Below are 57,671 nucleotides of genomic sequence, written 5' to 3'. Positions count from 1 at the left end.
ACTCCAGCAGGGCAAATTCCCGGGCGGTCAGCTCAACAGACTTTCCCTCCCGCTTTACCTGTTTGGCGTCCAGGTTCATCTCAAGACCGGCGTAGGATAAAGTCTGGGCCGTCATGCCCACCGCCGTGGTTCGTTTGGCCAGCGCCCGCACCCTGGCCAGCAGTTCCGAAAACTGAAACGGCTTGGTCAGGTACTGATCCGCCCCGGCATCAAAACCACTGACCTTATCTTCGACCTCGCCCAGGGCCGTCAGCAGCAGCACCGGTGTAGCAACACCCTGGGCGCGTAATTGCTTGATCAGTTCAAAGCCGTTCAGACCGGGTATAATAACATCACTGATAATGACCGCGTACGCATTTTTTAAGGCCAGCCGTTTAGCAATGAGGCCGTCGTACGCCACATCGACGTCGAAGTGGCTTTCTTCTAAACCCTGCCGAATGGCCTGTGAGGTTTTGGGTTCGTCTTCTACCAACAGAATTTTCATACGAAATAGCTTCTAAGCAAAATTTAAGATAAGGTTAAGCATTCTCCAAAGAGTACCAGGTATTTTTGGATCATTCAGTAAAGCTATATATGCCTTTTTCATTTTACCACTAGTTGTAATAGCCACTCCGGACTTCGGGGTGGCTATTTTGTTGGGCTCTTCTAAGCGAATTCTAATGCGAAATTAAGTTCTGTCCAAAAAGCAACTCCAATCCTTGCATTATAAGTTTGAGAGTATATGCCCTTCATTAGTTCACAGGTGGAATAGCCGTTGAGCCTTACTCAGCGGCTATTTTGTTTTCTGCGCCGAAAGGAGCGCTTACGCAAGGGTCACCTCCTGGTTCAGGTACACATCCTGAATAGCGTGCAACAGCGTTGCGCCCTTGTTGAACGGCCGCTGGAATGCCTTCCGGCCCGAAATCAGGCCCATACCGCCGGCCCGTTTGTTAATGATCGCCGTTCGTACGGCTGTTTTCGTATCGCTCTCGCCCCCAAACTCGCCCCCGGAATTAATCAGCCCCGCCCGGCCCATATAGCAGTTGACCACCTGGTAGCGACACAGATCGATGGGGTGATCGGTGGTGAGATGGTAGCCATGCCCAGCGAGTGTGCCTCCTCAAAGGCTCGGGCAATCTCCACTAGCTGCCGCCCTGATTCTTCAGAGCCGAAATAAACCGTGGCCCCCACGGCTACCGCGCCCAGGTTCCAGGCTTCGCGCACGGTGCCGAACAGGATCTGGTCGTGCTTGTCAGGAAACGTCAGCAATTCGTTATGGTTGATCTTGACAATAAACAGAATCTTGTGGGCGTACTTGCGGGATACCATGCCCAAAGCACCAAAGGTAGTCGCCACGGCATTACAGCCCCCCTCGATCGCCAGCCGCAGAATGTTTTCCGGGTCAAAATACATCGGGTTCGGGGCAAACGAAGCCCCGGCGCTGTGTTTGATGCCCTGGTCGACGGGTAGGATGGACAGGTAGCCCGTACCGGCCAGCCGCCCGTGGCCGAACAACTGCCCCAGGCTCCGCAGGACTTGCGGGGAACGGTCTGACGGGACAAAAATCCGGTCGATGAATCTGGGCCAGGCAGGTGCAACTGCGCCTTCGGAACAGTTTGTGAGGTGTAGTTTAAGAGGTTGTCGGCGGCTTCGCCCAGCAGATTGGTAATGTCGGTGATGGTCATAACGTAGGTTCGTTTATGCTACAACTAAAAACGGCGACAATTGGCTACCGGCTCAATAGTAACTACGCCGGCCACAATGCTTTGGTTTATACTGGACGCTACATCTTATTTTCTATGCCGTATCAACTCCTTACCAGCCTGATCTACTGGTTTATTCTTCTTTCCGACACTCCTCCGGTTACACTGCTGGCGGCCAAAGGCTACCACCCCGTAGTTTGTACCAACCCGCAGCAGGCGGTAGAAGTGGTGTATGGTCTGGGTAACCAAATTTACTATACGTATTCCAGCGATCAGGGCCGGACGTATACACCCGCCGAGGTAGTCGATACCCTGACGGACCTTTTTCTGGTGGCCCAGCGCCGGCCTCAGATTGCGTCCAGTCAACAGACTACCCTCATTCTGGCCCTCAACAAAGCCGGTAACATCTTTGCGTATGTCCGGGATAAACAAACGGGGCAGTGGACCAAACGAATCAGCGTCTCCGACCAGCCCGATGTAGCCAAAGAAGGCTTTGTCAGCGTAGCCGCCGGCCCCGGCAATATGTTTTATGCCGTCTGGAACGACCTGCGGGGCAACGCCAAAAATAAGGTGGTCGGTGCCTGGTCAGTAGATGGCGGTAAAACCTGGTCGGCTAATCAGGTTCTCTATCAGTCGCCCGACGGGCCCATTTGCCCCTGCTGCAGCCCTTCGGTAGCCATTGAGGGCAAGCACGTGTACATTACTTTCCGGAACGCGCTAGCGGGCTCGCGGGACATTCATCTGCTGACCTCGTCGGATGGCGGACAGCACTTTGGTCAGCCGCAAAAGCTGGGTATTGGCACCTGGAAACTGGAGGGATGCCCCATGGACGGCGGGGGTGTAGCCGTTGCCAGTCCAGGACAGATAATAACCGCCTGGCGACGCGAGAACCGCATCTACGTAGCCGAGCCGGGGAAGCCCGAGCGCGAAGTGGCGCAGGGCGGCAAAAACGTAGCGCTGGCCAGTAATGCCTCCGGCAACTATATCGTTTGGCAGGCCGACGGGAAGGTCTGGGCGATTACGCCCGGACACCCGGTTCCGGTCAGCCTCGGTTCGGGTGCTTTCCCAAGGGTAGCGGCACTACCCCACAGTGCCGTTTGCGTCTGGGAAACCGAAAACGGCTTGTTGGCCACTACCCTGAAGTAGTCCTGGCCGGACCAGTTGTGTATTACCTGAGCCCCTGGCATGAGCTCACCTAACCGGTGAGCTTTTTTTGTTTGTGTCGCTTCTTCCTTGCGCTTTCGGTTACCCGCCACCTGGCTAAGGTCAGTAAATCGTTCCGCAAAACCTGACTAATCAGGGTTGGCTGGTTTTTAATATTCACGTTCCTTTCTTAATCCTGTTCGCCTATGTCTTTTTCCAGATGCCGGTTGACCATCACCGGTGCTCTGCTCCTGACAGCCATCAACAACACCCGCAACTACGGGCAAAATGTACCTGCTTAGGTAGGTTTATAAACGTCCGGCCCTGCGGTGGTGCCATTTACCCGAATAGTTTGTCTTTCGGCGACCTGATGCCACCGCCGTAGTTTAGTAAAAGGGTAGCGGAGCTGACTCCAGAACCGCCGGGGGAACGTCTCGACCCCATCGAATCCCAGCGTCACCTGACGGTCTTCTTTGGGGAAATGACCGGTGCCGAACAGATAGTCCCACAGGTTTAGCGTAAGCCCGAAGTTGACCCCATGGGCCGGCCGGGGCAACTCTTTGGCATGATGCCACATATGCGTCTGTGGATTAGCAAGGAGGTATGTCAACCGGCCCAGAGGCAGGTACACATTAGTGTGGTTAAGATGCCCTATAGCAAGCGTAAACAGATGAACAATAAAGAAGTCGGTTAAGCCGAAGCCAATCATAGCCAGCGGTATATACTCCAGCGTCCGGTAAAATACCGTCTCCATTGGATGATAACGAAAGTGAGCGGCAAAACCCATTTCTTCAACCGAATGATGTACTTTGTGAAACTGCCACAGCCACCCTACCCGGTGCAGCAAGCGGTGAATATTCCATTGCACAAAGTCACGCACCACAAACAGCGTCAGCAGTCGCGCCCATACCGGCCAGTCAGCTATATCCCAGATTACCAGATGACGAATGCCTACCGTTGCCAGTAGGTCTCTGAAGGCTTCCACGCCTACATCAGACAGCGCATTGTACCCGATCAGCGAGAACAAAAAAAAGTTAAATACCATGTAGAAAGCATCCAGCCAGAAGTCCTGCCGGAAAAGGGCCTGCTCTTTTCGCCAGGGAAACAGGATTTCCAGGCTCCAGCAAAACAGCGATAGTGCCAGTAGCCAATACACGAAATTGGTCCAGTGGGGGTGGAGTACTTCCCGATACAGATAGGCGCTGAAACCCAGGAAAGACTCTAATAGTATCTGTCCGTATTTTTCGATTCCTGCCATGACTTACCTTGGCTTTACGGGTGAATTACTGCGGAAAAGCAACCGGCAGACCGAGTCGTTTCCAATCGGGGAAGCCCTCTTCCAGCCGGGTAGCCCGGTATCCCTGATTTTTGAGCCGGACCACCGCTTCGTCGGCAAATACACAGAAAGGCCCCCGACAATAAACAATAATTTCTTGTCGGGCCGGGAGGCTCTTGACTTGCAAGTCCAACTGGTCGATAGGAACAGAAATTGCCCTGGGAATATGCCCCATCCGGTATTCTTCGGCCGGTCTTACATCCAGAAGTACAACTTCATCCAACTCCAGCTTTTCCGTGAGTGCTTCAATGGAAATGGCTTCCAGACTGTCCCGGCTATGCCGGAAGTCGTCTATAACCTGTTTCACTTCGGGTATCTGACGAATGCTCAGTGAACGCAGGGCATACCATGCACCAAATACCTCCGGACTGGCAAGCGTATAATAAATAAAATGACCCTGCCGGCGGGTGCTGACCAAGCGAGCCTGTTTGAGCACCTGCAAGTGCTGCGAAGCGTTCGCTACCGATGCATTAATTTCCTGAGCAATGACTTCTACCGTTTTCTCGCCCTGGGCCAGCAGGTCGATAATCTCCAGCCGGTTAGGGTTTGATAATGCTTTTGTCATTTGAGATATACCACTGTAAACCCCTTCTTTGAATTGTCTCTTCTCCATAATAATCCGCTGCTCCCTATTACATGGCACAAAACTAACCATTTAATCAATTATTCAATATATTTATTGATTATACAACATCTTTTTTTGATTCGGGTTTGGTGTGTAGTGCCAAAATCTTACAAACCTGAAGCCGAATTGTGTAACTCGTTCCTGGTGAACAAGCGGTTACTTTGCCAACACACTACCCCAAAGCTTCAACCCGATATGAGACACCAACATCAGTATATACTGCACGGCCTCCAGACGGCAGAACAAGCCCAGAAGATTAAACAGGCTTTGCTGGCACAGGCAACTGTTGTAGATGCGAAAGTCACCGTGGAGCCTCCACAGGCTACCATTACCGTAGATGAGTACCCATCCATTGATGATGTACAGCGGGTAGTCTCCACGGTTGGCCCTTTTCATGTCATGGAAGCGCAGCAGGCTGACCATACCAATCCCGGCCACCATACCCACAGCGGGCACCACCATCATGCCGGGCCTACGATTCCTGCCGGTAACGGACACACTGCTCATGCTCACCATTATACCCACGGTACGCCGGAAAAGGAGATTGTACAGGAAGAAACCAAAGAACCACCTGCCGAGCAGCCGGCGCAGCAGCATATCGGACACAACAGTCACAGTGGCATTATGGACCACACTCAACACCATGGCGGTGCAGCGCATGGTCAGATGGACCACACCACAATGGACCACAGCCATGCCGGGCACGGCAGCCACGGCGTCCATGACCACGGGGCGATGATTGCCGATTTCCTGCGCCGGTTCCGGGTATGTCTGGTGCTGTCGGTACCGGTGATTGCGTTGTCCATGATGTTTCAGGACCTGGTCGGGTATCATCTGGATTTTCCGTACCGGGAACCTATTGTAGTGGTTCTGGCAAGCGTCATTTACGTCTATGGTGGCTGGCCATTTCTGACCGGTATGGTTGGTGAATTACGCACCCGGCAGATGGGCATGATGACGCTGGTGGCGGTTGCCGTTACGGCTGCTTACGTCTATAGCGTAGCGGTATCGGTCGGCTGGCTACAGGGAATGGATTTCTTCTGGGAACTGGCCACGCTGATCGACATTATGCTGATTGGGCACTACCTGGAAATGAAATCCGTAGCCGGAGCCTCCCGCTCCCTCGAACTGATTGTGCAAATGCTGCCCGCCGACGCCCATAAAGTGCAGGGCAGCACCATCACCGATGTGAAAGTCGACACCCTGCACCCCGGCGATCTGGTGCTGGTGCGGCCGGGCGAGCGCATTCCAACCGACGGGAACGTAGTAGACGGTGAAAGCTCCGTCAACGAAAGTATGCTGACCGGCGAAAGTGTGCCGGTACAGAAAGGGGCCACCGACTCCGTAATAGCCGGCGCGGTCAACGGCGAAGGCTCCCTCACCATCCGGGTGACGCATAAGGGCGAAGACAGCTACCTGAACAAGGTGGTGAACATGGTGGCCGAAGCCCAGAACGCTAAATCGCAGACCCAGGCGCTGGCCGACCGGGCTGCGGGCTGGCTGACTATACTCTCCTTATCCGTTGGTCTGATTACGCTCATCGCCTGGCTTTGGGGTGGTAAAGAGGTATCGTTTGCGGTAGAGCGGATGGTCACCGTGATGGTAACCTCCTGTCCGCACGCCCTGGGTGTAGCCATTCCGCTGGTCGTAGCCATTTCTACCGCTATCTCCGCGCAAAAAGGCTTACTCATCCGCAACCGCACCGCCTTTGAGGAAGCCCGCAAGATTACCGCCATGGTGTTCGACAAAACCGGTACCCTGACCGAAGGCGAATTTGGGGTTACCCGCGTGAAGGTATTGACCGGTGGTGCCGATGAAGCCGCTTTTCTGCGGATGGTGGCCGCTCTGGAGCAGCAGTCGCAGCACCCCATTGCACAGGGTATTGTCCGGAAAGCTAAAAAGCGCAAACTGGATCTGCCGGCCATCAGCAACTTCCAGTCGATTACCGGTAAAGGTGTTTCGGCTACTATTGATGGGAAGCAGGTGCTGGTCGTCAGCCCCGGCTATCTGAAAGAAAACGGGATTGAGCAGCCGCAGGATGCCTACGGCAGCGGTGCCGAAACGGTGGTATTTGTGCTGGTTGATGGACAGTTGGCAGGCTACGTGGCACTGGCCGATAAAATCCGGGAAGACTCCAAAGATGCCGTCCGGCGATTGCAGGAAGCAGGTATCAAGGTCTATATGGCTACGGGAGATAACCGGAAAGTAGCCGATGCGGTAGCCAGCGAATTGGGCCTGGACGGCGTCTACGCCGAAGTGCTGCCCGAGCAGAAGGTAAACGTGGTAAAGGATTTACAAAAGCAAGGTGCGTTTGTGGCCATGACCGGCGATGGCGTAAACGATGCGCCCGCCCTGGCGCAGGCCAACGTAGGTATTGCGGTCGGCTCCGGCACCGACGTTGCCGCCGAAACCGCCGACATCATTCTGGTCAACAGCAAGCCCACCGATATTACCAACCTGGTGGAGTTTGGCAAGGCCACCTACCGCAAGATGATCCAGAATCTGCTCTGGGCTACAGGCTACAACGTCATTGCCATTCCGCTGGCGGCCGGGGTGCTGTATCCCAACTTTGTCCTGAGTCCGGCCATCGGGGCGGTTCTGATGAGTGCCAGTACGGTTATCGTTGCCATTAATGCCCAACGCCTGAAGGGCAGCCTGAAGGCTTCTGAGAATACCCATCGGTAAGCCGATCCGGCCGGCACCAGGAATAAGTAGACCATAAACCCGGTTTATTTAATTAATGAACCGCGGCTGGGCCTGCCGCTACCGGACGAGGTGCAGCACACCCGCCGGATCATGTCCCGCCTGCTGGCCCACGACGGCTGGTTTTGGCAGGACATCTACGGCCTCAACCAATTAACTATTCAACCAGTTACCCAGCCTCACCGCGCTGTTTAGCCTCCAGTTGGCCGGCCAGGTCCACGAGTGTTGATCCGGTCAGGGCGGGAGCGGCCGTTAACGGGTACAGGGCCTGCCCTTTCCGGGCCAGAAAAGCCGTATACAGCCCGGCATGGCTCGCACCGGCAATATCCCAGCCGTGAGCGGTGACCATTAAGGCTTCGTTGGGCTGTACCTCCAGGTGAGCCAGCGCCAGCTGGTACGGGGCCGGGTGCGGCTTGTAACGCTGGGTGGCCTCTACACTCAACATGGCGTCAAAGAAAACGTCCAGGCCGGATTGCGCCATCTGTTTATGCAGGGTCTGGGCGGGTGAGTTGGTGAGGGCCGCCAACCGGAATCCGCCGGCTTTCAGCCGCTTCAGTCCTTCCTTACAATCGGGATGGGGCGGTAGTTGCCCAAAGGTGTTTAACAACTGCTGCCGCTGCTCGGGCGACACCGCCTTGTCGAAAAACTGGCTGGTCATGGCCATGGCGGCTTCGCCAATCTGCCGGAAGTCATGGAAGTTCTCCGTGATGGTGTCGACCAGTGAGTAGTGCAGCAGTTGCGAAAACCAGTGCCGGAACGCAAAAGGCTGCTCAAACGCCCGCCCAAAAGCCTGCTCGACCTCGCTCAGATCCAGCAGCGTCTCGTTCACATCAAACAGAATAACTTTAAGCCGGGAAATATCCAGCCCCTTGGGCAGATCGGTGGGATTGGCGTAAAATGAACTCATACTCCAGCGCGTTTGATGGCAATGCCTTCTAAACCAACCTGTTTTAAAAGAGTTTCTAAAGAAGACAGGATCAGAGCCAATGGGGTTACTATACTAAAACACCCGCAGCCTGCTGATCCGAGCCTGAACTGTTACTAAAAGGCCAGACTGGCATGGACACGAAAATGGGAAAGCGCGGAGTGACCCGGCCCATGATGCATGAGCATCAGCAGGAAGACGGCCATCCGGCCGGGCACGACCAGCATAACGATCAACAGCACAAAATGACGCCGGAGCAGCGCAAGGAGATGCTCCAGATGCACCATAATCAGACGCTCTGGATTTACTGGCTGGTGGTTATTCTGGGCGTCTGGGTCATCCTGTCGCCCCTGACGTTCGATTACGGCAAAAACCCGGTGGTGCCCAGCGGAGGCCGCTCGGTCTGGCTGTCGCTGGACAGTCGCATTTTGGCCATGAAATGGAGCGACATCATCAGCGGGGCATTGCTGGTCATTTTCGGCTACCGATCGCTGACGCCCAACCGGCCCATCAGCCTTTGGATCTGCTGCTTTGTAGGAGTCTGGCTGAGCATTGCCCCGCTCCTGTTCTGGTCGCCCACGGCGGTGGCTTACCTGAATGATACGCTGGTCGGTGCCCTGGTAGTTGCCCTGACTATCCTGATTCCGGGCATGCCCAACATGATCATATACATGGAAATGGGTCCCGACACGCCCCCCGGCTGGAGTTATAACCCGTCGAGCTGGCCACAGCGGTGGATCATGATCGTAACGGGCCTGATGGGCTGGCTGGTATCGCGGTACCTGGCTGCGTTTCAGCTCGGCTATATCGATACCATCTGGGACCCGTTCTTCGGCGAAAGCACCCGGCGCGTACTGAACTCGGCCATGTCGCACTCCCTGCCGGTTTCCGATGCCGGGCTGGGGTCGCTAGCCTACACCTTTGAGTTCCTGATGGGCTTCATGGGTAGCCCCGCCCGCTGGCGCACCATGCCCTGGATGGTTACCTTCTTCGGCATTCTGGTGATTCCGCTGGGGCTGGTGCATATCTTTCTGGTGATCTCGCAGCCCCTGGCCGTTGGCTACTGGTGTACGTTTTGCCTGCTGGCTGCGGCCATTATGCTGCCCATGATTCCGCTGGAGGTGGATGAGGTCATAGCTATGGTGCAGTACATGAAAAAGCAGGTGCGTAAAGGCGAATCCTTCTGGAAGGTGTTCTGGAAAGGGGGCGGGATGGAGGATGGCGATATGGACCAGCGAACCCCCGACCTGATGAAGTTTCCGCAGGAGCAGGGCCATATCTTCCGGGCCTCGATCTGGGGCATGAGTTTTCCGTGGACGCTGGTGCTGTCGATGCTGCTGGGTATCTGGCTGGTGTTTTCACCCGCCGTATTTGGGGTAGCCATTCAGACCCCGGCGGCCGGCGTCAATCACCTGGGTGGTGCCCTGATCGTGGTGGTATCGGTCGTCTGCATGGGTGAGGTCCTGCGCATCGGGCGGTACCTGAATATACTCCTGGGGCTGGCCGTAGCCGTGAGCATCTGGTTTACCGGCAACACAACCGCCTTTCTGTCTATCAGCAGCCTGGTATCCGGCGTGCTGGTAGCGCTGCTGGCGCTGCCGCGTGGCCCCAAAACCGAGACGTACGGCGGCTGGGATGAATACGTACGATGACTGACGCGGCCCAACCTGGGTGTTGTTCAATTGGTTTCTGTACTGTTTTCTGCGAAAAAAGGCTATACCGATGCCACCACATGATGCTCTTTCGCAGCACTCAGGAACTGATCCGGAAGAGCAGATTCAGGGCGTATTATGCCTCCTTCACCGGTCCGGTACGCACGATTTCACCTGGTCGGGCCGGGTCGTGGCTATGATGGATCCTACCCTTCAGCAACAGTAGCTAGTTCTGTCTGCCGGAGTCGTTTAAAGCCAAGCGTGGCTGAAGCCAAACATTACCGGTGCTTTCCTGTTTACCTCACAGACACCCAGGCGGGGTTCTCCGGTTTTTTACTATGCCAGGTCCTGTTTAGTGACCATTAATTTTCCTGTAGCTATGAAAGTCCTGAAATTCAAAACCAATATTAAATGTGGCGGCTGCGTAGCCACGGTTAGGCCGTTTTTAGACGGAGAAAAAAGCATTTCCAAATGGAACGTCGACACCGACAGCCCCGATAAAATCCTGAGCGTTTCGGGCGAAGACGTGGATCCCCAGCGTGTTGAAAATCTGGTAAAAGAGGCCGGCTATAATGCCGAAATGGTGCGGGTAGTCGGTATCGGGGGCGGGGAGCTGTAATGCCTATGAAGCATGTTATTCTTCTGATTGTGCTCTGCCTGCCCGCCTGGGGGTGCGATACGTATCCGAAAGACCCCCGAAACACCCTGAAAACCGCCACGGGCGGCACCCTGCGGGTTGGCTACTCGGAGAACCCGCCCTGGGTTATTAAAACCGACAGCGTACCAACCGGCATAGAGGCCAACCTCGTCAAAGCGTTTGCCGCCACCCTTAAGGCTCAGGTTGCCTGGCATAACGATACCGAGCAGAACCTGTTTGAAGACCTGGAAAAGCAAAAGCTGCACCTGGTCATTGCCGGCATCACCGACAACAATCCCTGGAAGAAGAAAGTAGGGCTGACCCGACCGTTTGTCGAAACAGGCGAAAAGAAACATGTCATGGCTGCCATCCAGGGGGAAAATGCCTTTATCGTACGTCTGGAGCGGTTTCTGCACGAGCATGAGCAAGCTATCAACGCGCGGGTTCAGCCATGAAACAACTAAAACGTTTTGAATTTCCGGAGGAGCTCCGGCCCGACTTTGAGCGGGCCAGGCGGCTGGAGTGGATCACAATTGCCTATCTGATCTCCACGGCCATAACCGTTTACCTGACCATGGGCAACTCGCAGGCCATGAAAACGGCCTGGTTTGAGGACCTGCTGAGCCTTACCCCTTCCGTTTCGTTCCTAATTGCCTCGCGCATTTTCATGAAATCGCCGAATAAGAATTTCCCTTATGGCTACCATCGGGTGGTTAGCATTGCGTACCTGTGCAGTGCGCTGGCGTTGTTTTCGATTGGTGCTTTTCTGGTGATCGACTCTGCAACGACGCTGGTCAAGGCGGAGCATGCCACCATCGGCACAGTCGTATTGTTCGGCTATCCGATCTGGCTGGGTTACCTGATGATTGCCGCTATGCTCTGGGGTACTTTCCCGGCCATGATTTTAGGCCAAAAGAAGCTGCCGCTGGCCAAAAAACTCCACGAAAAGAACCTGTATACCGATGCGAAGATGAACAAAGCCGACTGGATGACAGCCGCTGCCGCAATTTTTGGCATACTAGGCATCGGTATGGGCTGGTGGTGGGCCGATGCCGTGGCCGCCCTGGTTATCGCCGTCGATATTGTACACGATGGCTATATCAACCTGAAACAGGCAATATTTGACCTGATGGACGAGATTCCGAAGACCGTAGACAATCAGACAACAGACCCTTTGCTGGACAGCATAAAAAGCAAGCTGGCTGGTTTCGCCTGGATTAAGGACTTTCGTATACGCCTGCGCGAAGAAGGACATATCTACCTCGGCGAAGGTTTCATCGTCCCTAATCAGGAGGAGAACCTGACCCTCCTGATCGAAAACGCAGCCAGCGAAATACAAAGCCTTGACTGGCGTATACAGGAGTTCGTTATCATGCCGGTCCGGATACTCCCGGAGGACTAAGCCCACCGCATCAGCACAAGCTGCGGCAACGCTGTAGCGGATTCGTCAGGGTTGGTTTTGCGGCATCAGATTCACGGGTTTGTAGATCATTATGACCGTGCCGAGCCGGTTGTCCAGCGACATAATCGGTACCGACAGGCGGTAGGTATCACCGGCATTCTGGAAATACGCGTCCGGCTGTTGAATCAGGGTGGCCGGGTAGCGATCCGTTACCGGCACATTCTGATTCTTTTTGTTGGTCGACAGGATTACGCTTCCGTTTGGCCCTACCAGCAATAATTCACGGACACCCTTTTCCTGGATCAGAGAATTAAAATACTGGTTAATATCAGACTGATTATACGTCGACGACGGATTACGGGTCATCACGTTCTGCATCGCCCACGCCAGTGATTTAAGCATCAGCGTCAGCGTGTGGCGGTCATTCTCAACCTGCCCGGTCCGGACCTGCTGCGCCATTGCCTTCCGTTCGTCATCCCACTGCTTGTTGAGCTGCCAGTTCCGGTAGATCATGTAGAGCAGACCCAGCAGCAATACACCCGCCAGTACGTAAGGCAGCCAGTTCGGGGCTGAATTGCGATTGCTGCCGGAGGAAGAATGATGGGCATGGTTTTCATCTTGTGTTTTGCTGTCCATAACCGTTCGATTTTAGGGTAACGCATCGCTGCTCCGGCGATTTTGCCGATATGCCATACACTAATAAACACCGGCCGGATAAAGGAAGCCTTAAGCAGCGCTCAGAAGTTATTTAATGGGCTGCCGGTTGTGTGAGAACCCGAGAGCTTGTTACCGGCCGGTAGCCGATGCGGCAGTCCGGCGCTTTTCCAGCACATCCTTCACATACAGCTCGCCGACAATGACCCGCAGCACGGCAATTAAGGGTGAGGCAAAGAGCACCCCGACCACGCCCACCATCAGACCCAGGAGCACCTGACCAAACAGCAGCAGAGCGGGCGGAACAGACACAAACTTTTTATCCAGCAAGGGGGTCAGGATGTAGCCTTCCAGGGATTGAATACCCATGTACAGGAGAAAGACGTATAACGCCAGTTTGGGTTCCTGCGCAAAAGCCAGCAACATGGCCGGGGCCACGGCAATGTACGGACCAAAGTTAGGAATGAAGTTTGTTGCCCCGGCAATGATGCCCAGCACCACCGGAAACGGAATCCCTAATAACGCCACACCGACCCCCGAAGCCACTCCAACGACAGTCATGGTGATGGAGCGGCTGATAAACCAGTTGGCCAGGGTATGATAACATTTATCCAGTACCTGACTGACCCGCTCCCGGTAGGGCGGATTGATTAGTTCTACTAAACCCTCTTTGTAATTGGTAGGACTGGATGCCAGATATAAGCCCGTAATCAATACGATCAGGAAGTTGACGAGCGTGCCCAGGGTAGCCGAAAAAATACCCGTTACTCTGGACAGCACATCTTTTTGCTCCGGCATGAGCTGGCTGGGCTGGCTCGGCAAACCCTGCAACAACCGCTGCCCCCACCCCGACCGGGCGAGCTTTGCTTCTGTTTGCCGGATGGCCTGTGGGAGGGTTTCCGATAACTGGTCGACCTGCCGGCTGATCTTAGGAGCCAGCAACCACCCGGTTCCGCCAATCAGCAACAAAATAAGCAGACAGACCACCACCATAGACAGACTGTACCGCAACCCGGTTAAGCGACTGAAAAGACTGGTCAGGCCGCTGATCAGAACGCCGAACAGAATGCCCCCGAAGACCAGAAAGAAAAAGTTGGCGGCATAGGCCACCAGCAGAAACAGGCAGGCGATAGACAGACCAACAAAGGCAGCAATAGCCGCCTTGCGGATGAACGAAATGTGTTGTTCCATATAGCCAAAAAGTTTCTGCCCATCAGGCGGGTGATACATAGCCGGCATCGGGTAGGTTGAGCTGGTAGGTCAGCGTGGCGGTAAACTCAGCCGGGCCGGAGCCGGCAATCAGTTCAACCATGATCCGGTCCTGTACCGCAAACGACGTACCAATGGCCACCTCCGAGGCCTGCCCGCCCGCGAAATCCGCCAGCGGAGCCGCCCAGAGCGGCACGTTGTTTTCGTCCCGGACCGTGAGCCGCAGTTGATTCAGAGCACTAGGGTTTTTGTGAAACAGAAGCGTCTCCAGCCGAACCGTATGCACCCCATCTCTGGCATCAAACGTCACCTGCGTATTGTAATGCGATAGGTGAATGCTTTCCATCAGCCTGCCTTTTTTAGAGTCCCTGCTTAATTAATTAACATTCAGGCGCTGCACCCGCACGGCGTTCAGAATGGCCAGCATAGCCACGCCCACATCGGCAAATACCGCTTCCCACATGGTAGCAATGCCGCCGGCTCCAAGTAACAGCACAATGGCCTTGACCACCAGCGATAGTGTAATATTCTGCCAGACAACGCGCCGGGTGGCCCTGCCGATCTTTACGGCTGTCGCAATCTTCGATGGCTGATCGGTCTGGATGACCACATCCGCCGTTTCCACCGTAGCATCCGAGCCTAATCCGCCCATCGCCATACCCACATCGGCCAGGGCTATGACCGGCGCATCGTTGACCCCATCACCCACAAAGGCCAGTTTGTTTTTGGAAGTGGTAGCCCATTCGGCTTTTAGCTGTTCAACATGCGCGACCTTATCCTCCGGTAGTAAGTCCCCAAACGCCTGATCAACGCCTACCTGCCTGGCAACTGCCTGCACCACCGCCGACTTATCGCCCGAGAGCATGATAGTCCGGATACCCAGCCGGTGCAGGTCCTGTACGGCGGCCGCTGCGTCTGCTTTCACTTCATCGGCAATGGTCACGTAGCCCGCAAACTGCCCGTTGATGGCCACCATCACAATCGTGAACGGGATCTGCGTCAGCGCTTCATCGAACGCAACGCCAAACTTCCGCAGCAGTTTGGCGTTGCCCGCCAAGACCTCTTTTCCCGCAACGGACCCTTTTAAGCCGTGGCCGGCAATTTCTTCCACGGCTGTGACAGGTATGGACTGGTAGGCATTGGCCGCATAGGCCAGAATGGCGGTCGCCACCGGGTGCGTCGACTTACTTTCCAGGGCGGCCGTCAGCCGGATCAGTTCGCCGGAATCAATACCAGGCTGCGGCTTCACGGCCTGCACCCGGAAAACGCCTTTGGTGAGGGTGCCGGTCTTATCCATCACCACCGTTTTGAGCTGCGTCATCAGGTCCAGAAATACCGACCCCTTGAACAGGATACCCTGCCGCGACCCGGCCCCGATGCCGCCGAAGTACCCCAGCGGAATAGACACGACCAGCGCACAGGGGCAGCCAATGACCAGAAAGACCAGACCCCGGTACAGCCACTCGCGCAGCACGTAGTTTTCCACAAAAAAGTAAGGCACCACCGTAATCAGCACCGCCAGGGCACAGATAATTGGCGTATAGATCTTAGCAAAGCGGGCGATAAACTGCTGCGTCTGGGCTTTGCGGCCGGTAGCCTCCTGCACCATTTTCAGAATGCGCGACAGTTTGGAGTTCTGGTAGGCCGTGGTCACCTGCATCTCTACCAGTGATTGCCGGTTAATCATGCCGGCCAGCACCTCCTCGCCCTGCTGAATCGTGCGCGGTACGCTTTCGCCCGTCAGCGCGGCCGTATTAAACGAACCGTTTTCCGAGCGCATGGTGCCGTCCAGGCCTACTTTTTCACCCGGCTTTACCTGAATGGTCTCGCCAATGGCCACGGTGGCCGCTTTTACCTCGGTAACGCGGCCGTTGCGCAGCACCGTCACGGTATCGGGCCGCACATCCAGTAAGGCTTTAATGGAGCGCCGGGCCCGCATCACGGCCGCATCCTGAAACAGTTCGCCGATGGTGTAAAACAGCATAACGGCTACCCCCTCCGGATACTCACCGATGAGAAAAGCACCAATGGTAGCCACGCCCATCAGGAAAAATTCGGTAAATACGTCCTTGTTGCGGATGCGGCTCCAGGCCCGGCGCAGCACCGGCCAGCCCACCGGCCAGTAAGCCGCCAGATACCAGACAAAGCGCCACGGATCATGCCAGACAGACGCCCGCAGATCTTCGGCAGCAACGTTATCCAGGGCAATCCCTGCCAGCAGCAGCACGAAGCTGATGATAGCGGGCAGGTACGTGCGCCAGCTTTGCCCCGCCCCGCCGGCCGCCGGAGCCGGTGTCTTCACAGACCCTGGCTTTGGCGCATCCGTGACTACTTCCAACGCATCGTGGTTATGGTCATGATCATCCTGTGGCGTCATTGGCTTTATCGTTAACTGTCAATGAATAAATTCAGTATACCCAGGCTGGTAAACAGCCCTCCGGTTAGTTGCGTTTCCTAATGCTCCAGCCAGTGCCTGTGCCATTGGGCTAATCCACGACCGGCAGATACGGTCGGGATCGTGAGAGAATTCCGGCGTTGTTACGTTGTCTGCTGCCATACTGGTTAGTTAAAAAAAGATATGTTGGAATGTTCCGTTGCAAGCCTTTAGCGGTACCAGGCTATTATCTGATACTCCGAAAACCCCTGATTTGATTTCAAAAGGAGCAGCCACTTAGGGTACGGCTCTGTTCCGGCGCTTCGTGTGAGCGGCTATACCGCCAGCAGCAGAACGGCGTACCCGGCAGCCCCCAGCAGAAACGGCACAAACCGGCTCTGCCGCTCCTTGGGCAACTCCTCTTTAATCACATTCAGGATAACCCCACCCGACAGGAACGCAATGGTAACGGCTGTAACCTCTTCGGGAAGCTCCGTTACAAAGCCTACGGCAGCCCCCAGCAGAATGGCCCCGGACAGCAGCCACCGCCCTTTATGCTGATACCGCTCCTCATGATGATGCTCCCGCAGGCTGAAATCGGAGATAATGAAATGCAGCCCCATAGCAACCGTGAACAACAACACCGAATTCAGCGTAAGACCTTCTTCCAGATGAAAAAGCGTATAGCCGATCAGGGCGTTGTATAAAGCAAACGAGCCGATATGAATCCAGAATACCGCCGGCGTGGTGGAATCTTTCTCCCCGGCTCCCCGGTTTTGGTCTCGGGAAGCCAGAGCGAGATGTTCCAGCCCGTAAAAAGCCACCAGGCCGGCCAGGGCGACAATGTATACGGGCTCCTCCAGCGCAATGGTGAGCGGATGATTTTCTCCGATAGCCTCCTGCTGAGACCGGTTGAGTTCGGGCAGCAAATGCACCAGAATATAGGCGATAGAGATCCCACCGGCAAACGACAGCCAGCGGTTGCGGGGTACACCGCCCAGGAAGCTGAATCTGGCCGCAAACAGGTGAATCAGCGCCAGTAGACAGGCCGCAGCTAAAGCGAGTATCTGCATACGATAACCGGATTACGTCGTTTCTATGAAACCCGCCACATTAACAAATGATTAGAAACGGTAAACATCCTTATTCTGTGGCGGTTTGATTGATGGAGTGCTACCGAGAAACCTATGGCCGATGTAAACTCGTCTGATCGTGAAAACCTCCGGCAGGAGCGGTACCGCCTGCTCCGCCAACTGAATAGCTGGCTGGAAATGCCGCTGATCCTGCTGGGCTTTGTCTGGCTGGCGTTGCTGGTTCAGGAGCTGACCTACGGCCTGACTCCGCTGCTGGAAAAACTGGTAAACGGTATCTGGCTTCTTTTTATTCTGAGCTTTCTGCTACAGCTTACCCTGGCCCCGGACAAACGGCATTTTCTGAGAAAGAACGTGCTGACCATCATTTCGCTGGTGATTCCGGCCCTGCGCATATTCCGGATTGTGCGGGTATTGCGCGTGCTGCGCCTGGCCCGAGGTGTGCGGCTGGTTAAAGTGGTGGGCTCCATCAACCGGGGCATGCGGGCGCTGGGGGCCAGTATGAGCCGCCGGGGTTTCGGCTATATTGTGCTGCTGACCGGGCTGGTTACCTTTGCCGGTGCCGCCGGTATGTATGCCTTTGAGCGCGAAGCCCCTGATGGAACAGCGCTGAACAGCTACGGCGAAAGTTTATGGTGGACGGCCATGCTGATGACCACTATGGGGTCGGAGTACTGGCCCAAAACGCCCGAAGGACGGGCCTTGTGTTTTCTGCTGGCGCTGTATGCCTTTGCGGTTTTCGGCTACGTTACGGCCACGCTGGCCACATTCTTTATCGGCCGCGATGCCGAAAGCAAAGAGGGCGAAATAGCCGGGGCTCAGACGCTGGAAGAGCTGAAAGCCGAAATCCGGCTGCTGCGCGAGGAGGTAACCCGGCTTCGGGAACCCTAAGGGCCGCCTGCTGGTCCAGGACCACAGGCTCAATGAACCGTTTTATTGGCAAAACCGAGCGTTAGCCGTAAGAAGCCCGCTATCTATATGTGTTCATAGTCTATGCAACGTCCTTCCCGTTATCAGCGGATTTTAACCTGGCTCGACCGGTCGGTTCTCCAACGGCTCCGGTCCGACGAGGTGCGCACGGCTACGCAGTTGGCCATTCCGTTCTGGATTGCTTCAGTAGCTACCGGTATCATTGCCTATCTGTATGAAAAAGGCTTTTCGTGGGCCGAAGCGGTCTGCCGCGAGTGGCTGGAGGCTGTTCCTCCGCTGGCGTTCCTGCTTACGCCGGTCGCTTTTCTGCTGGCGTGGGGGCTGGTCTACAAGCTGGCCCCCGCAGCCCGCGGCAGCGGTATTCCGCAGGTAATGGCGGCTCTGGAACTGGCCAATCCGGGGCACGATCATAAGGTGGGGTATTTGGTAGGCCTGAAGGTTGCCGTGGTTAAAATCATCAGCAGTATGCTGTTGCTGCTGGGGGGCGGTATTATCGGTCGTGAGGGGCCTACCATCCAGGTGTCTGCCTCCGTCTTTCGGTGGATCTCGCACTGGCAACCTAAAAACTGGCCCCAGCTTTCGCGCAAGATTGTGCTGGTAACCGGCGGAGCCGCCGGCCTGGCTGCGGCCTTCAATACGCCCCTGGGCGGTATCGTTTTTGTGGTGGAAGAACTCACCCGGACGCATATTACGCATTTCCGGACGCCGGTTTTCACGGCCGTCATTATTGCGGGCATGACGGCCCAGGCGTTTTTAGGGCCCTACCTGTACCTGGGCTACCCGCCGGTTTCGCCCACGGGCATTTCGTTTCTGGGCGTTGCGTCCGTTACAGCCGCCTGCGCCGGTCTGGCCGGCGCAGCCTTCGCCAAACTACTCGATACGATCAACACCTACCGGAAACGCTGGAGCAGTACCAAAGGACAGATAGGCTGGGTGCTGGGCTGCGGCCTGCTGTTTGCCGGCCTGATCTTTCTGTTCGGTCCGGATGCGATGGGAACGGGCAAGCCGCTGATCAACCGGCTGCTGTTCAATCCGTTTTCGCACGTAGCCTGGTATATCTTTCCGGTCCGGCTGGCCGGCATGGTGCTGAGTTACAGCAGCGGGGCGGCCGGGGGCGTTTTTGCTACCTCGCTGAGCGCCGGAGCCGTTCTGGGCAAACTGCTGGCCGGCTGGCTGTACGTAGCCCCGGCCCACACCAATATGGTTATTCTGGTCGCTATGGTGAGTTTTCTGACCGGCGTGGTCCGCTCGCCCTTTACGGCCGCTATTCTGGTGGTGGAAATGACCGACCGGAACATGGTTATCTTTCCGCTGCTGGTGGGTGGTCTGGTGGCCCAACTGACCGCCACCCTGGTAGACCGCCATTCGCTCTACGAACGCTTAAAGCTTACCTTCTTTAAAGAAGCTCTGCAGCAGCCCGGCACGCCGGCCGCGCTCTGAACCAGCCTAAACGGCGGTCGAACAACTGTAAACGTATATGGGTTTAAGCAGACAGCTACTGTCATTTAAGGGAGCCGGCTTATGACCGAACTGAATACTGCACTGGTAACGGTGGGGAGTATCGTACTGGGCTTAGGCATTTTTTCCAGACTATTAAAGCGAACCATCGTTTCCATTCCTCTGCTGGCCCTGCTATGTGGGATCCTTTTAGGGCCTCAGGGTCTGGGACTGCTCCACCCGGCGCAATGGGGAAAACCTGAAATGATTCTTGAACAGGCGGCCCGCATTACCATTGCTATCGGACTCATGGGAGTGGCCCTGCGTCTGCCGCCGGGATTTCTGACACAGCACTGGCGCTCCTTAGGTGTGCTGCTTGGGTTGGGCATGCCCCTGATGTGGCTGAGCAGTAGTTTGCTGGCGTATTGGGTACTCGGCTTGCCGGTCCTGCCCGCGCTGCTGGTCGGGGCCGTTGTTTCGCCCACAGACCCCATTGTTGCCAGCTCCATTGTAACGGGGCAACTGGCAACCGATACCCTCCCGGCCCACCTCCGGCACACCCTCTCAGCCGAATCCGGGGCAAACGACGGTTTAGCCTATCCGATCGTCCTGCTGCCGGTGCTGCTGCTGACCAAACCCGAAGGTGAGGTATGGGGGCCCTGGCTGGGTTATGTCGTCCTGTGGGAAGTGGGCGGAGCCCTCCTCTTTGGGGTGCTGCTGGGTGCCGGAGCGGGTTACCTGCTGCGGTGGGCCGAAGACCGGGAAACGGTTCAGGAAAATTCGTTCCTGGCCTTTAGCCTGGCGCTGACCCTGATTGTTTTGGGAGCCGCCAAACTACTGGGCACAGATGGAATCCTAGCGGTTTTTGCGGCCGGTATTGCCTTCGACCGGATAGCCGATACCAACGAACGTCACGAGGAAGAGCGGGTTCAGGAAGCGGTCAATCAATTTTTTACGCTGCCGATCTTTACCCTGCTGGGTTTACTGCTGCCCTGGGAGCAATGGTACCGGTGGGGCTGGCGGGGGATGCTGCTGGCCGGACTGGTGCTGCTGGTCCGCCGGCTGCCGTTTGTGCTCCTCCTGAAGCCCCTGCTTCCGGATTTGCGCAAACGCAACGATGCTTTCTTTTTGGGCTGGTTCGGGCCGATCGGGGTAGCCGCCCTGTTCTATGCCACGCTGGCCTTACGGCGCACCGGCTACAATGAACCCTGGAGCATCGGCAGCTTACTGATCTGTGCGTCATTGGTCGCTCACGGTGTATCGGCCGCTCCACTCGTCAGATGGTACAGCCGGACCTCCCGGCCCAACGGTTAATCAACAACAGTTGGCTCCGGCCCCACCGGCACCGGTACCTCATCCGAACGCAGAATGATCTCGGCAAACATGCCGGGCTTGAACTGGCGACTGGGGTTGGGTACATCTATCTCTACCGTCTCGGAGCGAAACTGCTGATTCATGCTGCCGGACCGCCGGCTCACACGTCCCCGAAACTCCCGGCCGGGCACGGCATTAACGGTAAATACAATGGAGCTTCCCTCCCGCACCCGCATACTGTAGGTCTCGGGGATGTCGACCAGCAGCCGGAGCCGGTACTGATCCTGCAAGACCAGCATCGGCTGCTCCTGTTTGGAGCCGGGTCCTACCAGCGCCCCCGGATGCACATTGCGCTCGGTGATAACGCCGTTGAACGGTGCCCGCAACACCTGATACCCTTTGAGCTTCTGCAGGGCCTGATAATTGGCATTGGCACCCACCGCAGCCGCGCTATCTGCCGTTACTTTCGCTCTGGCCGTTTCCAGATCGAACGGGGCTACGGAGCCCGGCACTTTGCTGCTGACCAGCAGCCGGCGATAATGGTCCTGACTGGTGGCCAGCACCGCTTTTGCCTGCAGGTAACCGGAACGGGCCGCCACCAGTTGCTCTTCTATTTCGGGGGCCTCCAGCACCAGCAGCACCTGCCCTTTCCGCACCACCGAGCCCCGGTCCACCAGCACCTTCGTAATAAACCCGTTTGCTTTGGGGTACAGGTTCACCTCCTGGTATGGTCTGAACTCCCCCGGCAACTGAATTACCGGGGCCAGCGTCTGCCGCGACTCCTCCGATGCCGGACTACGCCTGGTTACCGGCACCGCCTGTTGTACGGCAACCTCGCGCCGGGGCCGTTTCTGGCGGGGCTTTTCTTTTTCGTCCGACCGGCAACCCGTCAGCAGCGTTCCCGAAAGCAGAAGACCGGCCGTGGCAATCGCTATGTTCGTTTTCATACGTCGTTTTCCTTTCCTCCCTTATTCCTGTCCTTCTTTTTTTCCTGCCTCCCCCATCTCCGGCATCAGCGACGGGCTCCGGAACGGTGTTTTCTTCTGCACCCAGGCGTATACCTGCGGCACAATATACAGGGCGGCCAGGGTGGAGGCTATTAGCCCGCCGATCACGGCCCGGCCCAGTGGAGCCACCTGCTCGCCGGCTTCGCCCCAGCCGGTTGCCATCGGCACCATACCCGCCACCATAGCAAAACTGGTCATCAGCACCGGCCGCAGGCGGATAGCGGTACTGTCGATGGCGGCTTTCCGGGGGTCGCGGTAGGTCCAGCGCAGCCGCTCGGCATTGGTGACGATCAGAATGGCGTTGGCGACCGATATGCCCGTTGCCATAATAATACCCATATACGATTGCAGGTTCAGCGTAGAGCCGGTCAGCAGCAGCAGCGCTATCGACCCTACGATCACCGCCGGCACCGACGACAGCACCACGAAAGACAGTTTAAACGACTGGTAGTTGGCCGCCAGCAGCAGAAAAATCATGACCACGGCCACTGCCAGCCCGAGTTGCAGGCTGTCCAGCGTCTCGGTCAGGAGTGACGACATGCCTTTTACAGTCACCACCAGCCCCTTCGACGGGGTTCCCATCCCCGCAATAGCCTCCTCTACGGCCCGGGTTGCGCTGCCCAGGTCTTTTTTGTGGATGTTGGCGCTGACGGTCACAAAGCGCCGGGGACCGGTACGGGCGTATTCGCCCGGCATGGTATCGACCGAAAACGTGGCTACATCGGCCAGGGTGGGGCGGTTCTGACCCGCCACCAGCGGTATGGCCTGCAACTGAGAGATGTCCTGCATGGCCTGCTCCGGTATCTGCACCTGCACCTGGTAGGTATACGCCGACCGCTCATCCAGCCACTGGTTTTTTTCGGTATAGCGGCTCGACGAGGTCGATGCGGTGATCGACCGGGCCGTTTCCTGTAGGTTCAGCCCCAGCAGCGCCAGTTTCTGCCGGTCGAGCTGAATGTTGATCACCGGAAACTTCAGGGGTTGCACAATGCGCACATCGCGCAGGAAGTGAACCTCCCGCAGCCGCCCCACCAGTTCCGTGGCAAAGCCTTCGATCTGCGGCATTTCCCGGCCGGCTACCTGCACTTCAATGGGGGTAAATGCGCCTTGACTCATCAGTTTTTCGGTCAGGTCGGCGGGCTCAAAAGAAACCAGGATACCCGGCATCTGGTCGGCCACCGCCAGCCGGATGTCTTCTTTCAGGTCTTCGATATTGACTTTATAGGCACGGTCCAGCGCCAGTTTGATCACGGCATCGTTGGAGCCGCTGGTGCTGACATACAGGTTGGAGGTGGCATAATTGGTGGGAATAACGCCAACGTAGGCCGACGAAAGGGCCACATTTCCGTCGGTCAGGTCGTCGATCAGATCGACCAGTTGGTTAACCTTTTCTTCCGTTCGTTCGAGCCGGGTACCGTCGGGCGTTTTCATCCGCACCACCAGTTGGCCGGCGTTGATTTTTGGCAGCAGGTCTTTTCCGATAAAGCGGAAACCAAGACCAGCCAGCAACAGCACCGCCACAAAGTAACCGGCAATGAGGGTGCGGTTGTAACGCATCAGCCGCTCTGTCTGCCCCGCAAAGCCCCGGCGCATCCGCTCAAAGAACGAAGGGCGTGCGGGTTCAACAGCCTTGTGGGGCTCAGCGGCTGTAGCAGCCGGGTGAGCGTGGCCGTCTTTCAGCATCCAGTTGGCCAGAACCGGCACCAGACTCTGGGCTAGAAAATACGAGACCGTCATGGCAAAGCCGATCGACAAGGATAGCGGCAGGAACATGGCGCGGGGTACGCCCGTCATCACGAAGGCCGGCGCAAACACGGCCAGGATACAAAGCAGAATAAGCAGCAGCGGAACGCTGATTTCGTGGCAGGCCTCGTAAATGGCCTGTCGTTTCGGCTTACCCATCTCCAGATGCTGGTGGATGTTCTCGATGGTTACCGTAGCCTGATCCACCAGAATACCAATTGAGAGGGCCAATCCCGACAGGGTCATGATGTTGATGGTTTGCCCGGCGAGGTACAGAAACAACACCGCCGAAATGACCGACACCGGAATGGTGATGATTACCACCAGCGAACTCCGCAGATCCCGCAGGAACAGAAACACCATCAGGCCCGTCAGAATAGCACCAATCCCACCCTCGACCAGCAGACTATGCACCGCGTTAATCACAAAAACCGACTGGTCGAATTCGTAGGTAACCTCGATATCGTCGGGCAGCAGGCTGCGCATCTCCGGCAGTTTAGCCTTCAGGCTGGTGACCACCGACCAGGTAGAGGCATCTGCCGTTTTGACCACGGGAATATACGACGACCGGCTGCCGTTGACCACCGCGTAGCCTACCGTAATATCGGAGGCATCCTGTACCGTAGCCACATCGCGCAGGAAGATCATCTGCCGGCCTTTGCTCACCACCGGAATGCGGCTGAAATCCTCGACCTGCTTTTCGAGTGAGTTCAGCGTGGTGATAAACATGGTATTCCGGATCCGGATATTGCCCGAAGGCGTCATGGTGTTGTTGCGGGCCAGGGCCTCGACCACCTCGTCCGGCGAAATATTGAATCCCCTGATTTTGCGGGGGTCCAGGTTGATCACCACCGTGCGGGAGTTGGTACCGATTGGCGGGGGTGCCGACAGGCCGGGCACGGTCGAGAACAGCGGGCGAATCCGGCTGGCGGCCATCTCGTGGATTTCCCGCAGCGGCCGGGTGCGGCTGCTGAAGACCAGATCACCTACCGGCACCGATGAGGCATCGTACCGCACCACCTGCGGAGGCAAAGCCCCCGGCGGGAAAAACTTCATAGCCCGGTTTACCTGAATAGCCACCTCGGCCGCAGCCTGGGCCATATCGGCCCCTTCGTAAAACGCCAGCCGGAGAATGGTAAGCCCCTGCACATTCCGGCTCTGGATTTCTTTAATACCCGAAATATACAGAAACTGGTCCTGCATCCGGGTGGCGAAAAAACCTTCCATCTGCTGGGGCGACATACCTCCGTACGGCTCAATCACGTAAATAACCGGTGAATTCAGCCTGGGAAAAATATCGATGGGAATACGCAGGGCGCTCAGAATCGAGAACAGCACCATCCCCGATACCAGCACCAGAACGGCTATAGGTTTTTTTAACGATAGAGATAACAGCGACATTGGGCACGAGCGTTACGTAAAAAATCAGTCGGGCTGGTACTTTTCCTGGCTGGTCAGCGGCTCACCCCGGCATTCCCGCCAGGCATTAATCAGCTCGTAGGCTCCCTGCTCATCGGTTTGGAGCAACGGACCAACCCGGACCTTTCTCATCCGGTGCAGCAGACAGGGATTATTCCGGAACACCAGCCGGATATTCTTGCGGTTCAGGTACCAGAGATCGCCGTCGGGTGTCAGGCTGAAATAATAGTGGTCTCTCACCAGACGGCCGTCCGGCACCCGGTCCAGGTAAAGCTGCACATCGTCTGCCTGCACGAGCTGGTACGACATCCGGCCGAACAGGCGGTAGACGCTGCCCGTGTTGGTCCGGTACCCCCATACGTCCGTCGGCCGAAGCCACTGCGTCCGCCCATCGGCATGAACGGCCTTTACGGTTGTGGGTTTCACCCGGAGCACCCGCACCCACATGGCCGTTTCGGAATGCCTGATCTCGTCTGCCGAGCGCAGCAACTGGACGCTTTTATACCCCGGCGCACAGCCTCCGGCCGCCCACAGCAAGCTAAGACCCAGCCACCCTATTGCTGCCTTTCGCCACCTATTTGTTCCTGCCATACCGCTTTGTTGTTATGGGGTCATGGCCCGCTTAAAAAGACCCAGATCGCCACGGGTAGCCGCCCGCAGCAGCAAGGCCCGCCAGAGGCCCGTTACGGCCAGTACCTGATCGGCCTCCGACCGGTTCAGCAGGTTCACTACCTGCGTCAGGGTCATGATATTGTCCAGCCCGGCGTTGTAGCGCGACTGCGCCTGTGCGTAGGCCTGCCGGGCTACAGCCAACTGCTGCGGGGTTTGCCGGGCCACCTGCTGCGCCATCGCCCACTGCAGGCCGGCGTTCTGGTCCTGCGCCCGCAGGGCCAGCGCTTCCTGTTCGTAGGTTGCCTGAAACGCCAGGGTCCGCTCCCGCTGGGCAGTAATCGCGTACTTTGCCTGGTTCAGCGCGGTGGGGTACCAGACTGCCGTCACGCCCACCAGGTAGTTGAAGGCCCGCAGGGGCAGCCCCGCAGCGGGTGATGCGCTGATCCGAAATGACCCATCGGGGTCGAGCGGCTCCCGAATACCGGAACCCCGGCCCCATAGCCCGCCCAGCACCGATACCGACGGCCGGGTAGAGGCCCGGATCACTTTTTCGGTAGCCTCGCTCCAGTCGATCTGTTTCTTAAACCAGCGTAAGGCAGGGTGACCCGCCAGGCTTTCTCCGGTGAGCACAGGGCTATCCGGCAGGCGGCTGTAGAAAGCCACCGTATCCAGTTCGACCTCGAACGTTGGCTGGCCCATCAGCTCGGTTAGCCGGATCAGGTACTGCCGGGCGTTGTGTTCGGTTTCCAGCACCTGCGTCCGGGCCCTGAACACCTCGGCCGCCACAATGGCACTGTCCATACCTGGCTTCAGACCGGCGTCGGTGCCGGCCCGCGTTACCGTCCGGATCGCTTCTACCCGGTCCAGATTTGTCCGTTGCAAATCCAGTTCTTTGCGCGCATTGAGCGCCAGCAGGTAGGCATCGCACACCCGGAACTGATGGACAAACAATTCCCGTTCGTAGTCAGTCTGCTGTTGTTCCAGCGCATTGCGGACCTGGTTACGCAGGGCTTCGTTGCGCCCAAACGTAACGACCTCCCAGTTGATAAACGCCGAGACATAACTGGTCCAGGCCGGCTGCCCGGTAAAACCGTTCGGTTTGATGCTGCCCGACAGCGAGGGCGTCAGCCAGCCGTTCGATACCGATGCACCCCGAACCTGATTGGAGGTAGCGTTCAGGGCCTGCGCCTGCACACCGGCCTGCGGTAGCAGCGAAGCCCGAAGTGCCTGCCGGTCGGCTTCGGCGGCCCGGATCTGGGCCAGCTTATTGCGCAGGCTCGGAAAATTGGCGCGGGCCAGGTCCAGCGCCTGCGCCAAGGTCAGCCGCTCTGTACCCGCCGATTGGGCATATACGCCGTCTGATAGCCAGAAAAAAGTGAGGAAGATTGCGAAGACAACTCGTTTCTCAACGTTGAGCATAAATAGGTTTACTGAATAGCAGCAGCCCTAAAGGTCTAGCCAACTCTTTAGAAAGTTATTAGACTGTAATTAGAATTTGCTGATAAGGATTTACGCCCCCGTATCATCCCAGTTTTTCTGGTTACCGTAATAACCGGACCCTAAGTACCTCACTGTTCTTATCCCCTTTTGTAAGCCAGTTTTGACTGGCGTTTGCACCGCTTGTCGGTATTCAACCGGGTTCCTAAACAGCGCCTGATGGAGTCGCTGTGTATTGTATTCCAGCAGCCAGGCACTCACCCTTACCTCTGGCTGAGGGAGTAGCCTCAGACTCAATCCCCATAGCCCGGACCCGCTTCCAGCTATCGACGGCTAAACTTACCTGAGGGTGTAGATAAACCATCCGCCCCCGTCTTTAGTGGCGGGTTCGTACGTATCACCGTGCTATTTCAGCAAGAAACAGGTTCACTAATACAAGAGATTAAAGCGCCATTTTCCTTACTTTTCGATTTAGCAATTAATAAAAAAACACCCTTACAGTTGTAAGGGTGTTTTTTTATTAATTGCTAAATCGAATTTACCTACCTGTTGGTTGATTCACATTTTGAACCACAAATTGTTTGCCAAGTAGACCAACAACAGCCTGATTCTTGTTCAGTATATTGGCCTCACGTAGCAAATTATTCAAAACGTTCGTGATTGTAATATCACGAATCAAATTATTAAGCGCAGTTATCTCATTCTTATTAAGCACGTTGTTCACATTCACAACATCCTTAACATCGATCTTACCAATATTTACCAAATCCTGCACGGTTAAATTTGACAAGTTAACATTAGCGTTAACTAGACCATTCTGTAAGTTTGTCAAACCCTCAGCCAACTGTTGAGCAGTTGTGGTGCTTTTTAATTGAGCCTGTGCTACATTACGGCCTGATACAATCAGCAGCGTAACCATTAACAGGAAACTGATCACTTTTCTTGAATTTTTCATAACTGTTGATTAATAAAGTTAAATTTACTTTAACAAAACTCTACACCTATTCTATAGAGATGCACTATTAACATGGTTTACCAAAAAGGGTTTTAAAATTTGATTAATCACTAATGACCATATGAACGAATAAACTAGCAAACCATTTGTTTAACCGGCATGTCTTTCAATCAATTGGTGAGAAGGGAATAGCTGGTAGCATTATAAAATCAGACGATATGACTTAAAACTTAGTTTCGGCTGGTAGGGAGGTTAAACCCATTTTTGAGAAATAGGGGTGCTGCTGTTGCCACCGGTGGAACTCGTGTATACGGTCATTGCCTTAGAACCACAAAGCCAACATGAATATGTTCCGGCGCTTGCTGCTGTATCTGGTAATCATCATGGGTTTTCTGCTGACCACCCTAAGTGTGCTGTCGCTGTTTTATGATATTTCGCGGTGGTATTTTGAACTGGTCGATTTCCCCCGGTTACAGTACCTGCTGGGGGCTGTAGTCTGCCTGATAACGCAGCAACAGATAAACTATCTGGAAGACGATAGCGTGCCTTCCTTCCGGGCAAACGTTACCTTGCCGGCCGGGCAGCAGTTCTGGTTTCATGGTGTACATCTGGTAGCCCCTTTTCCCAGCGACCGATACCCGGACGGGATTGGCGAAAAAGAAGTAACGCTGCTACAGGTGGGCAGCATTGTTCAACAAGAAGCCCTGCCGACGGTAGTGGCCGGCGATTTCAACGATGTCTCCTGGTCGCACACCTCCCAGCTGTTCAGAGCCCGCGGAAAGCTTCACAATGTTCGGATCGGGCGGGGTTTGTTTAATTCCTATAATGCCCAATCGTTTATAAAGCGATGGTCACTGGATCACTTTTTTGTAACCAGAGAATTTGCCGTACAGGATTTCAGGCGACTGCCCGACATTCAGTCGGACCACTTCCCGATATATGCCCGGCTGGTGCTTCAGCGTGATGGATCAACGCCACAGCCCTGATGAAACAAAAAAGCCGGACTCACGTAAGAGACCGGCCTGGCTTTTCGGCAACTGCCGATTACCGCTTGATCGTATCCGTTTCTACGGTAGTCTCCGTTACCACCTGAGCGGTATCCCGGGTAATCACCGTAGAGGTATCCGTGGTAGTCATTTCGCCATCCGCTGCACTTTCATTTTTCTTAGAATCGCAGGCAGTAGCCAGTGCCGTCAGCGACAGCACAAAAAACGCATACTTCAGTAATGTCTTCATAGCGTATTGGTTTGTTAAAATGGTAGTAATTACTTTTTAATACGATATTTCAGAAAAGGTAACCCGCCGGCGCGACTCTGCTCCTGGTATCATCCGGTGGGCATCCAGCTATTCGCGAACTGACCGGAAAGCAAAGCCTGGTTTCCGGCTTACATTAACCGTACCTCATGAGCCAGGTATAGTCGTGTCTGCGCCATCCTCCCGTTTAGAATCGTCAAGGGCCTGCTGGTACAGCTCCATCAGGTGGCCTAGCATTTGTTGCTGAATGCTCTGTAAGTCAGCCTCCAGTCGGGCGATGGTTCGGCTCACGTCCGCCATTTTTTTCTCCAGGTTAGCCATACGAACCTGGGCTTCTATCTTCTCTTCTGAATTCATAGCCTTTCTCCTGACTGTGTCGGCGCGTGTGGCATGTGACCAGCCAAAAGTCAGAGTGACTGCTTAGAATCTGCTTAGAATTGCCTAAATTTTAATAAAAAAAGGGACTAACCGGCGCAAGCAGCCACCCGCCTGTATACCTACTCCACGTTATAAATCCTATTTTTGCTGGTATAAATATTAAATCTTAGTCTCGGGCTTTACTAACGATTTACAAATCAGTACCTTTAGGTCATGGTTATGGTTGCGCTTTTAGGGGTCTTGGCAGTAGGCATCATCAGCTTCCTGATCGGTCTGGCCTGGGGTCAGCAGATGCAGAACCATGATGCCTCTGAATCAGCTGGTTTTGTCTCCCGGAGCACGACAGCCATGCCCCAAAGCAACGTACCGATGCTGTCTCGCCGACAGGAGCCTGAATCAGCGCTGCCGGTAGCTTCCTCGACCCAATGGGCAGATTACCTCTTGCCCAAGCCACCCTCCAGCCGCGACCTCATTGAGCAGGAACTGGACCATCTGCTGTCTCTTTACCAGCAGGGCAAACTTTCCGAAGAAGCATATCTCGCCCAGGCCGACGCCCTTATCGATCAACTGGCCGACGCGATTCGTCCGGCCTAAGCAATTATTTTGTTTCCTGCGGTGATTCTAATGGTGCGGGCCCTTATTAATCTCAAAATTTTATATAGTTCATATGCTATCTTAGTACTACCTACAAAACCTCCTCTTTTATGCAAGAACAGACTCAGACAACTCTATCCTGGGAACAATCCTTGCAGCCCGAAGAAAGTAAGTACCTCGAGTTTCATCAGGTTCGTTTTTCCTATTTATTAAAAGAAGTACTACGCTTAGCAGCCATGCACGGGCATCCGGATACCCCAATCCATTTGATGGATATTGGTCCTCATTTCCAGACGACGCTTTTTCGGAGGGCACTTGGGCCATTTGCCCTTATTAATACCTTGGGATGGGAAAATGCTGAACGTATTGTCCCCAGAGGAACAGTTGATACTCATTATGTTTTTGATTTAAACGATTGTCCATATCAGGACCGGTGGATTGATTGCCCTCAGCACGACATTGTTGTTATGGCTGAGGTATTTGAGCATTTATATACGGCCCCTGACTATTTTCTGTCGTTTATCCGTACGCTGCTTAAACCAGGAGGTTTCCTGCTCATTGGAACGCCCAATGCCGTTTCACTAAGCCGGCGCCTAAGCATCCTGAAAGGTAACAATCCGTACGAGCGTATTCGCACTACCATCAATAACCCTGGCCACTTTCGCGAGTACACTACGGAAGAGCTCCGGACATATGCCCAGGAGGCCAATTTTTTGGTGAAAAGCGTTACGCTCTCTGATTTTTATAAAACCTCAGTCCTTAGTGGGCTTGTGAAGCGATTGGTTCCTTCGCTGAGATCCTGCATCCATATCGTTTTACAAAAGACAAACCAACCCGACAAGCCGTTGGCACTAAAAATCTGGTAAAGTTTAATAGTAGAGCCGAAAAAAAAGACCGGCTTCATCCACGAGCCGGCCTAATCTGATTACACCTTTGGGTTTCACTTATTCATCGTCGGTATAAGTTTGTTGCGTAGCCCATTGGCCCTGGACACCGGCTGCGGCTCGGCATCGCGAAATTTTTGAATAAATAGCAGCCGGATATTGCGCATCTGAGCGGTCTGGCGAAAGTTCTCGATAGCCTCCATCACATCCGGATCGATAAAGGCAGCCTGCGTTCCGTCAATTTCCACAATGGCGTTTTCGGGCAAATCGCGCAGTACCTGCACCAGGCCGGCTTTGTGCAGGAAGGTAACGTGGTTGCCCAGCATAATCTGGTAGTGCTCCACGCCTTTTTCCGTACGGGTCTGCACCTGATAGCCATGCTGGTAGCTGTCGAGCAGGATAAAGAATATCCCAACCAGCATACCCACAAAGATACCCGTCAGCAGATCGGTCAGCAGAATCGCCAGAATAGTGGTAATGAAAGGCAGAAACTTGGTTTTGCCCTGCTGGTAGAGCTGCCGGAACACGCGCACCCGCGCCAGCTTATAGCCCGTTACCAGCAGAATAGACGCCAGCGCGGCCCAGGGAATCTGGTTCAGTACCGCCGGCAGCGTTATCACGCAGATCAGCAGCAGGCTGCCGTGAATCAGGGCTGCCCGTTTGGTGCGGGCACCGGCATTGATACTGATGGAACTGCGCACAATGATGGAGGTAATCGGGATCCCCCCCACCAGGCCACTGGCCAGGTTTCCAATGCCCTGCGCCTTCAGTTCCTGATTGGTCGGCGTTTTGCGCTTCAGCGGGTCCAGTTCGTCGGTAGCCTCAATAGCCAGCAGGGCTTCCAGACTGGCCACCAGCGCAATGGCAATGGCCGACAGATACACCTGCGGATTAGTAAACTGCCCAAAATCCGGGAAAGTGACCAGGCCCAGAAAACCGGCCAGATTCTCCGGAACCGGTAACTGTACCAGATGACCATCGCGAAGCGCCCACTGCGGAAACGCACTCTTGAACAGCCCGTTCATGGCAATGCCCAGCACCACCACAATCAGGGCGGCCGGTATGTTTTTCAGCAAGGGGTGCGCCTTAAATACCGGCCGCTCCCACAAGATCAGCACCGCCAGAGCAACCGCCGAAATCAGCACGGCCCCCGTATTAATCTGGTTCAGGGCCTGCCCAAACTGGTCAATGATGTCAACCCCACTCGTCGGAAACAGGATAATCGCTTCCGCCGAATCAGCATCGTAGCCAACCAGGTGCGGCAGTTGTTTAATGATCAGTATGATACCTATCCCGGCCAGCATGCCTTTGATGACCGACGTCGGAAAGAAATTGCTGATAATGCCGGCTTTGGCAAACCCTAAACCGATCTGGATGATACCCGCCAGGCAGGTCGCCAGCAACACGGCCTGAAAAGAGCCCAGGGCTTCCATCGCACTCAGCACAACCATGATCAGGCCGGCCTCCGGCCCCGATATGCTGAGCGCCGACCGGCTGAAGATGCCCACGACCAGGCCCCCAACAACGCCGGCAATAATTCCGGAAAACAGCGGAGCGCCCGAGGCCAGCGCAATTCCAAGACAAAGCGGTACCGCCACCAGAAATGAAACAAATCCCCCCTTAAAATCTCCCACTATGGTACTGGTATCCAGGCCGCCCATTGGCTTTACAGCTGTTTTCATTGTATAAAATAGTAAGGACCTTTCCTTGGCCCGTCCGGCAATACCGGTTTTTAATGGTGTTTACTCCGACTTTGCCATCGTTTCCGAATCGGCCGTCAGCGTGTTGGTCTGGCACTGATCCAACGCCATCCGGATGGTGTATAACTGCTGGTCTAACCGGCTCTTCACCGCCCGCAGCGAATCTACCTGCCGGGCTGTTGCCTGAAGCTGAACATCCCGGGCTGCTTTTTTCTTTTGAAAATTAGCGTAAACGTCGAGTGTAATCATGGCAATGATTAAGCCCCAGACGGTCCCCCAGTTTACTATACTGCTGACAGTAAAGTGATTACGAGTATTAGCCCTTTTCATAAGCGCAAAGTATCTGGTTCAATATAGTTGACGCTACAAATGTACGGATACCCGTTGCGGAGCCGATTAGAGCCTTGTTAGAAGCTAATGAGAGGACAATTAGAGGACAATTACAAGTTGGTGAGAAATTGCTTAGAAACCGATTAGAAGGCATCAGGCGGTTGTAGTCGGCAGCCGGACAGTGATGGTAGTACCCATGTTCAGCTCCGACTCCACCTCGATAAAGCCGTGGTGCAGCAGCACAATCCGGCGTGTCAGCGGCAGGCCAATGCCGTAGCCTTTCACCTGCCGGGCGTTTTCGGCCCGGAAAAACGGTACATAGATGTAGGGCATATCTTTTTCGCTGATGCCGATGCCCCGGTCGGTAAACCGGATAGTAGCCCATTCGCGATCGATCCCCAGCACAACCTCTACCTGCTGGTTGGCCGAAAACTTACAGGCATTTTCCATCAGGTTCAGAAATGCCGATATCAGCAGCGACTCTTCTCCCTTCACAATCAGCGACGGCTGCTCGGTCTCCATGCTTTCGTCGAACGAAAACAGCACCTGGTAATCGGGTTGCTTGTCCCGGAGCATTTTGGCTGCCTGGTAAATGGCTTCGTCGAGCGCCACCTCCTGCCAGGCCATCGCCACTTCATCCACGCTTACCTGCGCCAGTTGCAAGAGGTCGTTGGCCAGCCGGTTGATCTGCCGGATGGCATCCAGCACGGTGCGCCACTTGGCTTCGTGTTCTTCCACCGTCCGGGGCTTAATAAGCGTGACTTCAATCTGTCCGGTAATGATGGTCAGGGGCGTACGCAACTCATGGGAGGCATTGGCTACGAATGTACGCTGCATGTCAAAGGCCGTCTGGATGCGACTAAGCAGCCGGTTAAACGTCTCGGCCAGTTTGGCAATCTCATCATGATCGTTGCCCGCCGTTACCCGCTGGTTCAGGTTGGAAACCGTGATGGAGTCTACCTGGCTGATGACGTCGGAAATAGGGCGCAGCGCCCGGCCGGCATAAAACCAGCCGGTGAGGCCAACCAGCGTCAGGCTGATGAGCAAGCCAATGCTGACAATTGTTCGCAGATGTCGTAGTTCGGCAAAGCCGTACTCATCATAGCCTGATGCGATTACCACCAGTTCCTGTCCCTGGTTGGTATAGGCAACGCCGATAATTTCTTTGCTGTCGTGTTCGAACCGCACTTCTTTTTCCTGCCGGATCTGATTCAGGACCTCGGGGGTGGCCTCCAGTTCATCCGGCGTATCGTCGCTGGCGTATACTACCTGGTTTTGCCGGTTATAGACCGTAATCTGCTCTTCGGGCAGGGCGGTCAGGTTATGCCGGTCGATGAGCCGCAGCATCCGGGCGTCCAGTTCCACGGCATGACTAAGCATCCGGGCTGTCGACCGGGCTTTATCAACCAGCCGGGTGTAGAAATCTTTCTGCCGGTAGTAAGCCGACGTAAAATAAATGGCGAGCGAAAACAGGATCAGATTGGCCGCAACGACCACCAGGAAACTAACCGAAAGACGTGTACGTATATTCATCCATCAATCGTCGGAATCTTTCATGATGTAGCCGATACCACTGAGCGTACGAATCAGTTTGGGCGAAAAGTCCTTATCGACTTTCTTCCGCAGGTAATTGACGTAGACATCAACGACATTGGTCCCGGTATCGAAGGTAACGTCCCAGACGTTCTGGGCAATCTCGCTGCGGGTGAGGGCTTTGTTGGGATTCTTCATGAAAAACTCCAGCAGGGCCAGCTCACGGGCGGTTAGGTTTATTTTCTGATTATCCCGTTTTACGACCTTGCTGTTGAGATTTAGTTCAAGGTCGGCCATTTTCAGTACCACGGTTTCGGCCGGAATAGACGAATACCGGCGGTTAAGCGCCCGCAGCCGGGCCATCAGCTCCCGGAACTCAAAGGGTTTTACCAGGTAATCATCGGCCCCGGCATCGAAACCCGTCAGTTTATCTTCGGTACTGCCCAGGGCGGTCAGCATCAGAATGGGCAGATCCTGATAGCTTCTCCGCACGATTTTGCAGAACTCAAAGCCATTGATAAGTGGCAGATTTATATCCAGAATGATGGTGGAGTATTCATTGGCCGCCAGCATCTGCTGCCCAGTCATGGCGTCGGGGGCAATGTCGGCCTGTAAACCGAAGTCCTCCAGTCCGCTTTTAATAAACGAAGCCACATCCTTCTCATCTTCAACAATTAACAGACGCATAGGTAGTAAAGGGATAACGCTGACTAGTGAATGGTTTTAAAAGATAACCCTGAATGAACAACTATGTTATTCCCCCATAGGGAGTTACACCGGGCTGTACAGTACCTCCCACCGTAAAACAAAGCATTTTTACAAGTAAAGCCAAAGTGACAAGGCTAACTTTTCAGTAAATTCGACGGTTTATTCCACGCCTTATGCAACCGGTACCCTACCCCGACCGCTGGTTTCGGCTTGTCTGTATACCCGCCCGCTGACGAACACGTATGCTGACGACCGCCTGACCAGCTTTGACAGTAACCACAGCCATGCCCGGCACCTGCCAGGCTTTCATAGTCCGTTTGATGTACCCATCAAGGCTGTCTCTGACGAACGAAAGAATAGAGGACTGCACCACCGCTGCCGGCCCAATCAGCAGCAGCGGCACTAGAAACGTTTTGCCTTTCATGGTGTGGGAGGTGATCATTTGAGCAGCAAAATTGATAGGTAATCTCTTGCCTGGCAATCGTATAAAGATGTGATTCGGTCACTTGCCCATCTTGGCCAGCATCAGCTTCGCCCAGTAGTTGTTGGCGTCGCGTTTCAGGGCCTGCTCGAAAGCGGCTTTGGCTTTTTCTTTCTGACCTAAGCCGAACCAGGCATCGCCCAGGGCTTCGTAAGGCCAGGCTGCGGTGGGGTTCTCGCGAGCGGCTATTTCGGCGAGTTCTAAGGCCTGCTGGTGGCGTTTTACGTCGTTCAGCCCGTTGAAGAGGTTGATGTAGTCGCCTATCTCAGGCTTGTATTCATAGCCGGTCTTTAAGATCTCGGGGAAGCGGCTCTTCACATCGGCGAAGCCTTTGGTGTCTATGTCGTTGATAACGGAGCGGACAAATTCCCGCTTGGGCAGTTCGGTGGTGCCGGTGTAGACAATGTCCAGCATCTTGCGGGAAACTTCCTTGGGGTTTAGATGCTGGTTAATCAGCACCACCACCGTGTAGCCGTCTTCCGGTACCAGTCGCAGGTCGGCCGACGCCCCGGCCGTACCACCATCGTGCGATACCTGCGTTTTACCGTGCTGCCGGGTAATGGCCCAGCCGTAGCCATACTCAACGTCCTTACGCTCCGGAATACTACCCGTCCACATCTGTTGGCGCAGATCGGCGGATAGGCCGGTTTGTACCCAATGCCCGAAGCGATACAGGTCCATCGCGTTGGCCATCAGCCCGCCGTCACCCATGGCCGGGTCCTGCCGGGTAGCCACGGCCTGGTAAACCTTATCCGTCATCAACTCATACGGTATGGCCTCTTCGGGTGCCTTAAATCCCTTCGGAATTAGGTATGAGTTGGTCATTCCCGCTTTGGAGAAGATGTAATCCTGCAGCGCAGTGCCGTAGTCTTTACCGGTCACCTCCTCGATAATCCGACCGAGCAGGATAAAGCCGGAATTGGAGTACCGGAACTGCTTTCCTACCGTGTCCTTATCCGATACCCTGGCTACCACCAGCGGTATCAGGTCGTGGTGCGATTTCGCCGTCGCGCGTACTTTGTCGTAATCCGGATGCACCATGTAATTGCCCGTATTGCCGGTGTGGGACAGCAGGTGATATACCTTGATGGTATTGCCGTTCGGAATGTTGTACTCCGGCAGGTAGTCGTTCACGGACCGTTGCAGGTCTACCTTCCCCTCCTTCACCAGTTGCATCATAACGGTAGCCGTAAGCGGTTTCCCCACCGAGGCAATAGTAAAGTTCGTTGAAGGCAGAATAGCAATCTGGCGCTCCCGGTCGGCCAGCCCAAAGGCTCTGTGGTACAGCACCCGTTCTCCTTTCGCGAGCAGAACCACGCCGGAGAAGTAGCGTTTTTCTACGTAGCGCTGCATCAGCGCATCCAGGCGGTTAGTCAGGTCCGGTTGACCATACGTCAGCCCGTTAGCCGCCAGCAGCATCAGGCTGACCAGCCGGCTTTGGCTTGTGAATCGTCTCATGTTTGTGTGGTGTAGATAAACAATTGGTAAAAATTATATCCAGAATTGATTTTAACTGGTCAACATCCGTCTCGTTCAGCCCGGCCAGCGCCAGCCGCCGGTAGTTCTGCACAATGGGCGTTACTACGTTCATGAGCTCGCGCCCAGCCTCGGTCAGTTGCATATCCAGCTTCCGGCGGTCGCTGGCGCTGGGCTCCCGCACAATCAGCTTCTTCTTTACCAGTAGTTCGATAATGCGGGCCACCGACGCCTGATCCTTGAACACCCGCTCGCCGATTTCCACCTGCCCCAGTTCCGGTGCCTCGCGAATGACGTTCAGCACCAGCCACTGGTCGATGGTTATATCGATACCGGCGTGAGTAATATGCGCCTGCGCAAACTGCCGGTATCGCTTTATGGTCTTTTCGAGCGAGTAAAAAATAACTTCGTTTAGCATAGGGTTAAGAATTGATGGCTCAAAATTATATGATATATCATAAAAACAAAGCACCGGCTTCCTTTTTTAGTAAACGGCAGCACGGCTTTGTCTCAAAGCATTTTTCCTTCTTTATGGTATTCGCGGTCGACCCCCTTCAGCAGGTTTTCCAGGGTAATGGTTCGGGCTCCTGCGGCCAGGGTTTGCAGGCAGCAGTACTGCACAATATTCATGATGTTGGAGCCGCTGAGGTCGTATTTTCCGGCAATCTGACTAAGCTGAATGGTTTCCTCCAGGATTACCTGTTCCGGAAACGCCTTCTGCCAGAGTTGCAGCCGCTCCGAAATGCCCGGCATCGGAAAATAGATGACCGACTGAAACCGGCGTAAAAAAGCCTCATCAATATTCTGCTTGAAATTCGACGCCAGGATCACGATTCCGGCGTAAGCCTCCACCCGTTGCAGCAGGTACGCGGCTTCCTGATTGGCGTATTTGTCGTGGGCGTCTTTTACGTTGGTGCGCTTGCTGAACACGGCATCGGCTTCGTCAAAGAACAGGATCCAGTGCTTGTTTTCGGCTTTATCAAACAGATTCGCCAGATTCTTCTCCGTCTCGCCGATGTATTTGGAAACAACCGCCGACAGATCGACCCGGAACACCGGCCGGTTGGTAAACTTACCCAACAAGGAGGCTGTGAGGGTTTTGCCGGTGCCGGGCGGGCCGTGAAACAACGCCCGGTAACCGGGTTTGAGCTGCCGCTGCATGCCCCACTCGTACAGCAGCACATCGTTGTACCGTATCCAGGTTTCGAGTTCGCGAATCTGGCGCATGGTAGTCGGGTTGAGCACCAGGTCGGCCCATTCCAGTTGGGTGGTCAGCAGTTCGGCCGGAAATTCAGCGCTGAACGCTTCAAGAAACGACGTTTGATAGAGCAGGTTTGACAGAAAATCAGGATCGATCAGCAGCCGGCCGCTCAGGGTTGGCTCACCCGACTTCAGGTTTTCGAGCTTTAGAATGCGCTGCTGCGCAAAGAGGTGTGTCCGGCCAAAGAGCTTTTGCAACTCCACCCGCTGCCGGAGGTTATCGCCCGCCAGGATAAACAGGGCGGTTTCACCCGTAGGCAAAATGCCCCGGCTGTTTGTGCCTTTTACACCCCCAAACTCCACAAAATCGCCCCCCTGCGGCAGATAGGCACCAAGGCAGTTGGTGAGCAGCGCCGGGCTGAGGTGCGGCACGAGCGCCAGCATCACGACCACGAACTCCTCCGCCGAAAGGTTGTTACCGATCACAAACGACGACAACAGGGAGTTGCCCTCAAAAGCAGGCGAGTGCGGCAATTGAAACGCCGGTTTACGACCAAAATATACGTCGAGCCGTTCGCGTACGTAGGCCTCCAGGTAATTGAGACCGGCCTGCAGCAGCGGGATGGACGAGACGGTGGAGCGGTAGTCAGACATAGGCGTAGGGTTAATCAAAACCGGTCAACGAAGTCGGAACCGACCAGAACCGGTTCGTGAGCGATCTGGCCATACCCGCCAGTTCGGTTGCAAAGGCCTCCGAAACATCGCCGTATCGGATCAGCACCAATTTATACATTTCCAGCGTCCGGTCGTCTTCGTTCAGTGAGAAAAGCAGGGGGCACAGGTGGATGGTATCGCTGGTAATGAACAGAAAATACCGGTAGTAACCGGTTGTATTATCGTCGCAGTGCCGCTCGCATTCGAACGACAGCGCCGATTTCATCCGGTTATAGATCCGGTCGTAGGCCGCCTTGGCCCGCCGGACGTGCGCCGGAGTTGTACCGCCGAGGTGCCGGTTCTGTAGATCCTGCCATTGAGACAGCATATCGGGCCGCTGATCGTCGGTCAGCACCTGCGCGTTGCGGTTCCAGCGCTCAAATTGAGCAATGGAGCGCCGGGCCGGTATGGCCTGCCGGTCGGAACAATCGCTGGTACTGTCGCGGGGAGCCGTGCCGGCCTGGGCCGTACCCGCCCCGAGTTCGACGCAGAGATATTCGTAGGAAGCCGCATTGGTCAGGGCTTCAATGGGCGAGGTAATGGCGTAATAACGATCGCTCCGGTAGGCCCGGTCGGTAATGTGGGTAAGGCCGGTAAGCGTATGCGCCATTTCGTGAACCAGGGAGGAAGCCTGCCAGCTGGCGGAGCCATCAAAAAAACTGGGGCAGAACACCAGCAGATTACCTGTCACATAGGCACCCGCCGAACTGCAACTGGTATCGGTAGCCGTACGGCACTCGACCCGCAGGTCCGGCCGGGTCAGGATTTCGGTGTTGATGCGGTTGAGTACCCGGCGGACCCGGCCGGCTGTTTCTGCCGTTGAGGAATGAAAATGCCGCTCCAGCGCTGCCTGAACACCGGGTTCGCGGGTCGGATTGCTGATAAACGCATCGAGCCGTCGCAGGCTGGTCTGGAGCCAGGTGGTGGCCTGCCGGACGGCGGGTTCGATTTCCCGGTGCTGATCGAGTGAGCAGGCGCCCGGCACATTGTCGACCGTAACCTCGACCTGCGTCTGCCGCTGAATCTGCCGCTGTACCGTACCGCTCTGCTGCACAACATGGGTCAGTTCGTGGGCCAGCAGTTTCCGGCCTGCAGGCGATTGGCTGTCGTACTGGCCGCTGTTGAAAAAAATATCCTGTCCGTAAGTAAAGGCATGGGCGTTGAGCTGGCGGCTGAACAGCACGGCCCGACTGTCGGTATGTAAGCGCACCCTACCAAAGTCAGCCCCGAACGCGCGCTCCATCTGGCGACGGGTGTGATCCGGCAACGCTGACCCCTGTCCGCGGGCGCTGTCCAGCTGACTTTTCAGGGCAAACGAACCGGCCACGGGCGTACCCGCTGCGTTTTCTTTACGGTGCACCGTCTGTTCTTTTTCCTCCTTTTCACACTCGGCACACTTCCGTTGAACAGCGGGCTGCATAAACGTTCCACTGTTTGGCAACGCAGTGGTTCGGCCACTTCCTGCCACCCGTTCGGCTACCGCATCGGCTTCGCGCTCGGCCGCATCGCCAGGCTGGCTGATGGGCAGAGCCGGCCGGGGAGCAATGAAGGAGTCGCCGGGTTTAGTACCCTGCGCGACCGGCTTTCTGTAAAGCGGCTGTTTCATATCAAAAACCTGTTTCCGTAAACACGTACATAATTGGGTGATCGTCTAAAACCAGTTGGGTGAACGATAGCCCCGTAAATGCCTGTAGCCAGTCGAGCAGCTGCGCTTCGACCGACGATGTATGTATGGTTGTCATTTCGCCCTCCTGTACAATCAGATCGCCACGCTGCATACTGAAATGGCGGACGCGCCGACCGCCTTGAAAATGCGCCAGTCCGTAGCTGTCGGTGATGCCATCCAGGTAAAACACCAGACTTTCTACCTCGTGACTCAGCAGCAGCAACCGCTCGTCGGCGGGGTAAACCGTATCGGCCTCGTAGCTGTGGTTATAAGGCAACCGGTTATCATGCACCAGCGTAACGCTCCCAACAATACCGATGGCGGTCGGCTCAAACGTGCTATCGATCACGGTCGAAAACCGCACCCGTTCGTCGGTGAACCGTTTGTCGATACCCAGCCGGTTCAGGGCCAGAACAGGGTCTCCGCCAAAGTCATTTTTCAGGTAAATTCCGCCAAATTTCCAGGCCATAGTGTCGTACGTTACTTTGGAACCAGAACAGCTTCTTCAAATAGTTTATACATAACGTTATCCCGGTTGGCGGCAAAAAGAGCATCCACCTCAGCATTCTCGAAGAACCGCAGCGTTTTAATTTTGGCCTTGTCCTGCAACAGCGGGTAAACAGATGCCTGATTTTTGCTCAGGCTAGCTGCCATAGACTTCATCTCCACCACCAGCATTTCGCTGCCTTTTACAGCTACGATATCGGCCTTGGCTATGGTTACGCCGTCGGTCAGTTTGACCTCCCGGAAAACCTTATATCCCTGCTGTTCCAGCATCCGGGCATGCACCGTGGTCCAGAGTTCACCGATGATGAGATTCTTGATCGACTGCGATATGGATGCATTTTCGACAATATTCTTCAGAACTTTCCAGCGGGTATAGTCGACAGCGCCGTTGGTAGCTACGGTATTGGCCAGATCAATCCCGCGTCCCTGTTTGATCACCTGCGCGTACGCTTCGCTGCCCGCGTCTTCGGCCCCTTTTCTGAATTTATCCGATACGCTGATGGCCCCGTCTTCGGCCACTTCGGCGCTTTCGCCCCATACCCGCTTAGCCAGTTTCGTATACGCGTTTTTATCGGCCATGGCCGCAGCCACATCGGCCGCAAACGACTTCGATCGGCTCACCGCTTCGAGTGCCTCCTTATAGGTCAGCTGACCCGGCTGGCTTTCCAGAATCCGGACCAGTTTATCCAGATCGCCTTTGCCGCCCGCCCCGGCCTGCCGGATGAGTTCGGCCCACTCGGCTTTAGTGCCGCCGACTTTCTGGGTCAGAAAATACAGGTTATTGACAAAGCCGGTCTGGTTTCGGTTAGCCTGGATCAGGTTTTGCAGGCCCTCCATGCCGAACTTTGAAATGAGGGAGTCGGCTTTCTGGAGGCCAGGGTACGTAAACAAAGCTTTTTCGATGTCGGACGGTCTGGTATGCCGGGCTATTTCATCGAGCAGAAATTCGGCTGTTCGGAACAGGCCCTTATCGCTGCTTTCCAGGCCGCTGAGCAGAGCCGGCAGGTTTTGCATTTTAACCTTATTGTCGAGCTGCAGCACGCCCACCAGGTCGCCCAGCAGGTTCTCGGTCCGGGTGGTGGTAGCGCCCCCATTGGCAACGATCGTCTTCAGAATATTGTTGAGCTGAGCAGACGGCATACCGAGCGATACGGCAGCCTCTGCCATGGCCTTCATGCCGTCGGTAACCGATACGCCTTTCGGGAAGATCACCTCGGCACCTTTTGCCGCCTTGATGGCTTCGTCGAAATTGGTTTCCAGCTTTGCAATGGCCGCTTCGAGCGTTTTTTCCGTAGCGCGGTTCTGGTAAATGAAATTGTTGACTCTGGCCAGCTCATCGCCCGACTTCCCGGCGAGTAGTTTGGTCAGCCGTGTGATCTGATCGGGAGTGGCCGACGGCGGAAAACAGGGTGACGCGCACTTTTTGAGTGCCAGCACCGCCAGCGGATTCTCGGCCAGGGCTCTCCGCAGCACATCGTCGGCTACCAGCCGTTCCAGGGTTGCCTTATCGGTCAGGGGGCCAATCCGGATGAGGTCATCCATAATTTTGCCCACTTTGTCCGGGTTAGCCCTGGTTACCTCCTCCATGATTTTCAGGTAGTCGGCACGCCCCGGCAGGTTGACGGCCGCTTCCCACAGCATCCGGCGGGTACGGGCATTTTGCATCAGACTGGTCAGCGCCAGATACTCGCTCTGCAATTGCAGCGTACCGCCGAGGGCAGCAATCTCTTTGGCCATGCGCTCCTGGGCAATGCCCAGGTCGTTGGTCAGCCCCAGCACATCGCGTTGCAGGGCAACCTCCAGCGACCGCTGCAGCGAAGGAGGCAAGCGTTTGGCGTTCAGCGCTTCTACCAGCAGCGGCTCAATCTCCCGCAGAATATACTTGTTCTTGATGAGGTTGCTCATCTGGGCAAACTCCGGCCCGAAGCGCTCGGTCAGCACCACGCCTTTCCGGAAGAACGTATCAAGACCACTCTGTTTGAGGTGTTCGGCAAAGCTGAGCGTTTTACCTGCCGAAGCCGCTTCCCATTCAACAAAGAGTTTGGCAATTTTGGCCGGATCTCCGCTGTCGAGCAGGGCTTTCTGGACTCTGAGGTCGGTCAGGATCGTCTTGGTCAGTTGGGCATTGCCGGCCAGTTTACCCACCTCAATGAGCCGCATCACCTCGGGCAGCTCACTCAGGGCTTTTTTGCCCACCCCGGCGTACATACCCACCACCGTCTTCATCAACTCTTCCGACAGCCCCAGTTTAGCCAGTTTCGTAAAGGCTTTGGCAAGGCCGGGTTCTTTGAGAGCGTCGGCCATGAACCGCAGAGCAAACGGACTATCTTTCAGGACGGTCAGAATCCTGCTGTGTTCGGCGTAGTGTACCCAGTCAATTTCGGTCAGGGCTTTCTCCAGCCGTTCGATTCGGCGGCCAATCGCCACGGCCTCTTTGCTGCCGGCCTTGAGGGCGGCCTGTTCGAGTTTACTGGCGGCTATCTCGGCTTCGACGGCACCCTGTACGCCTTTGGCCAGTTCTACCCCCTCTTTGACGGCTTTTACCACTTTTACCGCCTGGAACGCATCCAGCCCAACGCCTACCAGGCTGACCACAAACCAGAAGTACGAGGGCTTATCGTGCATGAGCGCCATAGCCTCTTCATCAACAGCCGTTTCGGAGGCTTCGCGCTTCATCTTGATCTCCTGGTAGGTCTGGTAGGCATCGTAAGCACCGTAGGCCAGGCTGGCTCCCAGCGCAATCCAGCCTACCGGGCCTGATACGAGCGCGAGCAACCCCAGCCCAATGCCCAGGGCTGCTTTGAACACGGTTTTCCAGAAGCCCTGATCCTTATGGGCTTTGTAGGCATCGGTAATAAGGTTGTCCAGGACGGTGCCGTCGATGATTCCCAACTCAGCCTTGGCCTGGGCAATAACGGGCGGCATCTCCCAGAGCAATTCCACATTGCCCCGGATGCGCTCACGGGTATTGGCAATGTTCTGCATGACACCATCGCCGGAGGTACGTGTACCGATGATCTCCTTAATATCGTCGCGCAGAGCCGTATCCGCTTTTGTCACATATGATGGGCCTTTATCCCGAACGTTGAATTTGGGGTTACCCAGAATCGGGAAGCGTTCGCTGTTTTCTTTCAGGTAGGTAAAGGCGGTGGCTTCTTCGTCGAACAGTTTCGCGTAATACGGGTTTTTGGTCGATTTTTCTTTGACGTTTTTCTGCCAGGTACTGTTCAGAATGGCTTCGTAGGCCGCTCCGTTACACCCCATATCGTCGCAATATTCGTTAGCCAGAACGTAGTCACTGCGGGTTTTGTACCTGTTAATGTCTTTGCCGTCCGTTTCTTCGTAGCTGACGCCCTGCATCAGGTAGGTCTCGGCGTTGGCGTAATACTGATTCAGTTGGCTGATGGCGTCTTTCAGTCGTTTAAGTTCGTCGGCGTTTTCGTAGTGCTGGTATTCGACACTGGCTTTAGCTTCGTTCCGGGCCAGCAGCTGGAAGGCAATCATGGCCGCATATTGCAGGAAAGTCTTAACAAACTGCTCATTCTTCGCCGTGTACTCGTCGATGCTTTTGTAGCCCAGCCGCCTGAGTTCGCGGTCGCGGGCTTCCCTTTTGGCGGTAAGTTTTTTGGTAACGGAATCGAGTGCATCGGCCAGACTGGCAGGTACCGACCCCTCAATCATAATAATTACCGACTGAATATCGTCACGCTCTTTTTCCAGGGCTTTTACTTCTTTCTGAAGCTGGTACAGATCGGTAGTTGGCTGGAGTTCGAGCGCCTGCTCAATAATCTGATCGGACAGTTGCTGGGCCGACATCCCGCCGGAACTCCCGTTGGGTTTGCCCATGATCTGCTCATAGCTAGCCTTGGCGACGCCGTTTATGATATACCCCTTCGCTACGTCGTCCAGGGTCACATCCTGGTAGCTAATCCAGTGCCAGTTATTTTTGATGAGGCTTTCGGCTTCATTTTTCGACAGCGGCATAGCCGTCATAATCGACCGGATGAGCATATCGTGCCGGATGGCATCCGCTTTCGACGGGTCCGACGGGATATCGGCGCTGGTAACGGGCACCATCACTGCGATCACATTGGCGGCATAATAGCTCTGGGAGGTCCTCACATGCCGGTCAAGCCGCTGATCCAGCAACCGGAGGGTAATCTGCCCCACCACCCCGTCAATATCTTTCCCTTCCAGGCCGGAGTCCATCTGAAACTGCTGAACGGCCTTGCGCGTATCCTCGCCGAAAACACCCGTAACCTCTTTTTCGGTTTTTACTTTCGCCACGGCATAGTCGCTGCCCAGGGTATAGTTCAGGCTCAGCAAGGCACTCTGTATGTATTTGACGTACAGGCCCCGGTCGCCTTTTTCAATGACGAAGCTGGGACTGGCGTTCACCAGGTTAAGTTGCGGAATTCCCTGAAACAGGCGGGATTGCAGCGGAGGAGCCTGCTGGCTGATGGAGGTAACCAGCCGATTGACCCGCTTCAGCATATCCGGATTAAGACCCGCCGTGTCGATTGCTGAATTCTGCACATAAACCCCGGCTACCCCCAGCAGCGCGTTAAGCGTCGGGCTGGCCCTGAAATCCGGCTCCAGCATACCGGTGATATTCTCCTCCGGAAATTTCTCTTTCAGCAATTCATGGAGTTTTTCCTGCAGTTCATACACCCGGGTCGCGTAGGCGTTGGGATGCGAGCCGGGGTAGATTCCTTCTTCCTGAAAAAGATTAAAGAATTTGTAGCCCTGATACCAACTGTCCAGATTGGCGGCTTTAGCTACCTCATACGCCTTCTTCCCCCCCATTAGCGCTTCGTAAAAGGCGGGTTCGTCGGGTTTGGCCTTCCGCATCACGCGCCGGACGGCTCCGGTACTCTGCTGAAGGGTATGCGTCAGTTCGTGAGCCAGCAGCCAGCGGCCACTGTTGGTCTGGGGCTGGTATTCGCCCCGGTTGAAGTGAATGGACTGCCCGTGCGTAAAAGCCCGCGCCCGGATGGCATCAGAGGCCTGATTCGCCTGCGTGTCGGTATGAATCCGAACCCCGGACAGATCGGACCCGAACCGTGCCTCCATGAACGAGCGGGTCGTTTTATCCATGGGCACCCCACCCAGGCGGCTACTTTGCAGGTAGCTATCCAGTTGAAAGCCCGCCGACATGCCACTACCGTCGGGTTTACGCTGTACCACTTGCGGATGCGCTTCTTCCTCCTCGCAATGCCGGCACTTGAGCATCAGGTGAGTAACCCCGGCCATCGGCTTGGCCTGAATAATGTTCATCCGCTCTTCCTCTTCGTCGAGGGGCTGCCGCATGATGGGTAGCCAGTCTGCCAGCCCACCGGGTAGTTCTTTGGCCTGAATCTCCGGCTTTTCCTTTTCTTCTTCCTCACAGGCTGCGCATTTCGGCATAATCCCCGGTATAGAGCCGGAGGTTGGCGGATCGGTGGGATCGCCGGCGGGTGGCGCTTTGGGCAATGGAGAGGGCATACGCATCACCTGGTCGGCAGTGGCATCGGCTTCCCGTTCGAACTCATCGCCGGGCTGACTAAGGCTTAATTTGGCCTGAACAGCGGGCGGCACAAACGATGGCTCGGCCGCTGCCGGTTCCGTAAGCCGGCCGGGGGCTACGAACGGGGTCGTGGCGCGCCGTACGGGAGCGGGCTTATGGCCTGAGTATCGTTGTCTGACCCGGTTCATTCGTACGTAATTAACGTTAGGAAATATCCGTTTTCAAGAGTTTCCTGTCCTGTTTTTTAACTGTCTCATCCATCTGGATAAACAGAGCCGTGTGAATCATTATTTGCCGGAAAGAATAGCGGCACTGATTGGCTTACCCGTGCTGAAAACCTGAGCCGTTCGCCCATTGTTGGCTACCGAGACAGTAGCACTGACAATGGTGCCTTTCCAGACATTTCCTGGTTTTGTGCCCGTTCGACTGTCGATTCGAATACTCAGGAACGTGATAGCTAACACTGAAGTACTGGCTTTCGTATAGGCATACGCATGAACAATACCCCGAATGGGCGTTGAGGCAAAATCCTTATCGCCGGTGGCTACCAGCGTAGTGCCACCCACTTTAATACTGTCCCAACCCTTATACTTCTGGATGTACTCTATCATTTGCCGGGTAAACTCCGATAGCGTAATATCCCCATCTTTCGTCCCTGCCTGCTGACCTGCTGGCTCCTCAACATCGCTGGTTTCACCTTCTTTGCCCTCGTCACCGGTCTTGCCGTCGCTTCCCGGTGTGGGTTGCGGTTTTGGATTGCGGAGTGTCTGAATAGCCTGGTTCAGTCGCTGCATGATCGTATCCAGGTCTTCGCCTGCAACGGGCTTCAACTGAGCGATAAGCTTTTTGGCTTCTTCCACGCTTAAGTCGCCGGGAACGGTTTGCAGGTATCGCAAAATAACCTCATCGGTCACTTTCGGACCGTTGCCGGAGGTGCCTATCATTGCCTTAAACAACTCGCGGGCCGGGGCTGAGGTCGTATTGAACTGCTCCTGAACCGTGGCCGATACCTTCGGAAATTTCTCCTGTCCCGGAGGGGCCGGGGTAGTTGATGGCGCGGTGCCGGTTATGGGGGCACTACCAGTGTCCTTATCACCGGGGGTTGTAGCCGCTCCACTACGTTTCTTCTCAATGGCCGCTTTGAGTTGTTCAACTGTCGGTGCGTTGGTAGGCGTGTCGGATCCGGAACCCGTCATCGACATCAGTATCCGTAAGTCTTCTTCTGAAAACTTGTCAAGATTTTTATTAATTGTGTCAAGCACTTTCTTGTTCAGCGCTTCCTGAGCCGCCGTCATATCGCCCGACTTGGCAGCATCTTCAATGATTTTCTTTAATTCAGGATCGTTTTTAATGACATCCTGCAATTCTTTAGGAACAGGTGTTCCATTGGCCTCGGCGGCTTTAAACAGGGTTTCCAGAGGGTCTTCGCCCGGTCCGGGGCTGGCATAAACGCGGTCGGGATAGGCAAGTAGTACCAGCAAACTGGCGGCTGCTGAGGCTATGGCTACCGGTGGAAACCGCTTGATCAGTGCTTTACCCCCTATATACGCTGCCGCTGTCAATAAAGCAGCCCCAACGCCAACCGGAACCAGGGGAGGAACTTTTATCGGTTCATCAGGAACGCGCTTCGAATCGGGCACTTTGACATCTTTCGGCACGGGCACCGGTACGTAAACCGGAGGTGGGTCGGGCGCTGTGGTACACTTACAAATTTTAACCAACTCTTTGTAGTCGGGAATACACCAGTAGGTATATACCCCAGCCACGGCCGGATCAACGAACAACGATTGAGTAGCTGGGCAGGGGGGCGGGGCCAGCGTCGGAAAGGGAATTGCCTGAATGGGCGGGGGAAGGTTTAGAAAGCCCACCTCCATACCCAAAGCTTCGAGTTGTTTTTTATACCAGAGAATGTCGGAAGCTCCCTGGGCGGGACCGTTTGCACTGGCCGGTTTTATTTCGGCGATATTAATTTTATCTGTTCGTTCCAGTTCGGCCAGGTCCAGCCGCCCGTTTTCTTCGTCGTTCGGACCGGGGAGCAGCACCGGCAATAAATGCTCTCTTACCAGATAAGGATAGCGGGTCTGAAACGCTTGTTGAATCAGTCTGTGGGCTTCAATGCCAACAGCTTTGGGCGTTCCGTAGCATAGTCCGCATCCGCCCGCCGGTGAGCCGGGCAGGCGCTGAATGCGTTTTCGGCGGAGTTTGCTTCCCTGCTGTACTACGTGGGTCAGTTCGTGAGCCAGCAGCCGTTGCCCGTCCGACGACGCGGGATTGTATTTGCCGGAATTGAAATATATATCATTTCCGTAGGTAAATGCCTGGGCGTTTATCGATTGCGATAACTGTACGGCCTGCGAATCGGTATGGAGACGTACGGCCGAAAAATCGTACTGAAACGCCGATTCCATGCTGGTGCGAAGGCCAGATTTTAATTGAAACCCTGACCCGCCCGCATGGCTTACCTGGTCGGATAATGACGCCCCCGCCACCGGTTCTGTTCCATTAGCTTCTTTACGTTGCAGATTTTCTTCCTTTTCGCAGTCGGCACATTTCCGCTGAATCCTCGACGGAGCCGACAATTCCGGTTGACTGACGTGCCGTAAAGCCCGTTCGGCCATCGCATCGGCTTCCCGTTCGTACTCGTCGTCGGGGCTGCCGATTTCTAGTTTAGGTTGCACAATTGCCGGACCAAAGAAAGTTGGTGTGGGCGAAGCCGAAGTTCCCTGTGAACCCAAAAAAAACCTTTTCTCCCCCTGTAGGTGTGGCGACAAGCCGCTGGAATGGTTTTTCTCGACCTGTTTCATGGTTCACAATGTGTAAATTGTTTGCTCATTGCCTCACGCTACGTCTACGGTATATCCGTCCTCAAGAGTTTCCGGTCCTGTTTTTTAAACGCCTGTGACATTTGCCCTTTTGCCCCCGCATCTTCGTAAAAAACATCTACGCTGGTCGGGTAGGGCGACGCATAGGCGTCGGCGAGGGCCATGCTGTATAGTTTCTTAATGGCTTCTCCTTTCTTGTCGTCAGGTTTGGTATCCGCCAGACCGGGGTTCAGGATGTTTTTGTTGTTGATAATGTAGTACTGGTTGCTTTGACGAACGAGCGCGGCCACGTGGGCCGCCCGCGCACTATCGGCCCCGGTGGGTACAATGGCCAGGTAGCCGATGGGCTCAAAGCCGGCGCTGGTAAACAGCCGCATGGCGTAGGTGGCAAACACGTCGCAATCGGCTTCGAGCCGCTGCTTCGAGGGTTCACCCGGCACCAGATGACTGATTTTACCTTCCAGGTCGGGTTCTACGTCGCGGTCGTGGGGAATGTGGTAGAAGAAAATATCGGCGATGTTGCGGTACAGCTCAACCATATCCGCCGGCTTACCGGCATAGGCTCCCTGCGCGGCCGTAGCAATGTTCTGGTTGTTGGATTCCAGCCAGTTTCTCAGGGTAGGTGCGTCAAATTTGGCCGGGGGTGCTATCGTAATCTTCTGCCCTTTGGCCAGATCGATCAGGAACCGGACGTAATATTTCTGCTTGTAGGTATATACCCACGGCATATCGTTCTTCATCCGTTCGGTATTGTAGTCGTTCACCGATTTTCCGCTTGGGATCAGGGCCTGGAGCAGTTCCGCCCCTTCGTAGCCAGGCTCCACAAAATAAGGATGCTTCAGTACCTTAAACAGCAGGTCGGGCGAGCCAACCTGACTGGCCATCATGGCATCAGAGATGGCCACCCGAATGGCCGGATTGAACATCAGCACCTGCGCAATGGCTTTCACAATGGACTCTTTGTCTCCGTATTGTTTAATCAGAACACCCAGGATAGCCCTGGTTCGGGCGGCATCAAGGCTTTTGAGCGGACTGGCATTACCGTCGGTGAGTGTTTGCACGATCGGAACGCTGGCGGGGTCGGTTACGCCCGTGCTCTGGGCCATCACGATGGTTTCGAGGTCGCCGGCGGATGCGGCCGATGGTGTTTTCAGCACCGTCTCGAAGAGCATCTTTTTTTTCTCGTCGCTCAACCCACTCGCCTGCGCCATGGCCGGCCCCACAAAACCAGCCTGCACCAGCGCATCGAGCACACCAAAGCCCCGACTGTCGGCCTGCCCCTGCACATCGGTCGACTTGCTGGTATTTTTAATCTGAAAGAGCCACCGCGCCACCACTTCGGCCTTCTCAAACTTCTGCTGCCACTCCGCTACCGCTGCTGCTTTCGCTGGTTTGGCAAGCGGCATATACGTAGTCGGATCGAAGACCAGACTATACACAAAATCCCAGAGATCCTGGGGATCGCCTTTACTGACCTTCCGATTTTCCCGGGTAGCCCATGCCTGAAAGTCAGCGTCGACATCAGCGTCACTGACTTTTCGGTCAATCCGGGCGGGGCCGCTCCGCTGTTGCCCGGCGTGAACTAATTCATGAGCCAGCAGTTTACGACCTTCAGCCGTTTGGGGCGCGTAGCGGCCTTCGGCAAAGTAAATATCCTGACCAACTGTAAAAGCCTCGGCATTGAGCGCCCGGCTCAGGTCGGCAGCCTGCCCGTCGGTATGCAGCCGTACCCCAGACAGATCGCTGCCCAAGCGAGCCTGTAGTTGAAAGCCTGACGACGTTACCTGTTCGGCTACGGCATCGGCTTCGTGTTCGTGCGCATCGCCGGGCCGGCTGATGTCCAGGGCCGGGCCGGCGACTGATGGGCTAAAAAACGGCTCCGCAGCCGGGTGCAGCCGGGGTGCCACAAAGGGTAACTCCTCTGGTACGGCCGGAGTATCGGCTTTTGGTTTTCGATACCGCTTTGCTCGTCTGGACATAGGCGTTTCCGATCACATAAGCCCTTACCTGGGAATCCGGTTAATTTGTGGATTCCGGATTATCACATTGCCGATACCCGGCCGGAAGGGTTTGGCTACATCCGGAATTCTCGTGCTTATTTGCAGACGTTCCAGCGGTCCGGTATATACAGGTTTTTTTAGAATCGAAATGGTAGCGTTGGACTGGGTATTGCCCCGGAAGGTGAGGGTATAACTGCCATCCTGATTGTCGACCACATTGCTCAGGCTCGCCGATGGCGCGTTGACATCGAAGGCATCAGCAGCGGCCGGCCCGATAAATCGACCATAGGTGGTAACCGGCCGCAGGGTCATCACCAGCTGACCATTGACCACGGCCTTATGAAGCACTGATTTATCGAGGTCAATCTGACCCGGTTCAACGTACATGCTCTGCATCTCGTATCGGTCATACGACCCGCGCAGGCTGTCGTTGCCCCGGATCCGGTACATGATCTGGTAAATACCGGCCACGTTCATACCCGAATAATCGCCTTCGTAGCGACCATTGCCCCGGTGCGTCAGCGTCACCACCTGCTCGGTGGGTACCAGCGCCCGTACAAAAGCAGGGTCCCGTGCCAGCAGGGCATTGTATTTCAGGATACCCACCGCCGACTGGTCCAGTTGCAGGGCCGGCACCGCCACTTTCAACGAGTTTCGGGCCATCAGGTCCCCGATGTCATCGCCGGGCCGGTACACAGCCGCCGTAACGGTGGCATTCTCCATAGGTTTGCCCCGGTCACTGAGCTGAACAACAAACCGCTGCGTACCGCCCACGGTGGGCTGGGCCGTCTGCTGCGTACAGATGTAGTCGAGCAGGTGATCGTCGGCAATTACGGTGATGCGGTAGGGCAGCCCGCTCGCCACGCTGTTGGGCTGGGCCGTTACCTCCCACTGGCCTTCCGACCGGATCCGGGCCGCACTGGCGCGGGCCGTATTGAATGAAAACACCAGAATGTAGGTATCCGGGGCATTGCCTACCCAGCGCGGCACCCCCAGTGCGGTCACATTCTGGCCGTTACGGCTCACCCGCAGGTCACTAACCAGCCGGGCCAGTTGCGGGATCTCAAACCGTTTACCCAGGTTGATCTCAATGAGCAGTTCCGATACGTTTTTGTTGAGCGGAAAGTCGATCAGACGCTGGGTGGCCGTGCCTACCGTGCCGATGCGGGTACCTACCAGTTGTGGACTGTTGTTGCGCAGCAGATCGATAAATGCCTGGGTAAAGACCGCATTAATATCGCCAACGACCATGCTCGTGGTATTGGTAAAGGAGTTGCCATTGGAGGTCAGCAGGCAGTTTCCGCCGTTTTTGGTAGCCAGGTTCTGGAGCGTCGACAGATAGGTTGGACTAGGGTTACCGATGCCAATGGTAAACATTTTGAGGTTGCCTGACGATCCGGGCAAAACCGGGCAGTTGGTGTTGATTGCCACCCCGCCGATGTCGCAGCCATTGTTGTTTACCAGGGGCGCTCTGTTCTGTTCACCGTCTGTAAACAGCAGAATATCCCGCGACCGGGTGGCGTCGGTTAGCTTGGCTTTGCCATCGGTCAGACCGGCTCCCATCGCCGTTGCTCCGCTCGGGGAGAGCGCGTTCATGGCATTTTGCACGAGCGTGGCCGAGCCTGGATCCAGCGCGACCAGGCTGCTGCCGAAGGTAGACGGTGTCAGGCCCGAGTCGAAAAAGGTTAGCCCAACGCGGTCGCCCGGCCGGGCAAAGGCCGGGTTCGACAGTTTCAGCATAAAATTATTGACGGCTGTTTTGAGGGCGTCCCAGCGGGTAACGCCCCCGCCACCGGAAGACGCCAGGCCCATGCTGCCCGACTTATCGAGCACAAACGTAATATCCAGCGGCCGGCGGAAATCGATGTGGTATCCACGTGCATGACCGTCGACGATCAGGCTGAAGTCGAGTGCGCCCGAGGCCGGCGCGGAGCCGTTCCAATTAAGGGTGGTGGTGGCCGCACTGGACACCGAACCCGTGGGCAGGGTGAGGGTCACCCCCTGGCAGACGTACGGGTTACTGGCGACAGACGGACAGCCGCCCGGCACACCAATGGGCGTTGGCGCACCGAAAAACCCCCAGGTCACATTACCGGGAGCGCCCAATACGCCAATGTTAATTACCTGGGGCGCTCCAATAATCAGCGTAATGGTGAAGGTGGGCAGATCCTGATTGAAATCGATGTCCTGATCTGCGGCCCGGGTGGTCATGGTATAAAAGAGTACACCACCAGCCAGCAGGCAGCGTCGGAGAAAAGGCGTTTTCATGAGATAGTCGTTTAGGGTTCGTGATCAGTTCCAGTCAACAGCGAGCAGGTCGGTCATAAACGGTAGTTTTACCATGGAAACACCCCACGGCAACCGACTCAGCAGGATGTCGAGGGTTTTGCGCTCGACGGTCAGCCGCCGGCCGGTGTCGGTAGCGGTCAGTTTCCCTTCCCGTTGCAGGAAGGCTTCGCGCAGACCGCCGGGCGATACGGTACCCAGGGCTTCCCAGTGACCTATAACCGCTTCAAGTAGTTCGGTGGTCAGTTGCCGGTCGGTGTCAGTCGGCAGCAGATCAGGCGATACTACTGTCCCAAACGGCAGACCGCACAGAACCTTCAGTAAAGGCATATCGTATTCAGGGCAATGATCCCGCCCGGTAACCAGAAACGCCAGCACCTGAACGGCCCGTACGGCTGCGGCTTCGCCGGTCCATTGCCGGTTAGTCGTCAGCAGCCCCATCTCCGCAAACAGCGTAACCAGAAACGGGTGCAGCAGCACCACGCCGGCCATCGGTACAAACAGCGCGTCTTCCGGTTGGGCCTCCCTCCTGCCGGTTGTTGGTTGCCTGATGTCCGGATCCGGAAAATATTCAGCGGAATGGTTTGGCTGGACATCGGCCGGGTGAGTATCCCACAGATCCGGTAGCGGGGATTCAGCAGCAGACGAATTAGCCACGGATGGCAGCGGTAATCCCGCTTCGTCGGTTGAATCGGTCCCCTCAGGCAAATCCTTCAGCCTGCCGGATAGCTCCTGTTGGTGGCGGCCGGGCACCCCAGCGGATGACGCAGTCTCCACCAGTTGAATCAATACCTGCCTAAGCCGGTAGCTGCCTGGAAACTCCTCCCGATGCGGTAATTGCCCAGGCAACGCCAGTAGCCGCCGGAAAAAGCTTATCGGTGCGTCGGAGGGCGCAACCAGCGGCTGAAACAACAGCAGCCCCTCGGCCAGCGTAATCCGACCCGTTCGAACAGCGCGGGTTCCAATTGACAGCCAAAAGCGCTCCCGTAAAGCGGGCAGGGGTTGGCGAACCAGCGCGGCCATCATCGCCAGTGCCTGCCGCACAGCCTCTGCCAGTTCATCTCCGGCATCCGAAAACGTCAATAGCACTAGTGTTTCGTCGCTACTGCACCCGATCAGTCGACGAAACAGGACCGTTTCCGTACGGACCAGGCTCATCAGTTCCTCCCGGAACGTAGCGGCTGCGGGCGTCCGGAGCCACTTGTCAGCCTGCTCCATCGTATAGCTATCGGTCCAGGCCGACAAAAGGCCTTTCTCCAGAAAATACCGCAGTTGCTGCGCCATTCGTTCGTCGCGGCTGAAGCGCCGGAACAAACCGTTACCGGGCTGCTGACCATCCGAATGATTCGCTCCGTCCCATGCATCGGCGCTTTGGGTAAACGCTGCTTCTACCTGCCGGATAATCTGCCGCGTTAGCTCCTCTTCCAGCTTTTGGGCCGGCAAACGTCCGGCATCAATAACGAGCTGGTCCAGCCGGATTGTTGTATCGGCATCGGCCAGCCGGTCGAACAGCGTTTCCAGCACGGTGGGCAATTGATGACGACAGTAGACCGAAATCCGTTCCTGGAGCGCAAAGGGAGGCTGCGTACCGGCCGTGTCGAGCCAGACGGTTTGTCGCTGTATGATATGTCGGTTCGGGGTGGACATCGCTCAGGAAAGGGGTTGACGTAGCATATTCAGCAGATCGACCAGGCCGGCGCGGGCATTGCGACCGGGCTGCGTAGCCAGTGTCCCGGCCGTAAAATGCCCCAGCCAGGCCAGGTACTGCGCTTCGACCGCCTGAAACGACACCGCATTGGTGGCCGCCGGATTGGTGTTCATATCGAGCCAGAAAACCGTCGGAATCAGGTGCGCGGGGCACTCCTGCCCAATCACAGCTTCTACATAATTCCGAAAGTCTCTGGCCTGATACCGATAGGGCAGACTCGGTTTCGGCGGATCGGAGGGGCTGGCAAAGTCACGTTCAAAACCCGACGGAAACACCAGGGTCAGCTGGTGCGAGTAGGGGTCGGGACCTTTCAGGGTATTATCGCCGGGGCGGGTAGGGCGCAGCAGCACATGCTCAATCAGGTAGCAACCTTCGGTGCTGTAGGTATCGTAGAGAAATGAAGCGGTCGACTTGATGAAGGCCTCGGCGTCCGCCGGGCCGGCAAAGGCCGCCTGCCGGCGGGCTATAACCTCCCCGTTGCCGTCGGTCAGGGCTACCCGCCACTGAGCGGCTCCGGTCTGTTCTACCCGGTAAAACCCCGACTCCACGCCAAACCGGACCACCGCCCGAATGCCGCCCAACACGGCCCGTTGTGGAGTAGTGACGAACGTTTGAGTACTGGTCAGCAGCACGGCGCTGGAGGCATCTCTGAGCCGGAACGTTTCGAGCCCGGCCCCGGCATTCTGCACATCGAAGAAATCCGTCAAGGCTCGGCTGATCTTTCGGCGCTGCGACTGCATCAGGCCGGTTTTGCGGAAAATGCGCCGTTCCAGACCCGACAAATCCGTCAGCACACGACTCGACGTACCGACTGCCCGCCCGGCGGCCGACGCGCTCACATCGTTCAGAAAAGCTGCTTTGTAGCGGAGCAGCCGCCGGGCCGTATTGAGCCGTAACCGCTCCATAGCCTCCAGCGTACTGGCCTCCTGTAAAGCCAGCGTGTATTCGAGCCGGCTTAGTTCGGACAGCTCCTCGCCAAAACGGCCCAGCAGGTGCTCCAGCACTTTGTTTTTACGCAGCAGCCGGTCGGTAGCCGATTCGGCCCCGGTCTGCAACCGCTGCACATACGCGTTATCGTTTTTCTGGCTGAAAGCCTCCCACTCGGCCGCCGGATCGGCCGACACCGGGTTGAACGCCCGCAGCAGTTGGTCAATCCGGGGAACCTGGTAAAGCGGCTGATAAAAATAGGTACTTGGGTTGTCAGCGTCGATGCTGAAGAACGTAGCCGTATTGGCCAGCTGACTCAGGTGGTTAGCCAGTATCTGCTCAAAAAACAGCAGATAAGCCCGAAGCTGCTTTTCCTGCGCTTTTCGGGCGGGAGGGGCGTTATCGGGCGTGCCTGCCTTCAGCCCGTAGACCAGCGGCAGATCGTATTGAATTGACTGATAGCGGGCAATATCGGCCGGCGTCAGCGGTTCAGTAGGCTCACCGGAAAGCGGCAGCGAGGCCGGCACCACCGAAGCCGCAAAGGCCTGTAGCCGCCGGGCCAGTACACCCGACAGCACCTGCTGTCGGTCATACCCAACCTCCACTCCGTTGCGAAAGAACGTAATGTCGGTTTTGGTCACACTCAGCCGGGGCTGAAACTGCTCGTCGGCCAGCAGCGTCAGGCTGTTCTGGGCGTTTACGGTGGTCAG

At 55.8% G+C, this 57,671-nt stretch carries 45 protein-coding genes and 1 pseudogene (2 of these 46 only partly in view); 13 read left to right on the top strand and 33 right to left on the bottom strand.

Annotated features, from left to right (window positions below):
* Nucleotides 1-484, bottom strand: the 5' portion of a protein-coding gene (locus ABD931_RS07070; RefSeq protein WP_345265380.1) for a response regulator. The gene continues 194 nt to the left of window position 1, outside the view; only the first 484 of its 678 coding nucleotides appear in the window; the start codon lies at nt 482-484; the stop codon falls past the left edge of the window.
* Nucleotides 485-802: 318 nt separating this feature from the next.
* Nucleotides 803-1,664 (bottom strand): annotated as a pseudogene (locus tag ABD931_RS07065) (class I fructose-bisphosphate aldolase).
* A gap of 114 nt (nt 1,665-1,778) precedes the next feature.
* Here ABD931_RS07065 and ABD931_RS07060 point away from each other — a divergent pair.
* Complete coding sequence (locus tag ABD931_RS07060) at nt 1,779-2,828, top strand: sialidase family protein (protein WP_345265378.1); 1,050 nt, start codon at nt 1,779-1,781, stop codon at nt 2,826-2,828.
* 295 nt (nt 2,829-3,123) lie between these two features.
* Here ABD931_RS07060 and ABD931_RS07055 read toward each other — a convergent pair whose 3' ends face one another.
* Together ABD931_RS07055 and ABD931_RS07050 are read right to left on the bottom strand one after the other, a co-directional pair.
* Complete coding sequence (locus tag ABD931_RS07055; protein WP_345265978.1) at nt 3,124-4,074, bottom strand: sterol desaturase family protein; 951 nt, start codon at nt 4,072-4,074, stop codon at nt 3,124-3,126.
* A 34-nt stretch (nt 4,075-4,108) separates the two neighbouring features.
* Nucleotides 4,109-4,726, bottom strand: a complete 618-nt coding sequence (locus tag ABD931_RS07050) for a metalloregulator ArsR/SmtB family transcription factor (protein WP_345265376.1) — start codon at nt 4,724-4,726, stop codon at nt 4,109-4,111.
* A gap of 684 nt (nt 4,727-5,410) precedes the next feature.
* Between ABD931_RS07050 and ABD931_RS07045 the strand changes: the two genes are divergently transcribed.
* Nucleotides 5,411-7,471 (top strand): heavy metal translocating P-type ATPase, encoded by a 2,061-nt coding sequence (locus tag ABD931_RS07045; RefSeq protein WP_345265976.1) that lies wholly within the window; start codon nt 5,411-5,413, stop codon nt 7,469-7,471.
* Between the two features lie 187 nt (nt 7,472-7,658).
* On the opposite strand, the gene ABD931_RS07040 is transcribed toward ABD931_RS07045, so the two are convergent.
* Nucleotides 7,659-8,396: a haloacid dehalogenase type II gene (locus ABD931_RS07040; RefSeq protein WP_345265374.1), complete on the bottom strand. Its 738-nt coding sequence runs from the start codon at nt 8,394-8,396 to the stop codon at nt 7,659-7,661.
* 152 nt (nt 8,397-8,548) lie between these two features.
* On the opposite strand from ABD931_RS07040, the gene ABD931_RS07035 reads away from it, so the two are divergent.
* The 5 genes from ABD931_RS07035 to ABD931_RS07015 all read left to right on the top strand — a co-directional run bounded on the left by ABD931_RS07035 (nt 8,549) and on the right by ABD931_RS07015 (nt 12,105).
* Entirely contained in the window at nt 8,549-10,066 is a 1,518-nt protein-coding gene (locus ABD931_RS07035; protein ID WP_345265372.1) for a vitamin K epoxide reductase family protein, read from the top strand.
* A gap of 70 nt (nt 10,067-10,136) precedes the next feature.
* Nucleotides 10,137-10,292: a hypothetical protein gene (locus ABD931_RS07030; protein ID WP_345265370.1), complete on the top strand. Its 156-nt coding sequence runs from the start codon at nt 10,137-10,139 to the stop codon at nt 10,290-10,292.
* A gap of 153 nt (nt 10,293-10,445) precedes the next feature.
* On the top strand, nt 10,446-10,685 hold the full coding sequence (locus tag ABD931_RS07025; protein ID WP_345265368.1) for a heavy-metal-associated domain-containing protein: 240 nt from the start codon (nt 10,446-10,448) through the stop codon (nt 10,683-10,685).
* Between the two features lie 5 nt (nt 10,686-10,690).
* Nucleotides 10,691-11,158, top strand: a complete 468-nt coding sequence (locus tag ABD931_RS07020; protein WP_345265366.1) for a transporter substrate-binding domain-containing protein — start codon at nt 10,691-10,693, stop codon at nt 11,156-11,158.
* A complete protein-coding gene (locus tag ABD931_RS07015; RefSeq protein ID WP_345265364.1) occupies nt 11,155-12,105 on the top strand; it encodes a cation diffusion facilitator family transporter in 951 nt (316 codons plus the stop codon). Before ABD931_RS07020 ends, ABD931_RS07015 begins: the two co-directional genes overlap by 4 nt.
* Before the next feature lie 45 nt (nt 12,106-12,150).
* Here ABD931_RS07015 and ABD931_RS07010 read toward each other — a convergent pair whose 3' ends face one another.
* From ABD931_RS07010 to ABD931_RS06990, 5 genes are all read right to left on the bottom strand, one after another.
* Complete coding sequence (locus tag ABD931_RS07010; RefSeq protein WP_345265362.1) at nt 12,151-12,741, bottom strand: hypothetical protein; 591 nt, start codon at nt 12,739-12,741, stop codon at nt 12,151-12,153.
* Between the two features lie 150 nt (nt 12,742-12,891).
* Entirely contained in the window at nt 12,892-13,950 is a 1,059-nt protein-coding gene (locus tag ABD931_RS07005; RefSeq protein ID WP_345265360.1) for an AI-2E family transporter, read from the bottom strand.
* Nucleotides 13,951-13,972: 22 nt separating this feature from the next.
* Nucleotides 13,973-14,314, bottom strand: a complete 342-nt coding sequence (locus ABD931_RS07000; protein ID WP_345265357.1) for a hypothetical protein — start codon at nt 14,312-14,314, stop codon at nt 13,973-13,975.
* A 30-nt stretch (nt 14,315-14,344) separates the two neighbouring features.
* Nucleotides 14,345-16,345, bottom strand: a complete 2,001-nt coding sequence (locus ABD931_RS06995) for a heavy metal translocating P-type ATPase (RefSeq protein WP_345265355.1) — start codon at nt 16,343-16,345, stop codon at nt 14,345-14,347.
* Nucleotides 16,346-16,677: 332 nt separating this feature from the next.
* The gene (locus tag ABD931_RS06990; RefSeq protein WP_345265353.1) at nt 16,678-17,415 is read right to left on the bottom strand and encodes a hypothetical protein; all 738 of its coding nucleotides are present in this window, start codon (nt 17,413-17,415) and stop codon (nt 16,678-16,680) included.
* A gap of 114 nt (nt 17,416-17,529) precedes the next feature.
* On the opposite strand from ABD931_RS06990, the gene ABD931_RS06985 reads away from it, so the two are divergent.
* The 3 genes from ABD931_RS06985 to ABD931_RS06975 all read left to right on the top strand — a co-directional run bounded on the left by ABD931_RS06985 (nt 17,530) and on the right by ABD931_RS06975 (nt 21,114).
* Nucleotides 17,530-18,324 carry an ion transporter gene (locus ABD931_RS06985; RefSeq protein WP_345265351.1) on the top strand — a complete coding sequence of 265 codons (795 nt, stop codon included), beginning with the start codon at nt 17,530-17,532 and terminating at the stop codon, nt 18,322-18,324.
* A 102-nt stretch (nt 18,325-18,426) separates the two neighbouring features.
* Nucleotides 18,427-19,803, top strand: coding sequence for a chloride channel protein (locus ABD931_RS06980; protein ID WP_345265349.1), 1,377 nt, complete (start codon nt 18,427-18,429; stop codon nt 19,801-19,803).
* Nucleotides 19,804-19,884: 81 nt separating this feature from the next.
* Entirely contained in the window at nt 19,885-21,114 is a 1,230-nt protein-coding gene (locus tag ABD931_RS06975; protein WP_345265347.1) for a cation:proton antiporter domain-containing protein, read from the top strand.
* Here the strand turns inward: ABD931_RS06975 and ABD931_RS06970 are convergent.
* The 5 genes from ABD931_RS06970 to ABD931_RS06950 all read right to left on the bottom strand — a co-directional run bounded on the left by ABD931_RS06970 (nt 21,111) and on the right by ABD931_RS06950 (nt 28,287).
* Nucleotides 21,111-22,061: an efflux RND transporter periplasmic adaptor subunit gene (locus tag ABD931_RS06970; protein ID WP_345265345.1), complete on the bottom strand. Its 951-nt coding sequence runs from the start codon at nt 22,059-22,061 to the stop codon at nt 21,111-21,113. The two genes, ABD931_RS06975 and ABD931_RS06970, sit on opposite strands and share 4 nt — an antisense overlap.
* 21 nt (nt 22,062-22,082) lie before the next feature.
* Nucleotides 22,083-25,265, bottom strand: coding sequence for an efflux RND transporter permease subunit (locus tag ABD931_RS06965; RefSeq protein ID WP_345265343.1), 3,183 nt, complete (start codon nt 25,263-25,265; stop codon nt 22,083-22,085).
* A 24-nt stretch (nt 25,266-25,289) separates the two neighbouring features.
* Nucleotides 25,290-25,874, bottom strand: a complete 585-nt coding sequence (locus tag ABD931_RS06960; RefSeq protein WP_345265341.1) for a hypothetical protein — start codon at nt 25,872-25,874, stop codon at nt 25,290-25,292.
* Nucleotides 25,875-25,886: 12 nt separating this feature from the next.
* On the bottom strand, nt 25,887-27,314 hold the full coding sequence (locus ABD931_RS06955) for a TolC family protein (protein ID WP_345265339.1): 1,428 nt from the start codon (nt 27,312-27,314) through the stop codon (nt 25,887-25,889).
* A 556-nt stretch (nt 27,315-27,870) separates the two neighbouring features.
* Nucleotides 27,871-28,287: a hypothetical protein gene (locus ABD931_RS06950; protein WP_345265337.1), complete on the bottom strand. Its 417-nt coding sequence runs from the start codon at nt 28,285-28,287 to the stop codon at nt 27,871-27,873.
* 341 nt (nt 28,288-28,628) lie between these two features.
* Between ABD931_RS06950 and ABD931_RS06945 the strand changes: the two genes are divergently transcribed.
* Entirely contained in the window at nt 28,629-29,273 is a 645-nt protein-coding gene (locus tag ABD931_RS06945) for an endonuclease/exonuclease/phosphatase family protein (protein WP_345265335.1), read from the top strand.
* A gap of 58 nt (nt 29,274-29,331) precedes the next feature.
* Here the strand turns inward: ABD931_RS06945 and ABD931_RS06940 are convergent, their stop codons facing one another.
* Nucleotides 29,332-29,523: a hypothetical protein gene (locus tag ABD931_RS06940; RefSeq protein ID WP_345265333.1), complete on the bottom strand. Its 192-nt coding sequence runs from the start codon at nt 29,521-29,523 to the stop codon at nt 29,332-29,334.
* 165 nt (nt 29,524-29,688) lie between these two features.
* Nucleotides 29,689-29,898, bottom strand: a complete 210-nt coding sequence (locus ABD931_RS06935) for a hypothetical protein (protein ID WP_345265331.1) — start codon at nt 29,896-29,898, stop codon at nt 29,689-29,691.
* A gap of 240 nt (nt 29,899-30,138) precedes the next feature.
* Here ABD931_RS06935 and ABD931_RS06930 point away from each other — a divergent pair, with 240 nt between their 5' ends.
* Nucleotides 30,139-30,513, top strand: coding sequence for a hypothetical protein (locus ABD931_RS06930; RefSeq protein WP_345265329.1), 375 nt, complete (start codon nt 30,139-30,141; stop codon nt 30,511-30,513).
* A 110-nt stretch (nt 30,514-30,623) separates the two neighbouring features.
* Entirely contained in the window at nt 30,624-31,379 is a 756-nt protein-coding gene (locus tag ABD931_RS06925; RefSeq protein ID WP_345265327.1) for a methyltransferase domain-containing protein, read from the top strand.
* A 74-nt stretch (nt 31,380-31,453) separates the two neighbouring features.
* On the opposite strand, the gene ABD931_RS06920 is transcribed toward ABD931_RS06925, so the two are convergent.
* The 16 genes from ABD931_RS06920 to ABD931_RS06845 all read right to left on the bottom strand — a co-directional run.
* A complete protein-coding gene (locus tag ABD931_RS06920; protein WP_345265325.1) occupies nt 31,454-33,079 on the bottom strand; it encodes a SulP family inorganic anion transporter in 1,626 nt (541 codons plus the stop codon).
* A gap of 60 nt (nt 33,080-33,139) precedes the next feature.
* A complete protein-coding gene (locus ABD931_RS06915; protein ID WP_345265323.1) occupies nt 33,140-33,427 on the bottom strand; it encodes a hypothetical protein in 288 nt (95 codons plus the stop codon).
* A gap of 153 nt (nt 33,428-33,580) precedes the next feature.
* A complete protein-coding gene (locus tag ABD931_RS06910; RefSeq protein ID WP_345265321.1) occupies nt 33,581-34,960 on the bottom strand; it encodes a sensor histidine kinase in 1,380 nt (459 codons plus the stop codon).
* A gap of 3 nt (nt 34,961-34,963) precedes the next feature.
* Nucleotides 34,964-35,647 carry a response regulator transcription factor gene (locus ABD931_RS06905; RefSeq protein WP_345265319.1) on the bottom strand — a complete coding sequence of 228 codons (684 nt, stop codon included), beginning with the start codon at nt 35,645-35,647 and terminating at the stop codon, nt 34,964-34,966.
* A 208-nt stretch (nt 35,648-35,855) separates the two neighbouring features.
* Nucleotides 35,856-36,110, bottom strand: a complete 255-nt coding sequence (locus ABD931_RS06900) for a hypothetical protein (protein ID WP_345265317.1) — start codon at nt 36,108-36,110, stop codon at nt 35,856-35,858.
* Nucleotides 36,111-36,170: 60 nt separating this feature from the next.
* The gene (locus ABD931_RS06895; protein ID WP_345265315.1) at nt 36,171-37,607 is read right to left on the bottom strand and encodes a serine hydrolase domain-containing protein; all 1,437 of its coding nucleotides are present in this window, start codon (nt 37,605-37,607) and stop codon (nt 36,171-36,173) included.
* Nucleotides 37,552-38,043 carry a MarR family winged helix-turn-helix transcriptional regulator gene (locus ABD931_RS06890; protein WP_345265313.1) on the bottom strand — a complete coding sequence of 164 codons (492 nt, stop codon included), beginning with the start codon at nt 38,041-38,043 and terminating at the stop codon, nt 37,552-37,554. The genes ABD931_RS06895 and ABD931_RS06890 overlap by 56 nt, the downstream gene beginning before the upstream one ends.
* A gap of 92 nt (nt 38,044-38,135) precedes the next feature.
* Nucleotides 38,136-39,479: an ATP-binding protein gene (locus ABD931_RS06885; protein ID WP_345265311.1), complete on the bottom strand. Its 1,344-nt coding sequence runs from the start codon at nt 39,477-39,479 to the stop codon at nt 38,136-38,138.
* 10 nt (nt 39,480-39,489) lie between these two features.
* Nucleotides 39,490-41,145 carry an eCIS core domain-containing M35 family metalloendopeptidase gene (locus ABD931_RS06880; RefSeq protein ID WP_345265309.1) on the bottom strand — a complete coding sequence of 552 codons (1,656 nt, stop codon included), beginning with the start codon at nt 41,143-41,145 and terminating at the stop codon, nt 39,490-39,492.
* Nucleotide 41,146: 1 nt separating this feature from the next.
* Nucleotides 41,147-41,674: a hypothetical protein gene (locus tag ABD931_RS06875; protein ID WP_345265307.1), complete on the bottom strand. Its 528-nt coding sequence runs from the start codon at nt 41,672-41,674 to the stop codon at nt 41,147-41,149.
* A gap of 11 nt (nt 41,675-41,685) precedes the next feature.
* The gene (locus ABD931_RS06870) at nt 41,686-47,406 is read right to left on the bottom strand and encodes an eCIS core domain-containing protein (protein ID WP_345265305.1); all 5,721 of its coding nucleotides are present in this window, start codon (nt 47,404-47,406) and stop codon (nt 41,686-41,688) included.
* A gap of 99 nt (nt 47,407-47,505) precedes the next feature.
* Complete coding sequence (locus ABD931_RS06865; RefSeq protein WP_345265303.1) at nt 47,506-50,022, bottom strand: eCIS core domain-containing protein; 2,517 nt, start codon at nt 50,020-50,022, stop codon at nt 47,506-47,508.
* Between the two features lie 44 nt (nt 50,023-50,066).
* Entirely contained in the window at nt 50,067-52,019 is a 1,953-nt protein-coding gene (locus tag ABD931_RS06860; RefSeq protein ID WP_345265301.1) for an eCIS core domain-containing protein, read from the bottom strand.
* 24 nt (nt 52,020-52,043) lie between these two features.
* Nucleotides 52,044-54,308, bottom strand: coding sequence for a vWA domain-containing protein (locus tag ABD931_RS06855; protein WP_345265299.1), 2,265 nt, complete (start codon nt 54,306-54,308; stop codon nt 52,044-52,046).
* Nucleotides 54,309-54,332: 24 nt separating this feature from the next.
* Nucleotides 54,333-55,973, bottom strand: a complete 1,641-nt coding sequence (locus tag ABD931_RS06850; protein ID WP_345265297.1) for a contractile injection system tape measure protein — start codon at nt 55,971-55,973, stop codon at nt 54,333-54,335.
* A 3-nt stretch (nt 55,974-55,976) separates the two neighbouring features.
* Nucleotides 55,977-57,671, bottom strand: partial view of a baseplate wedge protein gene (locus ABD931_RS06845; protein ID WP_345265295.1) — the 3' portion only. The gene runs 1,209 nt beyond the window's last position; the window shows 1,695 of its 2,904 coding nt (coding positions 1,210-2,904); its start codon lies off the right edge, out of view; the stop codon is at nt 55,977-55,979.

It is taken from the genome of Nibrella viscosa (assembly GCF_039541875.1).
GTDB lineage: Bacteria > Bacteroidota > Bacteroidia > Cytophagales > Spirosomataceae > Nibrella > Nibrella viscosa.
The sequence above is the reverse complement of the archived record's forward strand: the minus strand, read 5'-3'. Positions and strand labels throughout refer to the sequence as shown.

Bases quoted from the DNA above. Each gene is read 5' to 3' on its own strand.
- ABD931_RS06860 (WP_345265301.1), bottom strand. From the start codon at position 52,019: ATGTCCAGACGAGCAAAGCGGTATCGAAAACCAAAAGCCGATACTCCG.
- ABD931_RS06915 (WP_345265323.1), bottom strand. From the start codon at position 33,427: ATGAAAAGGGCTAATACTCGTAATCACTTTACTGTCAGCAGTATAGTA.
- ABD931_RS06955 (WP_345265339.1), bottom strand. From the start codon at position 27,314: ATGCTCAACGTTGAGAAACGAGTTGTCTTCGCAATCTTCCTCACTTTT.
- ABD931_RS06870 (WP_345265305.1), bottom strand. From the start codon at position 47,406: ATGAACCGGGTCAGACAACGATACTCAGGCCATAAGCCCGCTCCCGTA.
- ABD931_RS06890 (WP_345265313.1), bottom strand. From the start codon at position 38,043: ATGCTAAACGAAGTTATTTTTTACTCGCTCGAAAAGACCATAAAGCGA.
- ABD931_RS06950 (WP_345265337.1), bottom strand. From the start codon at position 28,287: ATGAAAAATTCAAGAAAAGTGATCAGTTTCCTGTTAATGGTTACGCTG.
- ABD931_RS07005 (WP_345265360.1), bottom strand. From the start codon at position 13,950: ATGGAACAACACATTTCGTTCATCCGCAAGGCGGCTATTGCTGCCTTT.
- ABD931_RS06850 (WP_345265297.1), bottom strand. From the start codon at position 55,973: ATGTCCACCCCGAACCGACATATCATACAGCGACAAACCGTCTGGCTC.
- ABD931_RS06975 (WP_345265347.1), top strand. From the start codon at position 19,885: ATGACCGAACTGAATACTGCACTGGTAACGGTGGGGAGTATCGTACTG.
- ABD931_RS06910 (WP_345265321.1), bottom strand. From the start codon at position 34,960: ATGAATATACGTACACGTCTTTCGGTTAGTTTCCTGGTGGTCGTTGCG.
- ABD931_RS06945 (WP_345265335.1), top strand. From the start codon at position 28,629: ATGAATATGTTCCGGCGCTTGCTGCTGTATCTGGTAATCATCATGGGT.
- ABD931_RS06985 (WP_345265351.1), top strand. From the start codon at position 17,530: ATGGCCGATGTAAACTCGTCTGATCGTGAAAACCTCCGGCAGGAGCGG.
- ABD931_RS06875 (WP_345265307.1), bottom strand. From the start codon at position 41,674: ATGGCCTGGAAATTTGGCGGAATTTACCTGAAAAATGACTTTGGCGGA.
- ABD931_RS07020 (WP_345265366.1), top strand. From the start codon at position 10,691: ATGAAGCATGTTATTCTTCTGATTGTGCTCTGCCTGCCCGCCTGGGGG.
- ABD931_RS06865 (WP_345265303.1), bottom strand. From the start codon at position 50,022: ATGAAACAGGTCGAGAAAAACCATTCCAGCGGCTTGTCGCCACACCTA.
- ABD931_RS07030 (WP_345265370.1), top strand. From the start codon at position 10,137: ATGCCACCACATGATGCTCTTTCGCAGCACTCAGGAACTGATCCGGAA.
- ABD931_RS06980 (WP_345265349.1), top strand. From the start codon at position 18,427: ATGCAACGTCCTTCCCGTTATCAGCGGATTTTAACCTGGCTCGACCGG.
- ABD931_RS06965 (WP_345265343.1), bottom strand. From the start codon at position 25,265: ATGTCGCTGTTATCTCTATCGTTAAAAAAACCTATAGCCGTTCTGGTG.
- ABD931_RS07035 (WP_345265372.1), top strand. From the start codon at position 8,549: ATGGACACGAAAATGGGAAAGCGCGGAGTGACCCGGCCCATGATGCAT.
- ABD931_RS06900 (WP_345265317.1), bottom strand. From the start codon at position 36,110: ATGATCACCTCCCACACCATGAAAGGCAAAACGTTTCTAGTGCCGCTG.
- ABD931_RS06990 (WP_345265353.1), bottom strand. From the start codon at position 17,415: ATGCAGATACTCGCTTTAGCTGCGGCCTGTCTACTGGCGCTGATTCAC.
- ABD931_RS06935 (WP_345265331.1), bottom strand. From the start codon at position 29,898: ATGAATTCAGAAGAGAAGATAGAAGCCCAGGTTCGTATGGCTAACCTG.
- ABD931_RS06880 (WP_345265309.1), bottom strand. From the start codon at position 41,145: ATGAAACAGCCGCTTTACAGAAAGCCGGTCGCGCAGGGTACTAAACCC.
- ABD931_RS07050 (WP_345265376.1), bottom strand. From the start codon at position 4,726: ATGACAAAAGCATTATCAAACCCTAACCGGCTGGAGATTATCGACCTG.
- ABD931_RS06895 (WP_345265315.1), bottom strand. From the start codon at position 37,607: ATGAGACGATTCACAAGCCAAAGCCGGCTGGTCAGCCTGATGCTGCTG.
- ABD931_RS06940 (WP_345265333.1), bottom strand. From the start codon at position 29,523: ATGAAGACATTACTGAAGTATGCGTTTTTTGTGCTGTCGCTGACGGCA.
- ABD931_RS06905 (WP_345265319.1), bottom strand. From the start codon at position 35,647: ATGCGTCTGTTAATTGTTGAAGATGAGAAGGATGTGGCTTCGTTTATT.
- ABD931_RS07025 (WP_345265368.1), top strand. From the start codon at position 10,446: ATGAAAGTCCTGAAATTCAAAACCAATATTAAATGTGGCGGCTGCGTA.
- ABD931_RS06970 (WP_345265345.1), bottom strand. From the start codon at position 22,061: ATGAAAACGAACATAGCGATTGCCACGGCCGGTCTTCTGCTTTCGGGA.
- ABD931_RS07040 (WP_345265374.1), bottom strand. From the start codon at position 8,396: ATGAGTTCATTTTACGCCAATCCCACCGATCTGCCCAAGGGGCTGGAT.
- ABD931_RS06960 (WP_345265341.1), bottom strand. From the start codon at position 25,874: ATGGCAGGAACAAATAGGTGGCGAAAGGCAGCAATAGGGTGGCTGGGT.
- ABD931_RS07045 (WP_345265976.1), top strand. From the start codon at position 5,411: ATGGACCACACTCAACACCATGGCGGTGCAGCGCATGGTCAGATGGAC.
- ABD931_RS07000 (WP_345265357.1), bottom strand. From the start codon at position 14,314: ATGGAAAGCATTCACCTATCGCATTACAATACGCAGGTGACGTTTGAT.
- ABD931_RS07060 (WP_345265378.1), top strand. From the start codon at position 1,779: ATGCCGTATCAACTCCTTACCAGCCTGATCTACTGGTTTATTCTTCTT.
- ABD931_RS06930 (WP_345265329.1), top strand. From the start codon at position 30,139: ATGGTTGCGCTTTTAGGGGTCTTGGCAGTAGGCATCATCAGCTTCCTG.
- ABD931_RS06885 (WP_345265311.1), bottom strand. From the start codon at position 39,479: ATGTCTGACTACCGCTCCACCGTCTCGTCCATCCCGCTGCTGCAGGCC.
- ABD931_RS06925 (WP_345265327.1), top strand. From the start codon at position 30,624: ATGCAAGAACAGACTCAGACAACTCTATCCTGGGAACAATCCTTGCAG.
- ABD931_RS06920 (WP_345265325.1), bottom strand. From the start codon at position 33,079: ATGAAAACAGCTGTAAAGCCAATGGGCGGCCTGGATACCAGTACCATA.
- ABD931_RS07015 (WP_345265364.1), top strand. From the start codon at position 11,155: ATGAAACAACTAAAACGTTTTGAATTTCCGGAGGAGCTCCGGCCCGAC.
- ABD931_RS06855 (WP_345265299.1), bottom strand. From the start codon at position 54,308: ATGAAAACGCCTTTTCTCCGACGCTGCCTGCTGGCTGGTGGTGTACTC.
- ABD931_RS07010 (WP_345265362.1), bottom strand. From the start codon at position 12,741: ATGGACAGCAAAACACAAGATGAAAACCATGCCCATCATTCTTCCTCC.
- ABD931_RS06995 (WP_345265355.1), bottom strand. From the start codon at position 16,345: ATGACGCCACAGGATGATCATGACCATAACCACGATGCGTTGGAAGTA.